The 49,276-nt window shown below is 62.0% G+C and carries 42 protein-coding genes and 4 pseudogenes; 28 read left to right on the forward strand and 18 right to left on the reverse strand.

What is annotated here, in order from left to right; translation table 11 throughout:
• Window positions 1-400: 400 nt before the first annotated feature.
• The 12 genes and pseudogenes from P0D89_RS31675 to P0D89_RS31730 form a co-directional block, all read right to left on the reverse strand.
• Window positions 401-1,063, reverse strand: a complete 663-nt coding sequence (locus tag P0D89_RS31675) for a glutathione S-transferase family protein (RefSeq protein WP_408364097.1) — start codon at window positions 1,061-1,063, stop codon at window positions 401-403.
• Between the two features lie 1,013 nt (window positions 1,064-2,076).
• Window positions 2,077-2,241: a LysR family transcriptional regulator gene (locus tag P0D89_RS31680; protein ID WP_408377694.1), complete on the reverse strand. Its 165-nt coding sequence runs from the start codon at window positions 2,239-2,241 to the stop codon at window positions 2,077-2,079.
• Window positions 2,242-2,345: 104 nt separating this feature from the next.
• Window positions 2,346-2,438, reverse strand: a pseudogene (locus tag P0D89_RS31685) (type II 3-dehydroquinate dehydratase); the annotation flags it as partial.
• 30 nt (window positions 2,439-2,468) lie between these two features.
• Complete coding sequence (locus tag P0D89_RS31690) at window positions 2,469-3,467, reverse strand: MFS transporter (protein WP_408364099.1); 999 nt, start codon at window positions 3,465-3,467, stop codon at window positions 2,469-2,471.
• A 100-nt stretch (window positions 3,468-3,567) separates the two neighbouring features.
• A pseudogene (locus P0D89_RS31695) lies at window positions 3,568-3,735 on the reverse strand (enoyl-CoA hydratase-related protein); the annotation flags it as partial.
• Window positions 3,736-3,754: 19 nt separating this feature from the next.
• Complete coding sequence (aroE, locus tag P0D89_RS31700) at window positions 3,755-4,588, reverse strand: shikimate dehydrogenase (protein WP_408364101.1); 834 nt, start codon at window positions 4,586-4,588, stop codon at window positions 3,755-3,757.
• Entirely contained in the window at window positions 4,588-5,808 is a 1,221-nt protein-coding gene (locus P0D89_RS31705; RefSeq protein WP_408364103.1) for a CaiB/BaiF CoA transferase family protein, read from the reverse strand. Before P0D89_RS31705 ends, aroE begins: the two co-directional genes overlap by 1 nt.
• Complete coding sequence (locus P0D89_RS31710; protein ID WP_408364105.1) at window positions 5,808-6,266, reverse strand: MaoC family dehydratase; 459 nt, start codon at window positions 6,264-6,266, stop codon at window positions 5,808-5,810. The genes P0D89_RS31705 and P0D89_RS31710 overlap by 1 nt, the downstream gene beginning before the upstream one ends.
• Before the next feature lies 1 nt (window position 6,267).
• A complete protein-coding gene (locus P0D89_RS31715) occupies window positions 6,268-6,660 on the reverse strand; it encodes a VOC family protein (RefSeq protein ID WP_408364107.1) in 393 nt (130 codons plus the stop codon).
• Window positions 6,657-7,607: a ketopantoate reductase family protein gene (locus tag P0D89_RS31720; RefSeq protein ID WP_408364109.1), complete on the reverse strand. Its 951-nt coding sequence runs from the start codon at window positions 7,605-7,607 to the stop codon at window positions 6,657-6,659. Before P0D89_RS31720 ends, P0D89_RS31715 begins: the two co-directional genes overlap by 4 nt.
• A gap of 182 nt (window positions 7,608-7,789) precedes the next feature.
• On the reverse strand, window positions 7,790-8,641 hold the full coding sequence (locus tag P0D89_RS31725; RefSeq protein WP_408364175.1) for a DMT family transporter: 852 nt from the start codon (window positions 8,639-8,641) through the stop codon (window positions 7,790-7,792).
• A gap of 194 nt (window positions 8,642-8,835) precedes the next feature.
• Window positions 8,836-10,257 carry an MFS transporter gene (locus P0D89_RS31730; protein ID WP_408364111.1) on the reverse strand — a complete coding sequence of 474 codons (1,422 nt, stop codon included), beginning with the start codon at window positions 10,255-10,257 and terminating at the stop codon, window positions 8,836-8,838.
• Between the two features lie 280 nt (window positions 10,258-10,537).
• Between P0D89_RS31730 and P0D89_RS31735 the strand changes: the two genes are divergently transcribed.
• A complete protein-coding gene (locus P0D89_RS31735) occupies window positions 10,538-11,443 on the forward strand; it encodes a LysR family transcriptional regulator (protein ID WP_408377688.1) in 906 nt (301 codons plus the stop codon).
• Window positions 11,444-11,792: 349 nt separating this feature from the next.
• Here the strand turns inward: P0D89_RS31735 and P0D89_RS31740 are convergent, their stop codons facing one another.
• The gene (locus P0D89_RS31740) at window positions 11,793-12,677 is read right to left on the reverse strand and encodes a MurR/RpiR family transcriptional regulator (protein WP_408364115.1); all 885 of its coding nucleotides are present in this window, start codon (window positions 12,675-12,677) and stop codon (window positions 11,793-11,795) included.
• Between the two features lie 278 nt (window positions 12,678-12,955).
• Between P0D89_RS31740 and P0D89_RS31745 the strand changes: the two genes are divergently transcribed.
• From P0D89_RS31745 to alc, 8 genes are read left to right on the forward strand one after another with little or no spacing between them, the layout of a single operon-like run.
• A complete protein-coding gene (locus P0D89_RS31745) occupies window positions 12,956-13,804 on the forward strand; it encodes a transporter substrate-binding domain-containing protein (protein ID WP_408364117.1) in 849 nt (282 codons plus the stop codon).
• 19 nt (window positions 13,805-13,823) lie between these two features.
• Window positions 13,824-14,441, forward strand: a complete 618-nt coding sequence (locus P0D89_RS31750) for a DUF1989 domain-containing protein (protein WP_408364119.1) — start codon at window positions 13,824-13,826, stop codon at window positions 14,439-14,441.
• Window positions 14,442-14,452: 11 nt separating this feature from the next.
• Window positions 14,453-15,088 carry an urea carboxylase-associated family protein gene (locus tag P0D89_RS31755; protein WP_408364121.1) on the forward strand — a complete coding sequence of 212 codons (636 nt, stop codon included), beginning with the start codon at window positions 14,453-14,455 and terminating at the stop codon, window positions 15,086-15,088.
• Between the two features lie 18 nt (window positions 15,089-15,106).
• Window positions 15,107-15,790: an amino acid ABC transporter permease gene (locus P0D89_RS31760; protein WP_408364177.1), complete on the forward strand. Its 684-nt coding sequence runs from the start codon at window positions 15,107-15,109 to the stop codon at window positions 15,788-15,790.
• Window positions 15,787-16,461 (forward strand): amino acid ABC transporter permease, encoded by a 675-nt coding sequence (locus P0D89_RS31765; protein ID WP_408364123.1) that lies wholly within the window; start codon window positions 15,787-15,789, stop codon window positions 16,459-16,461. Before P0D89_RS31760 ends, P0D89_RS31765 begins: the two co-directional genes overlap by 4 nt.
• A 5-nt stretch (window positions 16,462-16,466) precedes the next feature.
• Window positions 16,467-17,270: an amino acid ABC transporter ATP-binding protein gene (locus P0D89_RS31770; protein ID WP_408364125.1), complete on the forward strand. Its 804-nt coding sequence runs from the start codon at window positions 16,467-16,469 to the stop codon at window positions 17,268-17,270.
• Window positions 17,267-17,935 carry a DUF1989 domain-containing protein gene (locus P0D89_RS31775; RefSeq protein ID WP_408364127.1) on the forward strand — a complete coding sequence of 223 codons (669 nt, stop codon included), beginning with the start codon at window positions 17,267-17,269 and terminating at the stop codon, window positions 17,933-17,935. The genes P0D89_RS31770 and P0D89_RS31775 overlap by 4 nt, the downstream gene beginning before the upstream one ends.
• Before the next feature lie 41 nt (window positions 17,936-17,976).
• Window positions 17,977-18,981 (forward strand): allantoicase, encoded by a 1,005-nt coding sequence (gene alc / locus P0D89_RS31780; protein WP_408364179.1) that lies wholly within the window; start codon window positions 17,977-17,979, stop codon window positions 18,979-18,981.
• 81 nt (window positions 18,982-19,062) lie between these two features.
• On the opposite strand, the gene P0D89_RS31785 is transcribed toward alc, so the two are convergent.
• Both P0D89_RS31785 and P0D89_RS31790 read right to left on the reverse strand, forming a co-directional pair.
• On the reverse strand, window positions 19,063-20,025 hold the full coding sequence (locus P0D89_RS31785) for a 4-hydroxyphenylacetate 3-hydroxylase C-terminal domain-containing protein (RefSeq protein WP_408377690.1): 963 nt from the start codon (window positions 20,023-20,025) through the stop codon (window positions 19,063-19,065).
• Window positions 19,988-20,245: a 4-hydroxyphenylacetate 3-hydroxylase N-terminal domain-containing protein gene (locus P0D89_RS31790; protein WP_408364131.1), complete on the reverse strand. Its 258-nt coding sequence runs from the start codon at window positions 20,243-20,245 to the stop codon at window positions 19,988-19,990. The genes P0D89_RS31785 and P0D89_RS31790 overlap by 38 nt, the downstream gene beginning before the upstream one ends.
• A gap of 369 nt (window positions 20,246-20,614) precedes the next feature.
• Here P0D89_RS31790 and P0D89_RS31795 point away from each other — a divergent pair, with 369 nt between their 5' ends.
• The 18 genes and pseudogenes from P0D89_RS31795 to tagF all read left to right on the forward strand — a co-directional run bounded on the left by P0D89_RS31795 (window position 20,615) and on the right by tagF (window position 44,851).
• Window positions 20,615-21,712 carry an enolase C-terminal domain-like protein gene (locus tag P0D89_RS31795; RefSeq protein ID WP_408364133.1) on the forward strand — a complete coding sequence of 366 codons (1,098 nt, stop codon included), beginning with the start codon at window positions 20,615-20,617 and terminating at the stop codon, window positions 21,710-21,712.
• 218 nt (window positions 21,713-21,930) lie between these two features.
• A pseudogene (locus tag P0D89_RS31800) lies at window positions 21,931-22,029 on the forward strand (IS200/IS605 family transposase); the annotation flags it as partial.
• A 124-nt stretch (window positions 22,030-22,153) separates the two neighbouring features.
• Entirely contained in the window at window positions 22,154-22,870 is a 717-nt protein-coding gene (locus P0D89_RS31805) for a hypothetical protein (RefSeq protein WP_408377692.1), read from the forward strand.
• A gap of 504 nt (window positions 22,871-23,374) precedes the next feature.
• Complete coding sequence (locus P0D89_RS31810) at window positions 23,375-24,271, forward strand: hypothetical protein (protein WP_408364137.1); 897 nt, start codon at window positions 23,375-23,377, stop codon at window positions 24,269-24,271.
• 121 nt (window positions 24,272-24,392) lie between these two features.
• Window positions 24,393-25,646: a type VI secretion system protein TssA gene (tssA, locus tag P0D89_RS31815; protein ID WP_408364139.1), complete on the forward strand. Its 1,254-nt coding sequence runs from the start codon at window positions 24,393-24,395 to the stop codon at window positions 25,644-25,646.
• A gap of 16 nt (window positions 25,647-25,662) precedes the next feature.
• Complete coding sequence (gene tssB / locus P0D89_RS31820; RefSeq protein WP_408364141.1) at window positions 25,663-26,163, forward strand: type VI secretion system contractile sheath small subunit; 501 nt, start codon at window positions 25,663-25,665, stop codon at window positions 26,161-26,163.
• A 48-nt stretch (window positions 26,164-26,211) separates the two neighbouring features.
• Complete coding sequence (tssC, locus tag P0D89_RS31825; protein ID WP_408364143.1) at window positions 26,212-27,744, forward strand: type VI secretion system contractile sheath large subunit; 1,533 nt, start codon at window positions 26,212-26,214, stop codon at window positions 27,742-27,744.
• Window positions 27,745-27,791: 47 nt separating this feature from the next.
• Entirely contained in the window at window positions 27,792-28,277 is a 486-nt protein-coding gene (locus P0D89_RS31830) for an Hcp family type VI secretion system effector (RefSeq protein WP_408364145.1), read from the forward strand.
• On the forward strand, window positions 28,264-28,803 hold the full coding sequence (gene tssE / locus P0D89_RS31835; RefSeq protein WP_408364147.1) for a type VI secretion system baseplate subunit TssE: 540 nt from the start codon (window positions 28,264-28,266) through the stop codon (window positions 28,801-28,803). Before P0D89_RS31830 ends, tssE begins: the two co-directional genes overlap by 14 nt.
• A 133-nt stretch (window positions 28,804-28,936) precedes the next feature.
• The gene (gene tssF / locus P0D89_RS31840; protein ID WP_408364149.1) at window positions 28,937-30,802 is read left to right on the forward strand and encodes a type VI secretion system baseplate subunit TssF; all 1,866 of its coding nucleotides are present in this window, start codon (window positions 28,937-28,939) and stop codon (window positions 30,800-30,802) included.
• Complete coding sequence (tssG, locus tag P0D89_RS31845) at window positions 30,787-31,818, forward strand: type VI secretion system baseplate subunit TssG (protein ID WP_408364152.1); 1,032 nt, start codon at window positions 30,787-30,789, stop codon at window positions 31,816-31,818. The genes tssF and tssG overlap by 16 nt, the downstream gene beginning before the upstream one ends.
• Window positions 31,815-34,421 (forward strand): type VI secretion system ATPase TssH, encoded by a 2,607-nt coding sequence (gene tssH / locus P0D89_RS31850; RefSeq protein WP_408364154.1) that lies wholly within the window; start codon window positions 31,815-31,817, stop codon window positions 34,419-34,421. The genes tssG and tssH overlap by 4 nt, the downstream gene beginning before the upstream one ends.
• Window positions 34,408-36,384, forward strand: coding sequence for a type VI secretion system Vgr family protein (locus P0D89_RS31855; RefSeq protein WP_408364156.1), 1,977 nt, complete (start codon window positions 34,408-34,410; stop codon window positions 36,382-36,384). The genes tssH and P0D89_RS31855 overlap by 14 nt, the downstream gene beginning before the upstream one ends.
• A gap of 28 nt (window positions 36,385-36,412) precedes the next feature.
• Entirely contained in the window at window positions 36,413-37,981 is a 1,569-nt protein-coding gene (gene tagH, locus P0D89_RS31860; RefSeq protein WP_408364158.1) for a type VI secretion system-associated FHA domain protein TagH, read from the forward strand.
• A 22-nt stretch (window positions 37,982-38,003) separates the two neighbouring features.
• Window positions 38,004-39,335, forward strand: a complete 1,332-nt coding sequence (tssK, locus tag P0D89_RS31865; RefSeq protein WP_408364161.1) for a type VI secretion system baseplate subunit TssK — start codon at window positions 38,004-38,006, stop codon at window positions 39,333-39,335.
• Window positions 39,336-39,363: 28 nt separating this feature from the next.
• Window positions 39,364-40,695: a type VI secretion system protein TssL, long form gene (tssL, locus tag P0D89_RS31870; protein ID WP_408364163.1), complete on the forward strand. Its 1,332-nt coding sequence runs from the start codon at window positions 39,364-39,366 to the stop codon at window positions 40,693-40,695.
• Entirely contained in the window at window positions 40,692-44,285 is a 3,594-nt protein-coding gene (gene tssM, locus P0D89_RS31875; RefSeq protein WP_408364165.1) for a type VI secretion system membrane subunit TssM, read from the forward strand. Before tssL ends, tssM begins: the two co-directional genes overlap by 4 nt.
• Window positions 44,282-44,851, forward strand: a complete 570-nt coding sequence (tagF, locus tag P0D89_RS31880; RefSeq protein ID WP_408364167.1) for a type VI secretion system-associated protein TagF — start codon at window positions 44,282-44,284, stop codon at window positions 44,849-44,851. The genes tssM and tagF overlap by 4 nt, the downstream gene beginning before the upstream one ends.
• A gap of 3 nt (window positions 44,852-44,854) precedes the next feature.
• Here the strand turns inward: tagF and P0D89_RS31885 are convergent, their stop codons facing one another.
• On the reverse strand, window positions 44,855-46,285 hold the full coding sequence (locus P0D89_RS31885) for a serine/threonine-protein kinase (RefSeq protein ID WP_408364169.1): 1,431 nt from the start codon (window positions 46,283-46,285) through the stop codon (window positions 44,855-44,857).
• 1 nt (window position 46,286) lies between these two features.
• Complete coding sequence (locus P0D89_RS31890) at window positions 46,287-47,177, reverse strand: Tll0287-like and HAMP domain-containing protein (RefSeq protein WP_408364171.1); 891 nt, start codon at window positions 47,175-47,177, stop codon at window positions 46,287-46,289.
• A gap of 549 nt (window positions 47,178-47,726) precedes the next feature.
• Between P0D89_RS31890 and P0D89_RS31895 the strand changes: the two genes are divergently transcribed.
• Window positions 47,727-48,710, forward strand: a complete 984-nt coding sequence (locus P0D89_RS31895; RefSeq protein WP_408364173.1) for a hypothetical protein — start codon at window positions 47,727-47,729, stop codon at window positions 48,708-48,710.
• Window positions 48,711-48,765: 55 nt separating this feature from the next.
• On the opposite strand, the pseudogene P0D89_RS31900 reads toward P0D89_RS31895, so the two are convergent.
• Window positions 48,766-49,179: pseudogene (locus P0D89_RS31900) on the reverse strand (IS6 family transposase); the annotation flags it as partial.
• Between the last annotated feature and the right edge of the window lie 97 nt (window positions 49,180-49,276).

Consider the following 49,276-nt stretch of genomic DNA (forward strand, 5'->3'; position numbering starts at 1 on the left):
GGAGAAAGCCCACGCTCTTCTCACGAAACGGTTCTCCCGTTGAGCAGAATTCGGCGATCCGGCTAGGTGCAAAGGTATCGCTAATGGCGGAGCGAATCAACGTTCTTCCCGGAAATAGGCACTTTTTACACGACCACCGAAGTTCACCCGTTAAAGCTCGAGCGGCAGCTGAGGTCAGTGGACGGCCATGAACGGTCGTTCGATATTGCCGCTCAGATCGTCTGACAATCCCATACACCGCCTTCGCAGATCAGAGGTAGGAGTGAATCGATTGCGAAGTGAAGAGCCGCTGCCTGAGCAAATGCAGGGTCGTTGGATAGCCGAACAAGAACGCAAGCGCGCCGAAGCAAGTTCCGGACGCCATTCGAGGCTTAGGACTCCAATCGAACGCCTCCCAGGGTTATTTCGCTTCCGCCCTGACCGGGGGAAGTTCAGGCGCGTCGAGCCCTGCGAATGGATCCCTCCAGGCGGGGATCTCCATGAGCCGCGCATGCCAGGCTTCGACGCGCGAAAAATCGGAGAGCGGCAGGCCGGCGAGTTCGGCGAACGGGAGCACGCATGCGACGCGAAAATCGGCGTAGGTGACCTCGTCGCCGACGAGCCAGTCCCTGCCCGCGAGATGCTGGTCCAGAATCGCGGCCGAGGAGGCGAATTCGCGCAAGCCCGCCTCGACGAACTTGCGCCTGACCGGACCTAAGCCATAACGCTGCCTGGTCACCCGTTCGAAATGAACCTGATCGCAGGCACGCACGAAATTCCAGTAGCCCCAGCTGATCCAGCGGATAAGGTCCGGCATGGCGTCGCCTGTCGGCCAGAAGCCAGACCCCGCAAGGCGCGAGAGCCGGCAGGCGATCGCGTCCGCTTCCCAAAGCGTCGCCTCTCCCTCAACCAGAATGGGAACGCTCAAGTTTGGATTGAGCTTGAGGAACTTTTCACGCTCGCCCGGAGAGAAGGGGGAAGCGAATTCAAACTCGACCGGCGAGTTCAAATGGCGCGCCACGGCAACGGCGAGGCGCGGATTATAGTTGCGGCTGAAATAGAGCTTCATGGCGCGTTTGTTCACGAGGGATCGGTTGGGTCTCTTGTCTTGATGAATGGCTGCTCGAAGGCCATCGGCGATTCTACCCGCGCCAATGAAAAGGACTCAGCGGAATAGATGAACATCTATGCTCCTCGCTCAAAATGGAGCGGTACCCATTTTGTGGACGCCATGAACTGGCTCTTGAGAGTTATCCACGGCCGGTCGTCGGGTCGCCTGTTACGACCACGACGGCGGCCGGCGGTGGATAACTCGACACTCATTATGACGCGCGTTCTTGCGCTGATGCACACGGAGTGGACAGTCTCCGGACCGGAGCCAATGAAAGTGTATGCGATCGAGGTCGCGCGCCGCCAGCAAGATGGCAGCTGGTGCTGGCTCATCGGCGACCCTTTTACGGTCAGCAGGGAGTTTTGCGCTGGGAAGTAGCACGAATAGTGGACAAAAAATTTTACGTTAGCAATGGGCTTTCGCTGAGGCTCACAATGAATCGCCCCGATTTGGTTGGGGACTTCCGACTCTCTTGCAATGCAGGTGAACAGCCGCGTTGGGAATCTGCTACTTCCCTTACGGGTCGAGGCCTTGGGAAAACGCATGTTGAATGGGCGACGCACTGTCTGGCGAATGGCTTTGGCCGCTATTTGGCTGATCGCAGGCAGGAAACTCACGAACACCATACCGGCGCGCGATCTTGCGAGCCGCAGTTGGAAGCAGAAGCCCCGAAAGTCAGACTGATGATCGCTAAAACGCTCCCTCCGATTGTCATCGCGACAGTAGACGACTTTCGTCTTCTGCGGATGCAAGGCAAGTAAGTACTACGCCAACCACTAGTGCTCGGTGGCGCGACAGAACGCTTGGGGCGAACGCCGACTGGCCAGCGCGTGGCCGCCGATGACCGCTGGTATCCAGGAAGCTGCCGCTGAGTTGGTGCGGACACCAACGGCAGAGCCGCCCCTCCGTGACCAGTTCGACTTTCATGTCGGGATAGCGGCGCAGGTATTCGAAGATTAGCGGTTCCAGGATCATGCGCGCCCAGTTCAGTCCGCGTTGAGTCGGAGAACGCCGGACGGACGCTCGCGATGCTGGTCCATGTCCTCCATGGCCGAGCGGATCGTCGCGAGTGCCGGACCGACCTGGGCGAGGAACTGCTCGCCCGCCGCGGAGAGCGACACGCTGCGGGTTGTCCGGTCGAACAATCGCACGCCCACGCGATTGCGGCGACTGGACGCGCTATCTCCCGAGAAACCCGGGCTTCATGTGAGGCCGCTTCGGGCACCGGGGCCCGGGCTGAAATATTCTGCATTGGGTCGATATTGGCGGTTCCATACTGAACCGGGTCACGCTTACCAAACATGTTGTGGTTGATGCCATGCAGCATCAGAAACCTTTCATGATTCATCGCGAGATTTAAGGCGAAATTTCGATGCGCTCAGATCGGTGCGGTAAACCGATTCCGCTCGTTGAACGAACGGATCAACGCATTGATTGTTTTTTCCGCCAGCTTTCCGGACCAATATGGATTGCCCACATGGACAGCAGGTTGAACGCGATGCCGAAGCCCACGATCGGCGCACGTTGCGCCACCGGTATGCGCCTGAATCAGGGTTGCGGCAAACGGCGCGCTGCTGCCAACCACCACGGCCAGGTTGTAGGCGACCGCGGACCCCCGGTAGCGGATTTCCGTCGGGAAGGCTTCCGCGAAATAGGCAGGCTGCGCGCCTGCATGGAACTGGGCCGCACACAGCAGAAAGACGATGGCTACGGCAATCAGCAACGTGTTGCCGCTGAGAACAAGCGGGAAGAACACAATGAACGCAAGCAGCATCGTGCGTGATCCCACCAGCATGGCCGTACGTCGCCCGATCCGGTCACACAATGCGCCGCCGATGCCCATCGCAAACATCGAGCAGAGGTGGGCGAGAATCAGGATCGCGAAAGCGGTCGGCTTTGCCATGCCGAGCTTGTTCGTGACGAATGACAGGATGAACACCGTCGCGATGAAATAGGCGATCGACACTGCCGCCCAGACCACCATCAGCCGGAACACGGTTCCTGCATAGGCCCCGAACGCAACGGCGGGCTGATCACCCCCCCGGCGCCTCTTCTCCATTTCCGCCTCGAACGCAGGGGTCTCCGAGATACGCATCCGGATGAACAGCCCGATTGCCACTAGCAGGAAGCTGAACAGGAAGGGCACCCGCCATCCAAAGCGCAGAAACTGGTCGCTCGTCAGCAACGCGGCCATCCCGAACAGAAGCGCATTGGCCAGCACCTGTGCGAGCGGCGAGCCCATCGCGATAAAGGAGCTATAGAAGCCGCGCCGGTCGTTGGGCGCGTGTTCCATCGTCAGCAATTGACTGCCTGTGACTTCGCCCCCCAAGGCAAATCCCTGCATGAAGCGCAATACGACGAGCGCGAGCGGCGCCATCACGCCGATCGATGCATACGTGGGTAGCACGCCGATCAGGAAGGAACAGATATTTCAGGTCGGTGCCGACGCAGAAGGCCCTGTCGCCGGCACCCTTTACGATCGCGACGCGCAACGACGGATCAGCGGCATAGCGATCGAACGCATCGGCAAATTCACGATGGGCGTCCGGATGCATCGCGTTGAGGACTTCGGGCCGATCGATCGTCAGGGTCAGTAACGGGCCATCGACCTCGTAATGGCAGTAACGATAGGTTTCGGGTGCCATTGAGAGCCTCCACACGCGTTCAATCGAGGGGAACGGTAAGCCGGTCGATCACCGCTCGCGTCTGGGGGCGCACGCCGCGCCACCATGCGAACGCCTCGGCAGCCTGTTCCACGAGCATCCCGACACCGTCCGCGATGCCCAGCACACCCGCGTTCCGTGCGAGTTGCAAAAAGGGGGTGAGACGCTTGCCGTAGGCCAGCTCATAGGCCGCTCCGGTCGGGCCGAATACGCCTGGTGGTACTGGCGGGAGTTCGCCAGTGAGGCTCGCCGACGTCGCGTTGACGACGAGGTCAAAGCGCCCCATAGCCTCGAGGTCGCCATACCCGCATGCGACGAGAGAATTCCCTGTCGCGACTTGTGCGACCAGCGCCTTGACCTTCGCGACATTCCGGTTCGCAACGACAAGTTCAGCAGGACGCGCCGCGATGAACGGCAGCAATGCGCCGCGCACCGCGCCTCCCGCACCGAGCACCAGCACGCGTTTGCCGGCCATCGGCATTTTCAGATTGACTTCGATGTCCCGTACGAGGCCGACGCCATCGAAGTTCTCCGCGATGATGCGGCCGTCCCTGAAACTCAGCGCATTCGCCGCGCCGGCGAGTGTCGCCCGCTCACTTCGTTCGTCGGCCATCGCGAACGCCTTCAGCTTGAAGGGCGCCGTCACGTTCATGCCTTTGCCGCCGCCGGCGATAAACGACCGGACGGTCGCAGCGAAAGCGTCGTCCGGCTCCAGCGGTCCTTCGATTGCCGTGTACGACATGTCCTGTTGCGATTCTTCGGCAAACAACCCGTGAATCAACGGCGATTTCGTATGGCCGATCGGATTGCCGATCACTGCGTACTGGTCGTTCATTACGGCCTCACTTTCGAATACAACACGCCATCGGTCTGCATGGCATCAATCTCGGCCGCATTAAAGCCGAGTGACACGGCGACTTCCGCATTGTGCTGACCAAGGTCCGGTCCGACTTCGCGGATGGTCGTGTCACAGTCGGAAAAGCGGAACGGCAGATTCGGCAGGCGCAACGTGCCGAAGCGCGGGTGTTGCTGTTCGACCACCATGCCGCGTGCGATGATCTGCGGGTCGGCAAGCACCTCGTCGATGCGCTGCACCTTCGCGCAAGGCACGTCGATGCTATCGAGCAGTTCCAGCACTACGGCGACCGGCCGTCCGGCAACCCAGGGCTTTACCACCGACAGAATTTCCAGCCGACTGGCATTGCGCCCGTTCAGCGTGTGGAATCGCGTGTCCGTGCCGAAACCGGCAGGTCCGCCGTGCGTCTCAGCCAGTGCCGCGAAGCGCATCCAGGCGTCGTCGACCTGCGCGGCGATCACGAGGTCGCCATCCGCGGCACGGAACACCCCGTAGAGCGTTGACGTAGGCATGTCGTGACCGGTCTGTTCAGGAACGATGCCCTGCGTCGTGTAGCACTGCACCGCGTATTCGTGCATCGACACGAGCGTGTCGTACAGTGCCATGTCGATGTGCTGTCCCCGGCCGCTCTTCACGCGACCGAGCAGCGCGGCATTGATCGCCGCCACCGCGTGGATACCGGTATACATGTCGCCAAGCGAGATGCGCATCAACGGCGGTGGTTCGCCGGGATTGCCGATCATCTGCATGATCCCGCTCTTCGCCTCGGCAATCAGGCCGAAACCGGCGCGGTGCGCGTCCGGTCCCGTGTGGCCGTAGGCGGAGATAGAGCAGTAGACGAGGCCCGGATTACGCGCCGACAGTTCGTCGTAGCCGAGTCCGAGTCTGGTCAGCGCGCCCGGCCGGTAGTTCTCGACGAACACATCCGCCGAGTCGCACAGGCGCTGCATGAACTCCTTCCCACGCGGGTCGCGCATGTTGATGCTGACGCCGCGCTTGCCCATGTTCATCTGCAGAAAATAGGCGCTTTGCTCGTCATCGAGCACGGTCGCATGCTGACGCCCCGCGTCGCCAGTAACCGGACGTTCAACCTTGATCACTTCGGCGCCAAGCGCCGCGAGACAGCGCCCGACATACGGACCGGCGAGAAAATGGCTGTAATCGACAACGCGAATACCTTCAAGAGGACGTGCCTGCATCAGAATGCTCCCGGTCGGCGCGGCACCATCAGACGATGCTCGCCATGCTGGACAACCTGTCCGTCCTGATTGATCAACTCCGACGGCAGCACCACAATGCCCCAGTCCGGACGGCTCTTGCTGGCCCGCATCGTGCCGACGCGGAATTTCACGTGCAGCACGTCGTTCACTTTGATCGGCAGGTTGAAGTCCCAGGTCCAGCCGAGCGACATGCCCGGCAGAAAGCGGTATTCGCTTTGAGTCTTGAGGCCGTCGGCAATCGACATACCGAACAGACCATGCGCCACGATCGAGCCGAAGTGGCTCGCGTTCGCATATTCCTCATCGACGTGCACAGGCGTGTGATCGCCCGTCAGGTCGGCATAGGCCAGAATGCGCTCTTTGGTTACGGTGTAAGTCGGGCTGAGACACTCGTCGCCTTCGCGGGCGTCGTCCCAGTATTTATCGACGATCGTCATCTCAGGCCTCCGCGCGCGGGTTGATGGCCAGTGCTCGCGCCACGCACGAGGCGGGCTTTGCCTGGATCAGTTCGACGGCGAGACCGTCCGGCAGGCGCAACCAGTTGCGTCCTTGCGACATCTCAGTGACGTCGTACCGTTGCGCCGCAACGAGCGCGGCCTCCATGTCTTCGCACATCACGCCAAGATGGCCAAGTCGACCTTCGGGCGCTTCATGGTTCGGGTTATGAATGAATTGCAGACCACCGAGCGTCCAGTACTGCCGCGGTTCATCGACGGTGCCGTCGACTTCGCGCATCGTCATGCCAAGCACGTCTTCAAAGAAGCGGATGTGCCAGTGAATGTCCTTGACCCAGATGGCCACGTGTTCCAGATAAGCCTTGCTGCCTTTCATGCGGTTGTCTCCTCTTTTTGCCGGTCGGCCGTGCAACGCTCGATGCCCTTGATACAGGCGACCAGCGTCGCGTTCACCGGAGTCGGCACGCCGTGCCGTTGTCCCCAGCGCACGACCGCGCCGTTGATAAAGTCGATTTCGGTGATGGATCCTTTTTCGAGGCTTTGCAGCATCGAGGTCTTGAAGCCCGACGAAAGTCCCTCGCCGGCGAGCGTCCAGGCGCGGTCAGGGTCGACTGTGGAAAGGGCCACGCCAGCGGCCTGGGCGACCGCTATCGCTTCGGCGACCGCTGCGAGTGCAGCCGTCTTCAATAGCGGTTCGTCGTAGAGCTGGCCGTAGGTGAGCCCGGTCGTGCCGGTCAGTGCGCCAGTCGCGACATTGACCAGCAGCTTGTCCCACATCGTGCCGACGATATTGGCGCTGACGGTCGTGTCTAATCCGGACGCGTTGAACGTTTCGGCGATCGCGTTCACGCGCGAGGTAATCCGGCCATCCAACTCGCCAATGTGGGTCGCTTTGCCGGCGACGCCAGACTCGATGTGCCCCGGATTGCGCATGACGCCACCGACGTATGTCTTGCCGGCCAGCACGCGTTCGCGCCCCACGACGTCAGCCAGCACAGCTTCGTGTCCAAGGCCGTTCTGTAGTGACAGAACAAGCGTTTCGGGCCCAATCAGTTCCAGTGCGCCGCGCATCGCGGCGTCGGTATCGAATGACTTGACCAGCACGACGACCAGATCGACGACACCGGCTTCAGCAGCCCGTGTCGTGGCGTGAACTTTCACGCGACGAGAGCCATTCGTATCGTCTACCTGTAGACCGTCACGCCTCATTGCCTCAACGTGCGCCGCCGAGCGGTTCAGCAACCAGACCTCGTTGCCGCCTTCGATTAGCGCGGCCCCAATCGCACAGCCCAGTGCACCTGCACCCAGAATTGCAATCTTCACTGCCGTCTCCTTAACATGAAGATCAAGATACAAGCCGGGGGTCATGTCGGCAATGCAATGAATTCAATGACGTCATTGCCACAGGCAATATGAGAGGCAACGCGTGACCGTTCGGCTCCGAAGCCATATGCACGCGTCGCGGCTAACGATCGATTTGCCCAATGGCCACGGCATCGGGCGTTTCACCGAAGCCGTACGCGGGCATGCAGCAGCACAGTGCCGATCCCGCTAATGGCAATCACGAGCATGCCCAAGGCAGTCCAGATGTCGGGGACCTTGCCAAAGAGCGCCCAGCTAAAAAGCGTCGCGAAACCAAGTTGCGCGTAGCCGAACGGAGTGAGGAGGGCGAGGGGTGTTCTGTGGAGTGCCTGTAGCATCAGCAGATGGCCGAAGGTTGCAAGTGACGCCATCACGAGAACCAGCAGCCAACTGCCAACCGTCACCTTGCGGATTTCAGGCAGCAGGTCCGCCTGATCGACCCAAAGAAGTCCAGCAAGCGCGATATTCGCGACCAATGCGGTAATGAAGTTGGTCGTGATCGGGTCGCCTGCCGTCGACAGTTTGCTGGAGACCACCTGAAAGCATGCGAAGGTCGTGGCGGCACCGATCGGGAATGCCACTGTCCAGCTGAACTCGCCGCTACCCGGCCGCACCACGATCAACATGCCGATGAAGCCCAGAACGACCATCGACCATTTGCTTTTCGGCACTTGCTCGTTGAGCAGGGTGGCCGCAAGCAGCGTCGAAATCAGAGGTGCCATCATTGCCAGCGAAGTGGTGACTGGAAGCGGCAAATAGCGCAAGCCCGCGAATGTGCAAGCCGAATTGAGAAGGAGCAGCAAAGCGCGGAGGAGTTGCAGTTTCAGCACGCCTGCGTTGCGGAAAGGATTGATGCCCTGTCTGGCCTGCCACGAGCAGAGGGCGATGGCCTGGAAGGTGTAACGTCCGAAAAGCAGGGCGACCAGCGGCACCGCCCCGCCGATGACCTTGACGGTGGAATCGCTCGCAGCAAACGTTGCTGTCGTGGCGATCATCAGGATGATGCCGGCCTCGGCGGTTATCGGGAGGGTGATCGGGCGTTTCAAATTGATGCCTGTAGTAAGACCGCCTGACCAGCAGCAGTGGAATTTCGGCAATGCGTGTTGTGCATTTGAACAACGGGTTGCTGGGACGAGCGCAGACCTTCGTCGCAATGCAGGCGCTCTGGCGCAAACGCCTGCATTGCTTTCTAACGTGCCTGCATCGTGGCCTTTGCGACTCTTATATCGTCGAGGGTTTGTGCCCGCAGCTGATCGTATCGTTCCTTCGGGATCGGAAGCGCAGCGCCATTGCCAAGATCATCCAGTCGCACCCGATACGTCTCTCGCGCGCTCCACGCGGCAAGCGCGGAGATGATCGTCAGGCCAAAAGTGATGGACCCGACGATGAGTGGAATATTGTTCGATCCAGGTGGCGCGACGGCGGCGAAGAGCGCCGGAAGCAGTGCGGTGATGGTCGTGCCGAGGTTCTGCGCGATCGCCATAGCTGAGACGCGTGAACGGGTCGGGAAAAGCTCCGGGTAGTAGCTTGGAAAGATCGCGTTATAGCCCTGATACACCACGCCCCACATGAGTATCGACATGATGAACGCGAGCGGCAGGTTGTGAATGCTAATCGCGTACAGATACCCGAATGAGAGCAGACCGGACGACAGCGCACCGACCATGATCGGGATCCTGCGGCCGATGCGATCGGAGAGGTTGCCGACGTGCGGAATCACCAGAACCGCCACAATGTTTCCGACCACTGGAATCCACAAGTACACGCTTTTGTGAAAGCCGATGCCATACGAAACCTGTACAGCATAGGCCGCCCCGAAGATCGTTGCGACTACCGGAATGACGTTCATGAACGCCATGCCGACGACCCGGATCATGTCGGGCCAGCTGTACCTGAAGGCCTCGATAATCGGTGCGCGTGCGACCTCGCCTCGTTCGTCTTCTTTCGCGAAGGCAGCGGTCTCCTCGACTTCACGACGGATGATGTAGCCCGCCAGCAGTACGACCGAACTCAAAAGGAAAGGAATGCGCCAGCCCCACGATACGAACGATTCTTCAGGCATGTAATACGCGAGCGGCAGGAACACGGCGGCGGCGAGAATCTGTCCGGCCTGCACGCCTTGTAGCGTGAAGCTTGCAAAGTAACCGCGCCGGCCGAATGGTGCCTGCTCCATGATCATCGAACTGGCACCCGAGATTTCGCCGGCTACTGCGAAGCCCTGCACGAGGCGCAGCATCACGAGCAGTGTTGGGGCGAGCATGCCGACCGAATGGTAGGTTGGCAGCAGGCCAACGGCCATGGTGGAGAAACCCATCAGGAACATGCATAGCAGCAGCACCGTTTTACGCCCGTGCGTGTCGCCCCAGTGGCCGAGGAAAAACGCACCGATAGGCCGCGCAACGTAGCCGACGCCGTAGGTCGCGAGCGACGCGACAATTGCGATTTTCGGGTTCCCTGCAGGGAAGAAGATTTGTGGAAAGATGAGAGCGGCGGCCTGCGCATAGATGAAGAAGTCGTAGTACTCGAGCGCCGAACCTATCCAGCCGCTTGCTCTTGCCTTCTTTGCTTGCCTTCTTTGCTTGCCTGCGTTGCTTCGCAGCGGTGGGCCCATCACCTGCGCCGCCCGGTGATAGCGATTTCCTTTCCATGACGTCTCCTGATTTTTTAAGTAAGCCGGAGCAGCATCGATGGCTGCATTCTCGGTGGTTCGCGCTGGCCGAACATCTGAAGGTGGTTCATACGGAATCGATCGCGCATAACGGCCGGCGCGCAACGAACCAGGACGCCGATCCCTGGCGGTTCCTCCTTGACCTGAAGCTCAAGATACGAGCGGATACTCATTCCCGCAATGCTATGATCGCAATGACATCATTGCGAGGAGCAATAGTCCTATGAGCTCAGCCGAACTCCCTGATTTGAAGCTGCTGCAGCTATTCGATCTCCTCTACGATGTCCGCAGCGTCACACGCGTGGCCGAGCAGCTGGGACAAAGTCAGCCAACGATCAGCATCTGGCTGGGACGTCTGCGGGAACATCTACAGGACCCACTCTTCATACGAACGCCGACCGGCATGGCGCCGACGCCGCAGGCCGATGCCCTGATCGGCCCTTGCCGGGAAATTCTGGAGTCGCTGCGGCGCTTTGCGGCGTGGGAGATTGCGTTCGATCCCGCCACCGCGAAGCGGCGCTTCCGAATCTGCATGACCGACGCCAGTCACATCACGCTACTACCGCGAATGTTGGCGCATGTGCGCGAGCAGGCACCGGGTATCCGGCTGGAAGCGGCGCGTATCGACGGCAATACCGAACGGGCACTGGAGTCCGGCGAGGCAGACCTGGCAATTGGTCACGTGCCCTGGCTTGGGGGTGGGATTTATCAACAGCAGCTGTACCTACAGGACTGGGTCTGTCTGACGAATCGTCATCATCCAAGGCTAAAGAGCAGACTCGGGCTGAAGCAGTACCGCGCCGAAGGACATGTTGCGATCACGGCTGGGACGGGCGCGCAACTACTTGAACAGGCGCTGGTGCGCGAGCACATCGAGCGCGAGGTGGTGCTGGAGTTGCCCGGGTTTCTTGGGCTTGGCGCGATCATCCAAAGCACGGATCTGATTGCCACACTGCCGCGGCACATTGGTGAGACGCTGGCGAAGATCAACGATCTGGCCGTGCACTCCTGCCCGGTTCCCGTCGATGGATTTGCGGTCCGACAGCACTGGCATGCCAGATATCATCACGAAGCTGGAAACCGGTGGCTGCGTAGTCTGGTCGTGCAGTTGTTTTGCAGCGCGGGGTGACCACGGATCGCCCAAACCAGATTTTCCGCAACACGTACGCTCGAATGACCGCACTTGCGCCTCACCGCGCTTGGTTTTTCCGATTGCCGCAGCGACCGTTGCACCCTTCAAACCGGCCATTTGAGATGCGACCCACCGAGGGCCCTGGTTGGGTCGGCGACGGTCTTCCGCTCAATGGGCGGCTTGGGACTTCAGGCGTACGGGGCAGCGGGCAGCGGTCGGCCAGCTTGAGACGTTCGACAAGCGACGAAAATCGTCAACAATCGGTGTTCATCCCCCAACATTACTCGTGGAAGCATCACCGCTGGCTAACGGGTGCGGCAGGCTCTTTGGACAAATCTCTACGTTTTCACTCGAACTCGCGCAAACTCTCGTGCAATATTTCGACCCGCTGTAAATGGTCGCTGCCCCGTTCGAGCAGGCGTTCGGCAACCAGTGAGCAGATCAGATTGACCACCGCCGTCATGCCGACGTTGCTGTCAAACAGCATCAGGCCATCCGTGTGGCAACGGATCACCCAGCGCGCCAATCGCGCCGGCTTCCCCGCAATGACATCCGACATATACACAATCGGTACGCCGGCCTCCGCGAGTGAAACTGCGGCAAGACCGACCGCCGGCACACGGCGCCGCAAGCCGACGATGATCGCGACATCCTGCGCGGCCAGGTCGCCGAGATATTCGCCCATGGTGTCGCCCGGCGCAGGCAACAACACCACGTCGGTGCGCACCTGAATCAGTTCGCGCCTGATCATCGTGGCCATCGTATGACTATGCCGATATCCGATGATCACCACGCGCCGCGCGCGCGCAACTGCTTCGACCACCTCGCTCAGCACGTGAGTATCGAGCGACCGGTACGTGCTCGCCAGATTCTCGACCTCGTGCTGCAAATGCGCCTGAATCACGTCGTCGAGTTTCGTACTCGCATTCTTGCGGCCTCGATCCTGTAGATACAACGGCGAACCGCCGACCTGTGCCGCGCGCGCAATCGCACGCGCGTCGTCATAAGAAGCATATCCGAGCTTCTGAAAAAAACGTGTCGCAGTCGCTTTCGAGACCTGCGCGGTCGCCGCCAGTTCCGTAGCGGTTTGCATCGCCAGTTGCCCCGGCGCACTGAGAATGACATCGGCTAACCGTTGATCGATCTCGGACAGTTCGTCATAGCATTCGGCGATGCGACTCTCGATCGACTGCGGTGCGCGCTTTTCCTGTTTCGTTTGAGCTTTTGGCATTTCGATGCTTGTGAGTAAGTGGAGCGCCCGCCGTGGTGCAACGTCGGCACTGCGAGCGTGCATTGCTGTTTTCTTGCACGCAGCAGGTGCAGTCAGTCGTCATCCCGTGATGACGTCATTATAAATCGGACCGTGGCAAATGAAATTCGTGTTTCTCAAACATCCATATAGAAACACACGTTTTCATGGTTTGGTTCGTGAAACCCATGTTTCTCACATAAGTTGGCACGGATCATGCGTTCAGACGGTTTCGTCCACCTCTCAACGGGAGTTCCCTGATGTCGAAACGCCGCCTGTCCAGCATTGTCCTCGCCGCGTTGTTTCCGTTCGGCGCATTGGTCCACTCGGTAGCGGCGAATGCCGATACGCTCGACGACATCAAGAGTCGCGGCACGATGACCGTCGCGATCGATCCGACCTTTGCGCCGTATGAATACACCGACGCCAGCAACAACATTGTTGGCTTCGATCCGGCCGTCATGGCTGCGGTCGCGAAGCATCTGGGAGTAAAGATCGAATATCAGCGTATGGCATTCAGCGGGATCATCCCGGGCCTGCTCGCGCATTCGTTCGATGTCGAAGGTTCTGCGCTGAACGTAACCGCCGAACGTGCAAAGCGTCTCGCTTACATGGCGCCGACCAGCAAGACCGTGAACGGCGCTCTGGTGCGCGCCGATTTCAAAAAGATTCCGCAGCAAGCCACCATCGAGTCTCTCGCTGGTCTGACGGCCGCGGTCAAGAGCGCGAGCGCACCCGAACAGATCCTCAAGCAGTTCAACGAGACGCTGAAGGCCAAGGGTCTTGCGCCGATCCAACTGATCAGCGTGGACAGCGTCGATCAGACAGTGGCTGCATTGATGACGCGTCGCGCCGATTTCGTGTTCGACGATATGACCGTGCTCGCGGGCGTCATCAAACAGAATCCGGGCAAGCTGAAATCGACCGGTGAGCTTGGACCGTCGCAATGGATTGCCTGGGCGACCCGCCCGGACGATACGCGTCTGAACAAGGCGATCAGCGACCAGATCCTCGCCATGAAAAAGTCCGGCGAACTCGCACGCCTGCAAAAGGCCAACCTGGGCGTGAGCTTCGATACGCCGACGTCCGATTTCATCCCCGCGCAGTAAACCGAGCAGACCGAATCACATGACAGATCCAGTACAGACTCTCACCGTCAAGGCAGGACACGGACGTACCTTCGAAGTGAAGGCGGGCCAACGGTTGACCATCATTGACGTCGAGGGGCAGCAGGCCGCCGACTTTGTCGCGGTGGTCAAGTCGAACCATGGCGAGAAGCTGTCGCCGACGCATACGCGCCGCCAGCTTCGGACGCTGTTTTTCAACGTCGGCGACGCGCTGTATTCATCGCTGGGGCACCCGTTGTTGCGGGTAGTCGAAGACACCGTCGGCATTCACGATGCCAACGTGCCCGCCTGCGACGACACGCGTTTCACGGTCGATTTCAACGTGACCGGGCATCGCAACTGCCTCGACAACATGCACGCGGGTCTGGCTCTGTACGGGCTGTCGCCGTTCGATGTGCCGGAGCCGTTCAACCTGTTTCAGAACGGCCCGGTCACGCGGGATTGCCGGATGCAGGTCACCGATCCGACCAGCAAGCCGGGCGACTACATCACGTTCGACGTGCTCGAAGACCTGGTGTGTGCCGTGTCGTCGTGTCCGCAGGACATCATTCCCGGCAACGGCCTGAAGGTTACCGACATCGCCATTTCCATCCTGCCCGCGACGCCTGTCGCCGTCTGAACGGACTCAACATGCTGCTTCTTAAAGAACCGCCTTCGCGCGCACCGCTGTCCCCGCGAACCGTCGCCGTGCCTGCGGGCGAATCGCGCGCGATCGACGTCAAGGCAGGCCAGATCCTGCGTATCGAGGCGAAAGAACCGGGCGCGGTCGCGTCGATGTTCGGCTTCAGCCGGATCAACGACGATGTGTACATGTCGGTTCATCACACACGCGTGTTCAGCAATTCGTACGTGCTGCAGGCGGGCATGCGGATCGTCAGCAATCGCCGCCGCGCGCTGATGGTGCTCGGTAAGGATTCGAGCGGCAAACACGATCTGCTGCTCCCGGCATCGACAACCGCGTATCTCGCGGACCAGGGCTACGCGGGACAGACCGGCTGCGTCGAATCGGTCGATGCGGTGATTCAATCGCTGGGGCTGAAGCCGCCCAAAATCCCCGACCCGATCAACCTTTTCATGCACGTGGCATTGCATCAGGATGGCCGCATCGAACCGCTGCCCAACGTCACGCGAGCCGGCGAATTCGTCGCGTGCCGGGTGGTGACGGACATGGTGTTCATCGTATCGGCGTGCTGCACCGGCATTGCGGGCAACGACGTGCCAGGCGCGCTCGAACTGTCGGCGGTCGAAGAACTAGACCAACTCTGATTCCGGGAACCAGCGGTGATGGGCTTTGACCCGCAAGTGATCCACAGCCTGCCGACACTCATCGACGGCTGGCTGCTGACCGTGGAACTGACGCTGTTCGGCGCAACCGGCAGTCTCGTGTTTGGCCATCTCGCGCTCGCGATGCAACTGACACGCGTTGCGCCGTTGCGCTGGGCCGCGCGACTCTATATCAGCTTCATGCGCGGCACACCCGCCCTCGTGCAACTGTTCGTGCTGTTCTTCGCGTTGCCGCTGATCGGGCTGGGCGGCCGTCCGATGCTGGCGGCCGCGCTCACGCTCGGCCTGAACAGCGGCGCCTACACGGCGGAAATCCTGCGAGGCAATCTGCGGGTGATCACTCCTGGCCAGTACGAAGCCGCGATTGCGCTCGGCATGGCGCCGTGGCGCATCGCGTTGAGGATCGCGCTGCCGCAGATGCTGAAGGCCAGCCTGCCCGCACTCATCAACGAATTTACGATCCTGTTGAAAACCACGCCGCTCGCGTCGGTCGTCGCCGTCACCGAACTGACGTACGCGGGACAGATGGTGATCGCGCGAACCTACACGTCGACGCAAGTGATGCTGCTGGTCAGCGTCGGCTATCTGGCGGTCGCGTTGCCGGTCATCTATGCCGCGCGCCGCGCACAGCGTTCGCCGGGCGTGCCACGCGTCGAGCAGGTCGCGACGGGAGTTGCGCGATGACCTTCGATCTCAGCGTTCTGTCCGGCTACTGGCCGGAGCTTGCAGCAGGACTCGGCAGCACGGGCTGGTTGTGTGCGGCCGGCGCAGTGATGTCGGGCGTGCTCGGCGTGCTGCTGACGGTCGGCCAGCGACGCTGCGGTCCGTGGCTGGCCGCGGTGATTCGCGGCTACACGGCATTGACGCTCGGCTTGCCGCTGCTCGTGCTGCTGTATGTCATGTTCTTCGTATTGCCGGATTTCGGCGTGCTGCTGCCCGCGCCGCTGGTCGGCACGGTCACGCTCGCGGTCTATTACGGCCCGTACGTCGCAGAAGTGATTCAGGCTGCTGTTGCCGCCGTGCCCGCTGGAACCGTCGAAGCGGGCGTCGCACTCGGCATGTCGCCGGTCGCGATCGCGCGCCGCATCATCGCGCCGCAAGCGCTGCCGCTGCTGCTGCCAACGCTGACGGGTCTGCTGATCGGCCTCGTCAAAGATTCCGCGTTGCTATCGGTGATCTCTGTGCACGAATTCATGTTCGCCGCGAAGGCCGTCGTGTCCGACACGTACGCGCCGCTCGAAGTCTATTTCGTCGTCGCGATGGTCTACTGGGCCGCGACGTCCGTCATCCACTTTTCGACCCGTCATTGGGAGCGCCGCCTCGGCCGCGACCATCGGGTCGCCCGGCCCCGGTGATCAGTATGAACCTATCCGACAGCACGCAGCCCGTAGCGTTGAAGGCGAACGGTATCGTCAAGTGGTTCGGCGCGAACCGCATCCTCGACGGCGTCGATCTGACCGTAGCGCGCGGCGAAACGGTCTGCGTCCTCGGTCCGTCGGGCTCCGGAAAATCGACGCTGTTGCGCTGCCTGAACTGGCTTTCACCGCCCGACGAAGGCGCCATCTGGATCGGCGACCAGCGGATCGGCTTGCGCGAGAACCCGAACGGCGCGACGAGCCCGCGTCCTGAGCGCGAGATACGCGCGCAGCGCAGCCGCATCGGCATGGTGTTTCAGAGTTTCAATCTGTGGCCGCATATGACGGTGCTTGAAAACGTGATGGAAGGACTGCTGTCGGTCAAACGGATGAATCGTCTCGCCGCCACTGACCTCGCTGTCGAAGCGCTGAGCCAGGTTGGCCTCGGCGGCAAGCACACGTCGATGCCCGCGAACCTCTCGGGCGGCCAGCAGCAGCGTGTCGGCATTGCCCGCACACTCGCGATGGCGCCGGAGGTCATCCTGTTCGACGAACCGACCAGCGCGCTCGATCCCGAACTGGTCGGCGAAGTGCTGACCGTGATGCGCGGACTCGCTGCGAACGATACGACGATGATTGTCGTCACGCATGAAATCGGCTTTGCGCGCGATGTCGCGGACCGCGTGATCTTCATGGACGGCGGACGCATCGTCGAACAAGGTCCGCCCGCGCAGGTGCTCGACACACCCTCGTCGCCGCGACTCCAGCAATTTCTCTATCGCTTTACTCCGGAAAATTCACGCTCATGAGCTATACAGATCAACCCGCAGTAACCGTTCCCGCCGGCCACGGCAAAGCAGTCCGACTGAAAGCGGGCCAGGCCGTACGGGTCATCAATACCCATGGCACGCAAGTCGTAGACTGCTGGGCCTGGAACGCGTACGACCTGAACGAATACATGTGCATGGAGACCACGCGCGTCTGGAACCAGCGGCTCAATCCGGTGGTTGGAGACAGCTTCGTGACCAACCAGCGTAATCCGGTGCTGACCGTCGTGGAAGACACGACGCCCGGTGTCCATGACACCTTTATGGCGGCCTGCGATCGCAAACGCTATGAACTGCTCGGCGTGCGCGGCTACCACCGCAACTGTTGCGACAACATGTTTGAAGGGATGTTCGAACTCGGCGTGACGCCGCCGCGCCAGAACCTCGCTTCGTTCAACATCTTCATGAATATCCGCGTGCAACCCGACGGCATCACGCTGCATACGTTGCCTACCGTGACAAAGCCTGGCGAGTACATCACGCTACGCGCCGAAATGGATTGCTTCGTGGCGTTTTCTGCGTGTCCGCAGGACATCGTCAAAATTCAAGGGCAAGGCGACAACACGCCGAAACCGGTTGACATCGCCGTGCTCGACGACTTCTCATCCGATCTGCAAGGCACGCAATCGTGGGTTCCGGACGCCTGAGCGTTCATCATTTCAACAATCTCGGACAGACGCTCACACACATGGCGATTCCCACTTTCGACCCGGACGCGCCGGCCTTTACGCGCACGGGCATCAACCTCGCGGACCCACGTCTGGGCGCACATGCTGTGCTCACCAGTGATGATTTTTTCGCGCCGATGGCTCGCATGTTGAATCCGGAGCCGGCCGTGTTCATTCCCGGCAAATACGATGACAACGGCAAATGGATGGACGGCTGGGAATCGCGTCGCAAGCGCGTGACTGGCCACGATTTCTGTATCGTCAAGCTGGGCACGGCGGGCGAACTGATGGGCGTCGATATCGACACGAGCCATTTCACCGGCAACTTTCCTCCGGCGGCATCGATCGACGCGTGCCGCTCGGATGACGACATTCCGCCCGCCGATGCGCAATGGACCGAAGTGCTGCCCGCGATGGCGCTGAACGGAAACGCGCATCACTTTCGCGCAATCGAGGCGGCCGAGGGCGCGGTCTACACGCACGTACGCCTGAATATCTACCCGGACGGCGGTATCGCGCGATTGCGCGTGTTCGGCCGGCCGCGCCGCGAACTCGCGCCGGGCGCCGAACTCGATCTCGCGTCAGCGATGAACGGTGCGCGGATCGTTGCGGCGAACAACCAGCACTACGGCCTCGCGTCAAATCTGCTTTTGCCCACGCGTGCAGCCAACATGGGCGAAGGCTGGGAAACCCGTCGGCGTCGCGAACCGGGCTGTGACTGGTGCATCGTCGAACTCGCGGTGGCTGGCGAAATCAGCAGGATCGATGTCGACACCGCGCATTTCAAAGGCAATTTCGCGGACCGTTGCTCGCTTCAAGGCGCATTCGTTACGGCAGGCACCGACGAGTCGCTCATTACCCAATCGATGTTCTGGCCCGTGTTGCTCGACGAGCAGAAGCTGGAAATGGACTGCTTACATTCGTTCTCGCCTGAACGGATAACGCCGGTTACCCATGTGCGCTTCAATATTCTGCCGGACGGAGGGGTGTCGCGAGTTCGCCTGATCGGGCACGCAGTGGTCTGATCCACACCGCCTGCCCGATTTGGTCGTAAGAGGAGTTCCAGCTTCGAAGACTACATTGTCATTGGAATTGTTTAAACAGGGCTAGTCCTCGCGGTGGGTCCCGTTCCCACGCAAAGTGCAGTTGCGTGGTTGCCCCACCCGACGTTGCTCTAGATGTAGGATTGCGGTCTTCCTGTACGCAACAAGGCGCTGCTCATTCGAATCGAGCGTTTGCGCAACCAGCTTTGTTGCCTTGTCCCAGTTGTAGGTGCGGAAGGCGTGACCGTTCGTCACAAACATCGCGCCGGCGTAGAACATCTCGTACTGCAGGTGTCGCGAAGCGAATTCGCTGCGGACAGCGTCCCAGACCAGCTTGAGCAACTCGACACGTTCGTCCGGGGACATCGCACCGGAAATCTGCGTCTTGCAGATAATTGGAGCCAGCTCGGGGTTCTCGAGGTCCTTGTGGGACGACGGCAACATAATCAGCGAGCCGCCGGCCAACTCACGGATGGCATTCAAGAACACCGGATACAGTTCCTGCGTGATGACCTGCGCGGCGTACATCAGGTTGCGGTCGGGGACGAAGAAGCCATAGAACGTCGAACCGGCTGCCTCCATGCCCTGCAGCATGCTTTCGACCATCGTCGCTTTCGCCGACAGCCAGCCGTGCTTTTCCTTGACCGGAGGCATGTTGAACGTGCCAATCGTCTCGGTAACCTTGCGGGCAAGGCCGAGCAGGAAGCGCATCTTCACGGCCAGGCGGATTTGCGCCTGGTAGTTCTGCATCGTATGTCCCGGCGTGTCGTGGAACTGAGCACGGCAGGCGTCGACGTCGCGATACGTGAACACGCGTTCCCAGGGTACCTTCACGTCGTCGAAGTACATGAGCGCATCGTTCTCGTCGAAGCGCGAGGCGAGCGGATTGTCGAACGCCGACACGGCGTATTGTTCGTAGGACTTGCGCGAGAGGACGCGAAGACCCTTCGCGTTCATCGGAATGCAGCAGTTGAACCCGAGATTCTCTTCACCTTTTTTCAGCGGCTGAAGATTCGCAACGAACACCCTCATTGGCCATGATAGAGCCGGTGCCGAGCATCTTCGCGCCGCGAATCGTGATGCCTTCGTTGTCTTCGTCGACGATGGCTGCGACGAGGTCTTCGCTCTGCTGGTCGCCCCAATCCTTCGAGCGGTCCGCTTGAGGGTTGATGATGACATAGGTGAGGTAGAGGTCGTTACCAACGCATACACAGAACAATGATCTCCCGATCAAAATGCCGACCATCGAATACCCCCTCCAGACCTTTGCGTTTGCTCATCGCCGGCCACCAGATTGATTGGTTCGCTACTTTAACCGATCCGATGAGCCTATTTGTACCATAACCCGCGTGCGTTGCCACAGGCCCGTAATGGCCGTAATGGGGGTGCCACACCGGTTGGGGGACCGTCTGCCACTTGTTCGTCAGACAACTAGGGTAGGCGGATATTGCAAAAATGAATACGCCCGATCAGTTCCTTCGGGTTGAAGGCTCGCCGTAGCGTGGTACAAAAATCAACGCACGACACTTGGCCGGCTGACGAATAAAACAGACGGCACCCGCAGGAAATATCGGCGGCGAGCACAACGCTCTGCGCCTGGCACTAAGGAGACACAATGAACCGCTGCAAGCGGATGCGTATCACGGATATCTCTGAGCACGCGGTAAAGCTCGAAGGTAACGTTGCGAACGCTCTCGTCAACTTTTCAGACCACACCATCTCGGTGGTCATCGTACATACCGACGTCGTTCGCGCCGGGAAGCCGGTCGCCGGCATTGCGTTCAACTCAATCGGACGTTACGCGCAAAGCGGCATTCTTAAAGACCGGATGATTCCGCGCCTCATGAACGCCGAAGCCCATGAACTTCTCAACGATCAAGGTGATCGCTTCGATCCAGCGCGCGTGCTGGCATGCGCAATGAAAAACGAGAAGCCGGGTGGTCACGGAGATCGCGCCGCAGCAGCAAGCGCGCTCGAGCTGGCTATCTGGGACCTGAACGCCAAGCTAGCGGACGAGCCCGCTTACGTGACCATAGCGAGACACTACGGACGAACAGCGGCATCAACGCGTGTACCCGTGTATGCAGCGGGTGGCTACTACTACCCCGACGGTGGCATCTCCCGGTTGAAAGACGAGATGCTCTCCTACCGCGACATGGGTTTCAACGCGTTCAAGATGAAAATCGGTGGCGACTCACTGAAGGAAGACCTCGCGCGCATCGACGCGGTACTCACTATTGCAGGGGAGGGTAGCAAGCTTGCTGTCGATGCAAACGATCGTTTTGATAGGGAGGTGGCTCGCACGTACGCAGAGGCGATGCACCCATACCGGCTGCGGTGGTATGAGGAAGTCGGCGACCCCCTCGATTTCGATTTGAACTGCGAACTGACCGGGCTCTACGAGGGTGCGGTGGCGACAGGAGAAAACCTCTTCTCGGTTCAAGACCTACGGAATCTCCTGCGTTATGGCGGGATGAGACGTGGCCTCGACGTGTTCCAGATGGACGCTGGCCTGAGCTACGGAATTACCGAGTACGCTCGCATGGTCGACGAACTGGAAGCTCATGGCTTCAAGCGGGAATTCGCGTTTCCGCACGGCGGCCACTTGATCAATCTGCACATTGTCGTCGGACTCGGTCTCGGCGGATGCGAGGCCTATCCAGGAGTGTTTCAGCCGTTTGGAGGTTACTATCTGAATCAGGTCGCTGCTTAACCCGTTGGCGTCCACGCGTTCCGACCGACCTCACAATCCGCTCCGATTGAAGGGCCGCACGCGCAACTGGCAGCGCGTACGTGCTGTGCACCTGAACCCGGATCACATCGAAGACCCGGGCGGTGCCCCACAACGCCGCAACCAGGAGAGAATGGCCGCCTGAAATCTAATCGTTGAGACGACAACTAGCTCGAAAATTTCCGAACTGTTTCGCAAGATTTGTGTCCACAGTGGGGCGAGGAGAGCAACTGATTCGTGAGTACATCAGGCATCAGGAGCAGGAAGATCAGCCGCTAGATCTGATGCGACTGTGGTGATAGAAGCGTGCCACCGATAGGTGGCGCAAGAGACCGGGGCGCGTTACCGCCGCCGATTAGTCGCTTTGAGCGGCTCACAAATTAAAGCCACCGGCTTTACCGGTGGATATTACTGGAGGCTCCTATGCGAGCAAAAATGTCGATATCGAACCTGTCCGTTCCGTTGGACAAGATCAAAGACATCGGAGGCGCGAATATACCCGGCCAGGCCGGCCACAGCTTCACGTTGAGCTTCCAGGTCAAGGTGCAGCCCCGCCCGTTGGGCGCGTTGGGCGTGTTGTCCGGCGAGGGCATCGACTGTCCGAACCTCGAGTGGAACGAGCGGATCGAATGGTTCGAATTCAATCATGCAGCCAACATCTGGACATCGAAGGGCGAAAAGAGCGAGAACATGTATCAGCTCAATCCGAACTCGAACACGTTCAAGACCTGGCATTCGTTTCGTTATCTGATTGCTACCGATCCTTCGAACCATCCGCCGAGCGAACTCGCGGCATTGAAAGACGACAAGCTGTCAAAGCATTGGATCGCGAAGCACGGGTTCACGTGGAATTTGTCTATCCGGGACGTTCCCGCGATGGGTAAGCTCGGCGGATCCGGGGGAGGCGGCGGCGCCAGTCTGGTGACGGGAGACACCCGACGGCGTGTGATTTACTTCGACCTGGGCTTTTCCGGTCAGCCGGGACGCGTTCACCTCGTGCAGATTCTAGAAACCTTCCATGGAAGGCTAACCATCCACAGGCTGATAAGGGGAAACATTCAAAAGTCCACCATCGACCATCCATCCAATCTGGACCGGTGGCGCTTTCAACTGGAATCGTCGGGCGTGCGATGGACATGAGGGATGTCCTGCATCTCCGCGAAGGCGGTGTACGCTGCCGCGGTGTCGTCGTTGCGTCCAGCCGCAAGTCGCGTGTCGTGATGTAACTAGTGTGGATGACCCAGCAAACGTGCATTGCCTCGGTTAGACAGTCATTTAGGAATCCTTTTGAGTTCGAGGTTTGAACCATGGCTTACTGGACAGTGATCGGCAAATAGGTAGTGTTAGGTATTGAAGTTGCATTCTTAGTATGGACAGGAAATCCACATGATAAGCCCATCCCAATTCGGGCCGGGGGCTCTGACACTGGTTTTCTATTTCGCTCAAGCGCGCTTGAGAAAAATAACGCGCCCGTAATCTGGGCGTCACGCCACCGACAGAGTTGGCGTGCCAGAATTGCTTCGTAGTAGCCGCAACTACGACTGTTGACCAGTGGGAGCAAATGGACATAACAGCACTTGCACGCGACGCAGACGCACTGCTCAGGCGCCATTTCCGCAATCTCAGTTCAGGCAAGGTCACATCATGAGCACGACGTGGATTGCTTCATCCGAAAAAATTGGCACGACGACCCTCTCGCAGGGCTGTGCTGGCTGTCCGCAGTGCTTCTTTACGGGAAGCAGCAGCGCCGACGCAACTCCCGGTGGATTCGCCGTGAAGAAGGGTGGCGCGCCTGTCGCAGGAGAATGGAAGAAAGCATTGCTGGAACTTGCAGGCGTCGCAAAAACCGCCAACAAAATACAGCGCCGGAATCTGAACGATTTCATTCGTCACGTTCCAGTCGGCATATTGACAAAGGGCACTCGGCTTCTCCACGTCAGTGCCCGTGACGATTGGGTTAAACGGCAATTGGTGGGTGGGCACGTCGACGACGACTACAGTTTCTTTACGTTGGAAAACAGGGGTCCGGCCGCTGCGCATGGCAACAGATTTCTCAGCCGGGTTCAGTTGACCCTGACACAAGATGTTCACTGTTTCTTCGCCTCAAACTATCTTTTCAAATACTGGCACCGAGTTGAGCGCGGGGAAGGAAGGACGCACCGGTTCGAGATCGACAATGGCTTCGTTCGCGTCGGTGGCGAGCTGACTAGTCTTCTAAAAAATTCATGGCCGGCAAACTTTCGTCCTGTTGCATGGGCTAGCTGTTCCGAGTGCGAGATCTCCTTTCACAACTCGGTTATTCCCCGAATCATGAAAGTGTCTGCCATCGCCACGTGGGAAGGAGAGTCTGCAAAGAAAAGAAATGTCGAAAATCCTGTGATTCAAAAGCTAAACACGGATAACACTGTGCCCGGCGGGCATCAGGGGGTGAGAGCGCCATGGTGGATGAGTCCGTATTTTCACAGCCGCGCCAAAGTAGTTGAGGCGCAAGAACGGTATAAGAGACGAAACATTCCACTAGAGGATACGTTCTTTGAATAGGCCTGCGTTTCCTGTTGGAGGCCGATCGTGGCGATCGTGAAGCAGCCTCTGGTCGCGGGGCCGATTCGATGCGCGTGCAGGACCCGTCGCATTGAACGCTCTCCAGATCCGCAGCGCCTCAGTGTCGGTGCTCCGCATCCGCGACCGCTGTCGAGCTTGGAGAGCGCTTCATGTCCGTGTCGAACGCGGAATTCTCGCTTCTTTGGGAGAGGGGAGTCAGGCTGCCGATCGAATGTTTTTCATGTGTACGGGTCTACACGCTTATCCGATGTCATTCGTCTCTAAACCTTGCAACGTGACTACGAACTTCATTGCACATCCGGCCTGGGAAGATTGGTTAGGCAATATTTCCGCCGATCTTCCGTGTGGCCCCGATCTGGAATACGATCCTTCATTCGCGTCGCTCGAGCAAGCCGTGAATGGGCGGCCGGACGTCGAGTACGGTCAGACGGTAGTAGCCGCCGTACCACCAGACTGGATAGCGGCCGACGCGCTGTGTCTCGAGTTGTTGTCACGGACTCGTGACCTGCGGGTGGTCGTCTATCTGACACGCAGCCGGCTCGTCAGCCATGGTGTCGCTGGCCTGGCAGACGGGCTCGCGTTAATCGCGGGGTTGCTCGAGTCCCAGTGGCGCGATGTGCATCCGCAATTGGACGCAAGCGATGCCGACGATCCCACTGCACGAATCAATGCACTCGCCTCTCTCGCCGACCCGACGGGCTTACTCTGCGATTTTCTCGATACGCCGATCGTCCCATCGATGCCCGCGCAAACAACGGCACTCACTCTGCGTCAATGGACGTACGCGACAGGCGAGGTAGTGGCACCTGCCCAGCACACCACGATGAGCGTGGCGGAGATCGAGGCGGCGCTTGCCGCAGCCGTGGTGCGCGTGGTGTCTTTTCGTGCTGCGCTCGACGCCGCGCTCGCGCATGCCTCGCGCATTGAAGCGCTGGTGACCGGGCACGTCGGGACGGCACGGACGATCGATCTCGGCGCGCTGACGGCGTTGTTGCGGCGGGCGCAATTCCTGATTGCCACAAGCCTGTCGAAACTCGATGTCGTGGATGCACACAACACGGTCGACGCGCAAGTCGACGGGACGCCCGCCTTTCCTTCCCGGGCCGAGGTGGATGCCAAGGCGGCGCCGGGCAATCAGGTAGCCACGCGTGCCGATGTGGTCGCGACACTCGATCGCGTGTGCGACTACTACGCGCGCCACGAACCTTCGAGTCCGGTGCCCTTGCTGCTCAAGCGCGCACGCGGACTCGTCGACAAGTCTTTTGTGGACTTGCTTGGCGAACTCGCACCCGAAGGGTTAGCGCAACTTACCCAAGTGATTGGAACGACGGGCATGACGCCCTCGCCTGATTGAACAGCCGGAGAAATTGATGGCCAAGGAAAGCAGTCAGAAATTCATTGCGCGCAATCGCGCACCGCGCGTGCAGATCGAATACGACGTCGAAACGTACGGTTCGCAGAAAAAGGTCAGTTTGCCCTTTGTCATGGGTGTGCTGTCCGACCTCTCGGGGCAACCGCTCGATCCGTTGCCGCCGGTAGCGGAGCGCAAGTTTCTGGAAATCGACATCGACAATTTCGACGAGCGGTTGCGTTCGATGAAACCGCGGATCGCGATGCAAGTCGACAATACCTTGACGGGCGAAGGGCGTTTCGGCGTTGACATGACCTTTGAAACGATGGACGACTTTTCGCCGGCAGCCATTGCCCGCAAGGTTGAACCGCTCGCGAAATTGCTCGAAGCGCGCAGCCAGTTGCGCAACCTGTTGACCTACATGGATGGCAAGACGGACGCGGAAGAACTGGTTGCGAAGTTGCTGGAAGACCCGGCGCTTCTCGCCGCCCTTGCATCGGCGCCGAAACAGCCGGACTGATCCGTCGCGAGTCGCGCAATCCGTCAAGATCAAACGAGAGAGATGACTATGGCAGAAGCAAACGATCAACAGCGGGACTCAAGCCCGCGTGCGGATCTTCAGCAGCGTCAGAACGCCGTATCCGTCGAGGCCGATGCGTCCAGCGAGTTCGGCCGTCTGTTGCAAAAGGCTTTCAAGCCGAAAACCGACAAGGCGAAGGAAGCGGTGGAAAACGCCGTGCGCACGCTTGCCGCACAAGTGCTGCAAGACACGCATCTGGTGTCCGACGACGCCCTGGCGACGATCGAAGCGCTGATTGCGAAGATCGACGAGAAGCTCAGCTCGCAGGTCAACGTAATCCTGCATTCAGACGAGTTCCAACAAGTGGAAGCCGCATGGCGCGGGCTTCATTATCTGGTGACGAATACCGAAAGCGACGAAACGTTGAAGCTGCGCGTGCTGAACATTTCCAAGAGCGAACTGCATCGCTCGTTGCGCAAATACAAGGGTGTAGCGTGGGATCAGAGTCCTCTTTTCAAGAGGCTCTATGAGGAGGAATACGGACAGTTCGGCGGCGAGCCATACGGCACGCTGGTGGCTGACTATTACTTCGACAACAGTGCGCCGGACGTGGATCTTCTCACGCAGATGGGCAAGATTTCGGCCGCCGCGCATGCGCCGTTCATCGCTGGTGCCGATCCGTCTGTAATGCTGATGGACTCGTGGCAGGAACTGGCGAATCCGCGCGACCTGACCAAGATCTTCCACACGCCGGAACACGCGGCATGGCGCTCTCTGCGTGAGTCAGAAGATTCCCGCTATATTGGCCTGACGATGCCGCGCTTTCTCGCGCGCGCTCCTTATGGGGCGAAAACGAGCCCCGTCGAGGAGTTCGATTTCGAGGAAGACACGGCGGGTTCGGACTCGAAGAAATACGCGTGGGCAAACGCCGCGTATGCCATGGCGGTGAATATCAATCGCTCGTTCAAGCTGTACGGATGGTGTTCGAGGATACGCGGCATCGAGTCGGGCGGCTCGGTGGAAAACCTGCCCGTTCACGCCTTTCCCACCGATGATGGCGGCGTGGACATGAAGTGCCCGACGGAGATCGCGATCAGCGACCGGCGCGAAGCCGAACTGGCGAAGAACGGCTTCATGGCGCTCGTGCACAAGAAGAACTCCGACTTCGCTGCGTTCATCGGCGCGCAGTCGCTGAACAAGCCGGCTGAGTATGAAGATCCCGACGCCACGGCCAACGCCAATCTCGCCTCGCGCCTGCCCTACTTGTTCGCATGCAGCCGCTTCGCTCATTACCTGAAATGCATTGCACGCGACAAGATCGGCAGCTTCAGGGAGAAAGACGACATGCAACGCTGGCTGCAAGACTGGATTCTTCAGTATGTCGATGGGGACCCGATGCACTCGAGCGAAGAAACCAAGGCGCGCCGTCCGCTGGCAGCGGCGGAAGTGGTCGTTGAGGAAGTGGAAGGCAACCCCGGTTACTACACGTCCAAGTTTTTTCTTCGACCGCATTACCAGCTGGAGGGGCTGACGGTGTCTTTGCGGCTCGTGTCGAAGCTGCCGTCCGCGAAAGCGGCCTGAATTCTGTCCTGCTCCATCGCACTACGTTTATCCAAGAGGAATAGCACATGGCAGTAGATATATTTTTGAAGCTCGGCTCGGTACAGGGCGAATCCCTCGATGCCGCGCACACGAACGAAATCGACGTGCTCTCCTGGTCCTGGGGCATGAATCAGTCGGGCACCATGCATTTGGGCACCGGGGGTGGCGGCGGCAAGGTGTCGGTGGAAAACCTGTCGATCACGAAGTACACCGACAAGGCGACACCGGCCATTATGACCGCGTGCTGCACGGGCACCCACTATCCGACGGTGACGCTCACCGTTCGAAAGGCGGGCAAGACGCCGCTCGAGTACTACATCATCGTGCTGACCAATGCGTTGGTGGTGGAGTATTCGACAGGGGGCTCGGATAGCGAGGACCGTTTCACCGAATCCGTCACGCTCAATTTCGAGAGGTTCCAGGTCTCCTACCAGCCTCAGGATGCGACCGGCGCGAAGCTCGGCGGCGTGGTCGAGAGCAAGTGGAACATCCCGGCTAATGCGACGGCATGACGTACCTTCGAGCCGCGCGGCCCAACTACAGGCCTCGCTGCTCGAGCGCCTGACGGATCATGATCCCGGCGTGACGCGCGAGGCTCGCCAACATCGGATTACCTCCGCGCGGTCGTTACGCCAGAGCGTCATGCGCGATCTGACGTGGCTGTTGAATGCTCAGGGTATCGCGTCGGCGGAGGAGTTCGTGGGATATCCGCACGTGGCGTCGTCGGTGCTCAATTTCGGGTTTTCGGACATCGCGGGGAAAGCGGCGTCGGGGATCGACATTGCATCGATCGAAAGCCGCCTCCGTGACACGATCTGCGCGTTCGAGCCGCGCATCCTTCCCGGCACCCTTCGCGTGCAGGCGATTCGCGGCGGCGAGATTACGGGTCAGCACAACACGATTGCGTTCATCGTGGAAGGCGATCTGTATGCCCAACCGGTTCCGGAGCGCCTCTACTTGCGTACCGAACTCGACCTCGAAGCCGGGCAGGTGAGCGTGATTGAACCAACGCGCGGCGGTGCGGATCGAGGTGGCTGAAAGTGAAGAGCAGCAAACGTGGCGAGCAGCCCGGTGACCTGAATCCTCCCTGCCATGCAGCGCCAGCCGCGCGCACGGCTGGTTTCCAGGCCACTGCATTTCGTTGTCGACTGCAGATTCCGCATTTCTCACTATGAATCCTGAACTGATCAAGTACTACAGCAGGGAACTTCAGCACCTTCGCGAAATGGGCGGTGAATTTGCGAAGGCGTTTCCGAAAGTGGCGGGCAGGCTCGGGCTCGAAAGTTTCGAATGCGCGGACCCTTATGTGGAGCGCTTGCTTGAAGGCTTCAGCTTCCTGTCGGCGCGCGTGCAGATGAAGATCGACGCCGAGTTTCCGCGCTTCACGCAACATCTCGCGGAGCTCGTCTATCCGCACTATCTCGCGCCGACACCGTCGATGGCGATCGTCGAGCTTGAGCCCGACATGACGCATCCGGCGCTCGGCGAAGGCGTTTCGATTCCGCGCGGCACGGTATTGCACGGAGCGCTCGACAGCGACGGTTCGACCCGCTGCGAATTTCGCTCGGCCCACGCGCTGAAGCTGTGGCCGGTCGAGCTGGTAGAGGCTAGCGTCTTCGCCCACGCCGGGGCGTTGCCAGAAGTCGACGCGGCGTTACCCGCCGGGGTGAAGGGCGGCTTGCGCCTGAAATTGCGCACCGCCAACGGCGCGAAGTTCGACGAACTCGCGCTCGACACACTGGAGCTGCATCTGCGCGGCAGCGATGGCATGCCGTCGCGGCTCTATGAGTTGCTGCTCGGCGCCACGCTGGGCGTCGCCGTCACGCGCGGCGCGGGACGCTCGGTTCTGCCCGCCACCGCGGTGCGCGAGCTCGGCATGAGCGACGACGAAGCGCTCCTGCCCGTGAGCCAGCAGTCGTTTCCCGGCTATCGGCTGTTGCAGGAGTATTTCGCGTTCCCGCAGCGTTTCATGTTCGTGGCCATCGATGGCTTGCGGGCGCCGCTGAGCGCCTGCCGCGCCGAAGAAGTGGAATTGATAGTCCTGCTCTCTCGCGCCGATCCAACGCTCGAACGATCCGTCGATCGCTCGCATTTCGCGCTGCATTGCACGCCGGCGATCAACCTGTTCCCGCGCCGTGCCGACCGTATAGCGGTGACCGGAGAACAGTTCGAGCATCACGTCGTCGCGGACCGCACGCGGCCCATGGACTTCGAAATCTATCAGGTCGAAAGCGTCACCGGCTATCGCGCGGGAGGTGGGGCCGAGCTGCCGTTTCAACCGTTCTACCGCGCGCGCGATCTCGCCGTGCCGCAGACGAGCGGCGCGTTCTATCAGGTGCGGCGCGAAAAGCGCCTGCCGTCGGCGCGGCAGACGGAGCGGGGTACGCGTACGAGCTATCTCGGCAGCGAGACGTTCATCGCGCTCGTCGACGCAAACGATGCGCCGTATCCCGGCGATCTCCATCAACTGGCGGTGGCCGTGCTGTGCACGAACCGCGACCTGCCGCTGACCATGCCGGTCGGCCGGCCCGGCACCGATTTCCTCGTCGACCTGGAAGCGCCGGTGCTCAGCGCCCATTGTGTCGGCGGCCCGAGTCGGCCGTTGCCGTCGTATGCGGAAGGTCCCGTCGCGTGGCGCCTCCTGAGCCACCTGTCACTGAACTACGCATCGCTCGTGGACAACAGCAAGGAGGAGGGCGCTTGCGCGATGCGCGACCTGCTCGGCCTGTATGCGCCGGTTGGCGATGTCGCCATGGCGCGGCAGATCGACGGGCTTCGCTCGATCGACAGCGTCGCGGTGACGCGCCGGCTGCCCGCGCGCGGGCCCATCGTGTTCGGGCGCGGGCTCGAGGTGAACCTGTTGATCGACGAAACTGGCTTTGAGGGTGCAGGCGCGTTTTTGTTCGGCACCGTGCTGGCGAGATTCTTTGCGCAATACGTTTCGATCAATTCGTTCACGGAGACCGTGGTGTCGAGTACCACGCGTGGCGAAATCATGCGTTTTGCGCCGCGGAGCGGAATATGCCGAACGCTCTAGACCTGATGTCGCGTCTCGCGGCCGATGCATACCGCTTCGATTTCTTCCAGGCGGTGCGTCTGCTCGAAAACGCTTATCCGCACTTGCCCCGGGTCGGGTCGTCGCTGCGTCCGCGCGACGATGCAGTTCGATTCGGACAGGATCCCGATCTGATTTTCTTCCCGACAACGTTGCGCGCCATCGAGTCGTCCGGCGATCACCCGTCGCGCCTGTCGATCAACTTCTTCGGCCTGCTCGGTCCCAATGGGCCGATGCCGACCCACTTGACGGAGTACGCGCGCGATCGCAGCCGCAATGCTGGCGACCCGACCTTCGTGCGTTTCCTCGACGTATTCCATCACCGGATGGTGTCGCTGTTCTATCGCGGCTGGGCCGAGGCGCAACCCGTCGTCAGTCTCGACCGCGACAACGACGACCGCTTCTCGACGTATGTCGGCAGCACCTTCGGACTCGGCGAGGCGGCGCTGCGCAACCGCGACACGCTGCCCGATTTCGCCAAGCTGCATTTCGCCGGCTTGTTGAGCGGACCGACCCGCCACGCGGCAGGCTTACGGCTCGTGCTGAAGCGATTCTTCGGTATTCCCGCGGACGTTATCGAAAACGTCGGGCATTGGCTTGCGCTGCCGTCGGCATCGCTGTCCCGGCTCGGGCGACGCACAGGAGGTGCGACGCTCGGCGTGGACACGCTGCTGGGTGCGCGCACGTGGGACCGGCAGCACCGGTTTCGCGTTGTGCTGGGGCCATTGGCGATGGCCGACTACCTGCGTTTCCTGCCGGGCGGCGCGAGCCTGCCGCGCCTCGTCGACTGGATTCGCAATTACGTGCGCGATCCGCTCGAATGGGATCTGAACCTGCAGCTGTGCCGCGAAGAGGTGCCGCGTCTCGCGCTCGGGCGCCGCCAGCGGCTGGGCTACACCACCTGGCTGCTCTCCGGCGCCGCTCGCGACGATGCCAGGCAGCTGGTTATCGAGCCCACCCGCTTGCGTGCCATGAGCGAATCGAAGGATCACCGATGACAGACATAAGCCGCTCCGTGATGTTCGGCAAGCTCAATCCGCTTGCCTTCGGCGCAATGGAAAGCGCGACGACATTTTGCCGGCTACGCGGCAATCCGTACGTCGAGATCGCCCACTGGCTGCATCAGGTGCTGCAGTTGCCGGACTCGGACCTGCATCGGGTGATCCGCCATTTTGGCGTCGATCCCTCGCATCTCGCGCGCGATGTGACCGAGGCGCTTGACCGCCTGCCGCGCGGCTCGACTTCGATCACCGATATCTCGTCGCAACTCGATGAGGCCGTTGAGCGCGGCTTCGTGTACGGTTCGCTGCTCTTTGAGGCGCCGCAGCTTCGCAGCGCGCACCTGCTCGTGGGCGCGTTCAAAACGCCGGCGTTGCGCAATGCCTGGCGCGCGATTTCCCGCGAGTTCGACAAGATCGTGCTGGACGAACTAGTCGGCAACTTCGCGGCCCTGATGGACGGCTCGCCCGAAACCGCGCACGCAAGCGTCGCTTCGACCGAAACGGCGGCGCCCATGCCGCACGCGAAGCAGGATGCGCTGCAGCGCTTTACCGTCGATCTGACCGGGCAGGCGCGCTCGGGCGAGCTCGATCCGATCGTCGGCCGCGACGACGAGATCCGCCAGGTCATCGACATCCTGATGCGGCGGCGGCAGAACAATCCGCTACTCACCGGTGAGGCGGGCGTCGGCAAGACCGCGGTAGTCGAAGGTCTGGCCCAGCGCATCGTCGCGGGCGACGTTCCTCCGGCGCTTCGTGAGGTGTCGCTGCGCGCGCTCGATGTTGCGCTTCTGCAAGCGGGCGCGGGAATGAAGGGCGAGTTCGAAACGCGCCTGAAGGCCGTGCTCGACGAGGTGCAGACCGCAGGCTCGCCAGTGATCCTGTTCATCGACGAAGCGCATACGCTGGTCGGCGCGGGCGGCAATGCCGGCACCGGCGACGCCGCCAATCTGCTCAAACCGGCGCTCGCGCGCGGCACGGTCCGCACCATTGCGGCCACCACGTGGTCGGAATACCGGCGGCACATCGAGAAGGACCCGGCCCTCACGCGGCGCTTCCAGGTCGTGCAGATCAGCGAGCCTGACGAAGCCCGCGCGATCACGATGATGCGCGGCGTGGCCGCGGCGCTGGAGAAGCACCACGGGGTGCAGGTACTCGACGAGGCCATTGAGGCCGCGGTGCGCCTGTCGCATCGCTATATCCCGGCGCGGCAGTTGCCCGACAAGTCGATGAGCCTGCTCGACACCGCCTGCGCCCGGGTCGCCGTCAGCCAAAGCGCCACACCGCCCGCCATCGACGACGCGCAAAAACGCATCGCCGCGCTGCACACGGAACTTGGTGTGATCGGGCGGGAGAGCGCCATCGGCATCGATACGGCCGCGCGTTTGCACGCCGCCACGCAGGCGCTCGAACAGGAGGCCCACCGGCTCGCCGTACTTGAGGAACGCTGGAAGGCGGAAGCCGAACTCGTGGAGGCGATCCTCGCGCAGCGCGTCCTGCTGCACGAGGCCTCGTCCGCGGCGGATCTGCTCACGCTGCAGGCATTACAGGCGCAACTCGCCGCTTTGCAAGGCGACGCGCCGCTGGTCTTGCCCGGCGTCGACCGGCAAGCGGTGGCGGCCGTCGTGCAGGACTGGACTGGCGTGCCGGTGCTGCGGATGGTGAAGGACGACGCCGGCAACGTATTGCGCCTGGCCGAACTGCTCGACCGGCGCATTGTCGGCCAGGGTCATGCGACGGAGATAATCGCGCGGCGCATTCAGACCTCGCGCGCGGGTCTCGACAACCCGGACAAGCCGGTCGGCGTCTTCATGATCGCGGGCACCTCGGGCGTGGGCAAGACCGAGACAGCGCTCGCGCTGGCCGAACTGCTGTACGGCGGCGAGCAGAACCTCATCACCATCAACATGAGCGAATATCAGGAGGCGCATACGGTGTCGCTCCTGAAGGGGGCGCCGCCCGGCTACGTCGGCTTCGGCGAAGGGGGCGTGCTGACCGAGGCGGTGCGCCGGCGTCCGTACAGCGTCGTTCTGCTCGATGAAGTGGAGAAGGCGCATCCCGACGTGCATGAACTGTTCTTCCAGGTGTTCGACAAGGGCTGGATGGAAGACAGCGAAGGACGCTCGATCGACTTTCGCAATACGCTGATCCTGCTCACGACGAACGCCGGGACCGACCGCATCGCGCAGTTGTGCCGCGATCCGAACGATCTGCCGCCGATGGAAATCATTGAGCGCGAGATGCATGCGACGCTCCTCGATACCTTTCCGCCCGCCCTGCTGGGCCGGATGGTGACGATCCCCTACTACCCGCTGAGCGGCGCCATGCTGCGCGCCATCATTCGCCTGCAATTGCGGCGCGTCGAGGAACGCGTCCAGAGCTCGCACAAGGTGCCGTTTACGTTCGACGACGACGTGGTCGGCCTGATCGCGAAGCGCTGCACCAGGCTCGACAGCGGCGCTCGCATGATCGACGCCATTCTCACGAACAGCCTGCTGCCGCGCATCAGCACCGAGGTCCTGACGCGCCTGCTCGACGGCAGGACGATTGCCCGCGTGCATGTCGCCGCGCAAGACGAGGACTTCACTTATGTCTTCGACTAGCACGCGCCATGTGCGCCTCGACTGCGCCGCGCTTGGCAACGGCGCGGTGTTCCTCAGCATGATCGGCCATGAGGCGCTCGGCCGCATGAGCGAGTTCGACCTCGCGTTCCTGAGCCCGAGCAACGATCTCGATCCGGCCAGCGTGCTCGGCCAGGAGGCGTCCGTCACGCTCGACTTTCCGGTCAGCGGCGAGCGCCAGTTCAACGGCATCGTGACGACGCTGCGCCTGCTCGCGCCCGGCGACACTACGCATAACCGGATGGCGCGCTACCAGATGATCGTACATCCGCGTCTCTGGCTTCTGACGCAGGCTTCGCACCGTCGCTTCTATTTCCAGAAGACCGTGCCGCAGATTGTCGCGAGTGTGTTTGAGGACTACGGCGTGGACTTTCGCAATGCGTGCACCGCGTCGTATCCGGCGGTCGAGCACTGCATGCAGTACCGCGAAACCGATTTCGACTTCGTGAGCCGGCTGCTCGAACGGCAAGGCATCCACTATCTCTTCGAATACGCCGGCGGCAAGCACACGCTGGTGCTGATCGATTCGAACGCCGCGCATCGCCCGATCGCCCATTACGGGAGCATTCCGTTCCAGGCCTGGGACACGCCGGTGCATGACGAGGAGTGTGTGTACCGCTGGCACACCGGGGCGACGCTGCACACGGGCCGCTATGAAGTCAACGACTACGACTACGAGAAGGCGTCGGTGAGCAATCACCAGGGGCTCGTTGCGCGGGCGACTCGCGCCGCGCCCTACGATCCGGCGCGCTACGTCATGCAGGAACACCTGAGCGGCCACATCAAAGCCGCCGACGGCGATCGTCTCGCGCGCGTGGCAGTGGAGGTTCGCCAGACGCTGAACGAATCGATCGAAGGGCGTGCGACCTCGCGCGGCATTGCCGCAGGCGGCCTGTTCCAGCTCACGGGCCATCCGGCCACCGTGCAGGATCGGCAGTACCTCGTCACGGGGGCGCGCTTCGAGATCTTCTCGGACGCGTATGTCTCGTCAGGCGATCCCACCCGGGCGTTGTTCGACTGTGCCTTCACGGCTATCCGTGCCGAAAACACCTTCCGGCCTGCTTGGACGACGCCGGCGGCGCGCGTCGCGGGTCCGCAGACGGCGGTGGTGGTCGGCCCCGACGGCGACGAAATCCTCACCGACAAGTACGGCCGCGTCAAGGTGCAGTTTCACTGGGAGCAACTGGCTGCCGATCTGGGCGCCGACCGTCTGAACCGCTGCTGGGTACGCGTCTCGCAGGGCTGGGCGAATAAGCGGTGGGGCGCGATGCTGTTGCCGCGCATCGGCCAGGAGGTGCTGGTGGAGTTTATCGAGGGCGATCCAGACCGGCCCGTGATCACGGGCGCCGTCTACAACTCGACCAACATGCCGCCCTACGAGTTGCCGGCGAATGCCGCGGTGTCGACGATGAAAAGCCATTCCACGAAAGGCGGCAACGGCTACAACGAAATGCGCTTCGACGATCGCAAGGGCGACGAGCAGATGTTCTTCCACGCGGAGCGCGACCACGAAACCTGGGTCGGGAACGATGCGCTGATGAACATCGGCGCGCAACGGCACCTGCGCGTCGACGGCAGCGAGTTCGTGCTGACGGGCGGCTCGCGCAACGACACCGTGGAGGGCGCAATCACGCAACGCGCGGGCGGCGACGTATCGAACGTGACGCTCGGCAGCCACGGCCAGTTCGTCGGCGCGGCGTATACGCTCGATACAGGCGCTGCCGCGACCGTTCACGCCGGCACGACGGTCGTGATCGAGGCGGGCACGAGCATCGCGTTGCGAGCGGGCGTGGCGTGGATCGTGATCGGGCCGGAAACCATTGAGATGTCGAGCATGCCAATTCCGCTCGTACCCGGTCCGCCGGTCGCTCCCTTGAGCGTGCCGCCGCCCGCGCCGATTGCGCCGCGCGATGCCGACGACGGCAACAACCACATAGTCAGCTAAATGCCTGAACCAGCCAGGAGCCCGAGTCATGTCAACCAGTAGATTATCGATGGAGGTCAGCGGCGGGTCGGCCGGGACGCATCGGGTCGAATTCGATGGCCACGACGCGACGCTCGGCCGCGCGCCCGACTGCACCCTTGTGCTGTCCGACGACCAGCGCTTGATCTCGCGTGTGCAGGCGAGAATCGAATGGCGCGGCGGCGATTACGTGCTGGTCGATCTCGGCAGCAATCCGACGCTCGTGAACGGATGCGTACTCGATGTTTCCCGCGAAGCGACGCTGCGATCCGGCGATACCTTGCGTATCGGGGGCTACTCGATTGTGGTGGCGATTGAACCGCCTGCCGACGCATTCCCCGCTCACGACACCCCCGGTGAGACGCCGGCCGAGGCGTGGAGCGTGTCGCCGCAAGCCGGTGTGCGGCATGAGACTGCACAGGACGCGCCATTGATTCCTGCGCTGATTCCGACCCATTGGGATGTCGATCCGAAGGTGGCGCCTGAAGCAAAGACCCCGCAGGCGCCGGACTCGCCTTTCCTCGACGATCCGCTTTCGGCCACCCCGCTGCTGCTGGCGCAGCCTGTCAGGGATGGCGAGGCCGACCAGGACTTGCTGGCCGCGTTGAGCGTGGGGCTGCAGCCTCTGGGTATGTCCCTCGACACAGCGGCACGGCCTGTCATGGGTTCGGGACCCGATCACGTATCGCCGGAACGCGTGGTGTCGGTTCTGCCATTGCCCATGCCGCCGCGCCCGTTGATTCCGCGCGACTACGACGCGCTTGCCGCAGCCACGATGCCCGACGACGCACAGGTTCGAGCACGCCCCACGGCGACCGACGCCGGACCGGCCGCGCTCGAGCCGGCAGCGGTCCCCGAGGCCCGAACGGAGATGCCGACACCGACGCCGGCGCGGCCGGAGCCGCCGCTGGTGAAGATCGAACAGGCGCAAGACACGTCGCCCGAAGCCTCGACGCAAACCTTCCCAACCGCCACCACTACCGATGCGGTCTTCACCGCGTTGCTCGACGGACTCGGCCTCGACGCGTTGCAATTCACGCAGCACTCGAAGCCGGCACTCGCGCGCGTTATCGGTTCGATGCTGCGCGAGGCGACGCACGGCACGATGACTGCGCTGCGCTCCCGCTCGGTTGCCAAGCACGAAAGCCGCATCGCGATGACCCTGATCGAGCAGCGCGACAACAACCCGCTCAAGTTTTTTCCCGACGCGGATACCGCGCTGACGCAAATGCTCGTCCGCCCCAACGCCGCGTATCTGGGTCCACAAGCTGCCATGCGCGAGGCATTTCGCGACCTCCAGGGACATGAACTCGCTGTCGTGGCCGGCATGCGCGCGGCCCTTGCCGATGCGCTCGCGAACATCGCGCCCGAGCGGATCGAGGGGAGCCTGCGCCCGGCCAGCCGCGTGGAGTCCCTGATCGCAAACCACGAGGCGCGCCTGTGGCGGCAGTTCGTCGAAACCTATGAGCACGCGGTGAAGCATGCCGGCGACGACTTCCAGCAGACCTGTGGCGGGCCGTTCAGCCGCGCGTACCAGGCGCAGATGGCGGCGATGAGCCAGCCTGACGACGAACAATAAACTTCGGGAACATCGGAAAACAATGGTCTGGAACAGCAAGGTCATCTGGTCGGAGGGCATGTTCCTCCAGCCGCAACATTTGCAGCAGCATGACCGCCATCTGCAAACCCATCTCGAGGCACGGACCGCCAGCCTGCGCCCATACAGCTGGGGTTTCACGTCGCTCGAACTCGACGACGAACTGCTGAAGCTCGGCAAGATCGCGCTGCGTTCGGCCGTGGGCGTGTTGCCCGACGGCACGCCATTCAGCCTGCCTGGCGACGACGACCTGCCCGAGCCGCTCGACGTGCCCGAGGGAAGCGGCAACCTGCTCGTCGTGCTCGCGTTGCCGGTGCGCCGTGAGTACGCGGCGGAGTCGGGCGGTACCGGGCGCGGCGACGAGCTGACGCGTTACCGTACGACCGAGAGCGAAGTGCCCGACAGCAACGACCTCGGCGCCGGCAAGGCGTTGATGCAGTTGGGCAAGCTGCGCCTGCGTCTCGCGCTCGAACAGGACGTGGCAAACGCCTACGTCACGCTCGGTATCGTGCGCGTGGCCGAGCGCCTCGCAGACTCGCGGGTGGTGCTGGAAGACGACTACTGCCCGCCGTGCCTCGACTTCAAAGTCGGCGGCTGTCTCAAACGTTTCTCGGCGGAACTGCATGGACTGTTGCAGCAACGCGGCGAGGCGCTCGCCGCGCGCCTCGGCCAGGAAGCCACGGGCACCGCCGAGATCGCGGACTTCCTGTTGCTGCAGATGGTCAACCGCGCGCAACCGCTCGTCGCCCATCTCGATTCAATAGCCGGCTGCCATCCGGAGGACCTGTTCCGGGTAACCGTGCAGATGGCTGGCGAACTTTCCACCTTCAGCCTGCGCGAACGCAGGACCCCCGTGTTCCCTGTATATCGCCATGACCGGCTGCGCGAAACCTTCAAGCCGGTCATCAATGCATTGCGGGCCGCGCTCAGCCGCGTGGCCGATCCGGGCGTTGTATCGATTCCTCTGGAAGAGCGCAAGTACGGCTTGCGCGTCGCACAAGTCGCCGACAAGTCGCTCTTCACCCATGCGACCTTCGTGCTGGCGGTGCGTGCACAGGTTTCGGCCGAGGTGATGCTCGCCGGCTTCGCGGCGCAAGTGAAGGTCGGCGCGATGGAGAAGATCCGTGATCTCGTGAACCTGCAGCTGCCGGGCATCCGCCTGCGGGCGCTGCCCGTGGCGCCGCGCCAGTTGCCGTTTCACGCGGGCTTTACCTATTTCGAACTCGACGACAGCCATGAAGGCTGGCAGGCATTGCAGACATCGGCCGGGATGGCGCTTCACGTGGCGGGGGATTTCCCCGGCCTGACGATGGAATGCTGGGCGATACGCCGCTGATGTGTGGCACGCGGCCGCAGGAAACCCTATGAACGACCAGACACAGACTTCACCTGATCCGCACGAGACCATGCGCTTTCTCGACGTGGCCCGAACCATCGTGATTCCGATGCCGGGCGCGCGTCGAGAGAAACCGGCGCAGGAGGCGCCCCCGCCCGGCCCCGATCTGGCGCCGCTAGGCGCTATGCTTCCGGGCCGCAATCCGCTGCTGCGCGCGGCCAATCCGTTGCTCGAGCTCGCCATGCCGCTGCGGCGCCTCGCGAACCATCCCGACGTCGACGCGCTGCGAGCGCAACTGATGGAGATGGTCCGTACCTTCGAGAAGAACGGCCGCGCGTTCGGTGTGCCGGACGAGCAGCTCGGCGTGGCGCGCTATTGCCTGTGCACGTTCATCGACGAAGCGATCGCGGCGACGCCATGGGGCGCGGGCGTGTGGGGCCGGCGCAGCCTGCTCGTCACGTTCCACAACGAGGCTTCGGGCGGCGAGCGCGTATTCGTGCTGCTGCAACGCCTCGCGCAGACGCCCGCGGCCCAGCTCGATCTGCTCGAACTCATCTACGTCATTCTTTCGATGGGTTTCGCCGGACGCTACCGCCTGGTCGACAACGGCCGCACCCAGCTCGAAACCATCCGCGAACGGCTCGAGCAAATGATCCGCGCGCAACGGCCACCCGTCGAACGGGCATTGTCGCCGCATTGGCAGCCCGCGCAGCGGGAGCACAAGCGGCTGCTGCAATTCGTGCCGCTATGGGTCGCGCTCGCGCTCGCCGCGCTGGTGCTCGCGACGACAAGCCTGATCCTGAGCCTGCGCATCAACGACTTTTCCGATCCCGTGTTCGCCTCGCTGCACGCGATACGGGTCGCGCCGGCTCCTGTGCTGGCATCGAAGGTCGATGCGGTACCCAGGCTCGCTGCGACACTCTCCGGTTTCCTCGCACCCGAGATCGCACAGGGGCTCGTGGCGGTCACGGAAAGCGAAGGGCGCACAACGGTCACGGTCAACACCACCGGCGGAGGCGCGCAACTGTTCGCCTCGGGCAGCGAGATGCTCGACGCGCACTTCGTGCCGCTGATGCAGCGCATTGCCAATGCATTGCGGGACAAGCCCGGCAACATCGTGGTGGTTGGACATACCGACAACCAGCGGATCCTGTCCGCGCGTTTCCCCTCGAACGTCGAACTGTCGCAGGCGCGCGCGGAAACCGTGCGCGCGTTCCTCGCCAGCCGGCTGGCGTCGGCGCGCATTTCCGCCGAGGGCCGCGGCGACACCGAGCCGATCGCGCCTAACGACACCCCTGCCGACCGCGCGAGAAATCGCCGTGTCGAGATCGAAATTCTGTCGCCGGGAGCGGTGTCATGATCGGGTCTCAGCGTTTCAATGGATTGAGAAAGTCGCTCGCGATGTCGCTTGCCGGCGTGTTGGCGCTATCGTTCGTGTTCTGGTACGAGGGCCCGCTGCTTGCCTTTGATGGGCATGTGCCGCTCGAAAGCCCGGCGAGCCGGTGGACCTTGATCGCGATGATGTTCGCCGCCTGGGCGACCTACTGGGGCGCGCACTGGGTGAAGCCCCGGCTTGCGAGTTCGAACTTCGTGAGGCGCCTCGTTGGCGATGCAAGCGCGGGCGGTAGCGAGGCGAGCGAAGCCAGCGAGGCCAGGAAAGCCACGGACGACGATCTCGCCATCTTGCGAACGCGCTTCGAGGAGGCGCTGAAGACGCTGCGCACGGCGGGCACGGCAAACGGCCGCAAGCGCTGGTGGCAGGAACTCGGCCGGCCGTCGATCTACGACCTGCCGTGGTACATGTTCGTGGGCGCGCCGGGCTCCGGCAAGACGACCGCGCTGGTGCACTCGGGTCTGCGCTTTCCGCTCGCCGACCGGCTCGGTGCTCGCGCGCAGTCCGTGGGCGGCGTCGGCGGCACGCGTAATTGCGAATGGTGGTTCGCCGACGATGCGGTCCTGCTCGACACGGCCGGCCGCTTCACGACCCAGGACAGCCACGCGCAAGCCGATCGCGGCGCATGGCTCGGCTTCCTGCGGCTGCTGCGCAAGTTTCGCGCGCGCCGGCCGCTGAACGGCGTGCTGGTCGTGGTCTCGGCGGCGGACCTGCTGCAACAGGACGGCGCCGCGCGCGAGGCGCATGCCGCATCCGTGCGCGGGCGCCTGAAGGAACTCGACACTGAACTCGGCATGCAGTTTCCGGTGTACGTGGTGATCACCAAGAGCGATCTGTTGTCGGGTTTCACGGAGTTCTTCGACGACCTCGGCCGTGACGAGCGCGAGCAGGTCTGGGGCATCACGTTCCCCTACACCGGCGACACCGCGCTTGGAGATACCGGTGCGGGCGCGCTCGAACGGTTCCCCGAGGAGTTTGGCCTGCTCCATCGGCAGTTGCAGGATCGCGTGCTGCATCGGATGCAGCAGGAAACCGATCCGCGCCGCCGTTCGTTCATCTATGCATTTCCGCAGCAGTTCGCGGGAATCGAAGGCCCGCTTGGAGGTTTCCTCCGTGATGTTTTCGGCCAGTCGCGCTTCGACCAGCCGGCACTATTGCGCGGCGTGTATTTCACGAGTGGCACCCAAAGCGGCCGACCGTTCGACCGCATGATGAGTTCGATGGCTGCCGCCCTCGGCCTGCGACGCGAAGTGCTGTTGCAGGACAGCGCAAGCGGGCGTGCCTACTTCGTGAAGCGCCTGTTGAGCGAGGTCATCTTCGCGGAGGCCGGGCTTGCGGGCAGCAACGTGCGGGTCGAACGCCGCCGAGCGCGCTTTCAGCGAGTCGCAGTCGGCATGGTGGCGGTGCTGCTGGTCGTGGGCCTCGTCGGCCTCTTTGTGAGCAATCGCGCGAACCGCGAATTCGTGCAAGCGAGCAGCCAGCAGATCGCGGCGCTGCAAAAAATGGCACAGCAGGGGGCGGACACGGGCGATCCGGTCGCGCTGCTGCCGTTGCTCGACGCCGCGCGCGACCTGCCGGGCGGCGAAGCCGGGCAGCGGGCGCATCGCACGCCATGGTGGGCTAAACTTGGCCTGAACCAGCGCGAGAAGCTCGGTGGCGAAGCGCGGCGGGTGTACCGGCGGCTGCTTCAGCAGACGCTGCTGCCGATCGTCCTGCAGCGGATGGAGGACGACTTGCGGCGCGGCGATTCGAACGATCCTGGCGCCGAATACGACGTGCTGCGCGCTTACCTGATGCTCGGCGACCCGGTTCATTTCGATCCCGCCGTCGTCCAAAGCTGGGCGATGCGCGACTGGCAGACAGGGGCGCTCAGCCGGGCGAGCGATCTACAGCGAAACGAACTCGACCAGCATCTGGCGGTGCTGTTCCTGCATGGTGAGTTCGACGCGAATCTCCCGCTGGATCAAAAGCTGATCGCCCAGGCGCGGGCGACCCTTGATAGCGTCCCGCTCGCGCAGCGGATGTCCGCGCATATCCGCCAAGGCCTGCTGGACATGCACTTGCCCGATTTCACCATCGCCCAGGCCGCCGGCCCGGACGGCGTGCTTGTATTCGTGAGGAAAAGCGGCGAGCCGCTGACGCGTGGCGTCCCGGGCATCTACTCCGTGGCCGGATATCGAAACTTCGTGCAGTTGCGCGAGGTCGCGCTCGCCAACGCTGGCAAGGGCGACTGGGTGCTCGGGCACGGCGACTCGACGCCGGGCGCGGCGTCGAGCGGCGACTTGCGTAATGCGCTGACCCAGTTGTACTGCGAGCAATACATTCGCGAATGGGACGCGCTGCTGGCGGACATCGGCGTGGTGCCTTTCTCCACGCCCGACCAGGGCGCCCGGATCGCGAATCTGATGGCATCGGGACATTCGCCGCTGCGCACGCTGGTCGTGGCCGCTGCAAGGGAAACGACGCTGACGCCAGCGACACCGGCCGTGTCTTCCACCGATCCAGGCAAGCTCGACGCGCTGCGCAAACGCATCGACGGGGTCTTCGGGGTGGCGCCGGGCACGCCGCCGGTCGCGGAACCCACGATGGTGGATGCGCATTTCCAGGCCTTGCATGACTTCGTCGGCAAGCCGGGGGCGACCTCCGGCACGCCGCTCGATGAGACCGTCGCCGCGCTGGGCGACGCTGCGGCGACGCTTCAGGCCGTCGATTCGGCCAGCAAGCAGTCTTTGCCGCCACCACAAACAAGCTCTCTCGACAAGCTCAAACTGCTCGCGCAAGACGGGCCACCGCCGGTCACTTCGGTGCTCGACGGTGTGGCCGGCAACGCCGATTCGCTGCGGGTCAGTGGCGAGCGTGCCCGGCTCGATGCGCTCTGGACGGCGAACGTCGCGCCGCTGTGCCGGGAAGCGATCGACGGCCGTTATCCGCTCGTGGCGGCTTCGTCACGTGATGCCGCGCCCGATGATTTCGCCCGTGTGCTCGAACCGGGCGGCACCATCGATGACTTCTTTGCGAAGAATCTGCAGAACAGCATCGATACCAGCGGCCCAACTTGGCGCTGGCGTCCGCAGGCCAGATCGCTGGGCGTGCCCGACGATGTGCCGGTCGAATTTCAGCGTGCGGCGCAGATTCGCGATGCGCTTTTCCGCGACGGCGGCCACGATGTGGCGGTGCGCTTCTCAGTGAAGCTGCTGAAGCTCGATCCTGCCGTGAAGCGCTTTGTCCTCGACGTCGACGGCCAGCAATTCGTCGCGAGCTCCGGCGCGACGGCTCAGCCGGCGCCTTTTCAGTGGCTAGGCGGCAAGGCCGCAGGACAGGCGCATGTCGACCTTGATCCCGCACCGCCGGCTGGAAACCCGGCGCTACACGCGGACGGGCCGTGGGCACTGCTGCACCTGCTCGACGCCGCGCAGGTTCGGGAGGCCGGTCAGCCCGACCGCTTCACTGTGGCTTTCGATGCGGGAAAGGTGGAACTCGAGTTCGACGCCAATAGCGTGGCCAATCCGTTTCAGCCAGGTCTGCTGAGCCGTTTCCGCTGTCCGGATAACCTATGACGCGGCCCGTCGAGATCGGTTTTTACGGCAAGGTTCGCACGCGCGGAGATTTCGTCGGCCGAGGCTTGTCCCGGTCGTTCGTCGGCGTGTGGGACGAATGGGTGCAGCGCGGGATGCTGGCAGCGCGCGAACGGCTCGGCGACGCGTGGCTCGCGTCCTATCTCGTCATGCCGCTGTGGTGTTTCGCGCTGGAAGGAGGCGTCGTCGACGATTACGGCTACGCGGGCGTCATGGTGCCAAGCCTGGATGCGGTCGGGCGTTACTTTCCATTCGTGATCGCGATCCGCACCGCGCCCGATGCCGCCGCGCGCTGGCGGGTCGGCGGCAGCGCATGGTATCGGCAGGCGGCGAGCCTCGCGCTCTCGACACTCGGCGACAGCTTCACGCTGAGCCGCCTCGAGGCGGACATCAAGGCGTTCAGCGAAAAACACGAGGACGTATGGCCGCTAGGCGTTCGTTCGGATATCGGGAGTAACTGGTGGACTCTGCAGGATGATCCGGCCAGCCCGCCGGTTCGCAGCGGGACGCTCGACAGCGCACTCTTCACGAGGCTGCTTGGCCGATGAGCCCTAGTCGCCTTGCGACGGCTGATCGCGCAGGGCGTTCAGTTCCTGACGCAGTTTGTGCTGGTCTTTCGGATCCTGCACGGCGACGCTTACCCGTTCCATCAAGTCGTCGAGGTCGCGGGCGTTGGCCGCGGCGCGCGATGTCACAACCTTCGCTATCGGTCCAAGATACGCTGCGAGTTTGCGCGCCACGTCCTCGAGCAGGGCCGCATCGATGGCGACGCGGGGTGGCAATTGCGTTGCCTGCGCGGCGGCAGCGACGCTCTTTACGGACGAGCCTGCATCGACAGGACGCTCGTCGAGAAGAGCGAGCAAGACGTTGAGGTCGCTGCGGGCAGCCTCCGTCCGAAAGTGCGGCGCGAGACGATCGCGCAGCTCGGCCACGTCGTGCGCTTGCGCGGTGGCTCGCCGCACCAGAAAGCTCGCCATCGGACCGATGTGCGAGGCAAGTTGCTGTTCGAGTTGCGCGACGAGATCCGTGGGCCATCTCGACGACGTTTCGTTGAGCGACGGCGTTTCGAGTACCGTCTCCGGCCTCGCGAACGAAATGACGGTCATGTCGGCGTCGTCGAATCGCGAGACGGCTGATTGGTTCAGCAGATGTTCGCGCCATTCGCGCGCGGACGAGAAGCGATCTTCGGGCCGCTTGGCGAGCGCTTTCATCAGCATCGCGTCAAGATAGCCCGGCAGGTTCGGCACGCGTTCGGAGGGCAGGCGCGGTTCGTCATCGAGGATTTGCCGCATGACCGCACCGGCCGTTCCCTCGAACGGACAGACGCCGGTCACCATTTCGTACAGCACGACAGCTGCCGAGAAAAGATCGGCGCGCGCATCGACAGCGTCGCCGGTGAACTGCTCCGGTGACATGTAGCTCGGCGTGCCGATCAGCACGCCCGCCTGTGTGAGTTGCGATGTGTCGATACGCGCTATCCCGAAGTCGGTAATCTTGCATTCGCCACGTTGCGTGATCAGCAGGTTGGCAGGCTTGACATCGCGATGAATCACGCCGGCTTCGTGTGCGTACTCGAGGCCGCCGAGCAGTTGCGCAAACCAGCCCAGCGCTCGCGCGGGGTCGGTGAGCGTGCCGGCGGCGGCATGCTGTGCCAGCCGTGCAGCGAGGCTTTCGCCCTGTACGTATTCCATCGCGATGAAGGCCGTTTCGCCCGACTCGCCATAGTCGTAGACCGACACGATGTTCGGATGCACGAGGCGGCCCGCGGCGCGCGCTTCGTTCAGGAAACGCGCGCTCAGGCTATGGGTCGACGAAGCGCCATTCGCCGTGCCCGGCAGATCGCCGCGAATCGTTTTCAGCGCGACCTGGCGTTCGATGTGCGGATCGAACGCCAGGTAAACGATGCCCATCGCGCCGCGCCCGAGTACACGCTCGATTCGATAGCGGCCAAGATAGTCGGGAGCCTCGCCCGCGGATGACATCTTATTTTCCCTGCTCTGCGTCGAGGATCTTGAACGCTTCGATCAGGCTGGCCCGCATGCGCCCAAACGATACCGCGAGCGACGCGATCTCGTCCGAACCGTGTGTCGGCAACGCCGCGCCGTCAAGCTTACCGAGGCTCATTTCATCGGCCGCGCGTGACAGCGACTGGATGCGCCGCGTGACCAGCATATGCACCATGATGTTCATCACGATCATGACCATGGCGAACACGCCGGTCAGCGAGATCATGAAGGTCCGCCATACGGCGCGGCCGCGCTCGATCGGCTGCGCCATCGGCACCGAAACGACTTCGGCGCCGATCACTTCGTTCATGGGCCAGCCGAAGCCGTTTGCCGAACCGTATTTATCGATCATCGTACTCGGGGCCGCGCTCGGCGTGCTGTGACACTGCATGCACGCCTCATCCGTGATGCGGGTCGGAAGCGCCAGATACAATGTCCGGCCCGCCGGCGTGTCGCGCTGCCCGGTCATTTCCCTGAGTGCGGGATGATCGTGCAGTTGCCTGATCACGTCGTTCTCCCAGTCGGTCGGCCGGTCGCGCGGATTGGTGGGATTGAGCATCGTCGATTCGTAAGAGAAGCTTGGAAACTCCTTTTGCAGCAGGTTGACCATTTCGATAGCGGAGAAGGCGGGAATCGATTCGGGGACGAACCGGTACTTGATCTGTGTGGCGAGCAGCGGCGTGATGTGGCTGGACGTATAGTTCTGCATCGACGCGGCGGCGCTCAGCAGGACGTTGGCATCATGCTCGGTCTCTTCGAGCGCCTGCTGTTGCAGCAGCCGGTTGGCAAGCGCGCCTGCACCGCCCAGGCCGATTGCAAAGACGATCAGGAAAACCAGGTTGAACTTGACACTCAAAGACAGTTTCATGCACGTGTTGGCGTTGGGCTGCGATGGCGGCCAGGTTGTACTGATCGGCGGCGCCTAAGCAGCGCGCCGCCGATTTTCGGAGAGGTTCGCACCTGATACATCGAAGCGAGAATACTGCATTTGCCCGAGATACCGCAGGTGACCGAGCGCCGAATTCCTCATTGGCGACAGCGTCTGGCCAGTCCCGATATGCGCGCGCGTTCGGGGACCAACGCGTGCAAAGCGACGCAGTGGCACAGCCGGCGCGGCTAAGATCTTCGATGTATTGTAGCATTCAGTGCGCGGATAAATTGCAGGCCGAAAGTACTCCGACATACCTAACAGAGCACCTGAGCGTCTCGGTTTACCGCGGGTCAAATCATTCATCCAGGTAACGAAGACATTGCGTCTGGCGAGAAATGACTCGCGGCGATGGGCTGTTGTTCGGATCGAACGCGGCGAATTCGACATACTTGATCTTTTGCAACCTCAATGACAACTCGATCTGATCGCCCCCTTCATCCTCCCCGCCGGCTCATTGGGTCGATCCCGCTCCTTATCGCTTTCATCGTGCCTGCCGCGCATGCCGATTGGAGCATTGCGATCGCCGATGCGCCCGCAACAGTCATTCGCGGTATGGATGTCTATAGTGCCGGCGTGAACCAACGCCTGAGTGCCGACGACATGATCGAGTCGGGCGCGAACGGAATGCTGCTGCTTCAAGACGATGCGGGCAATGTCATGGCGCTTGGCCCAGGCACGCAGATTTTGCTCGAATCGAAAGCGCACGTGTCATTGCTGAAAGGTTGGATAAAGATTTCGCACACATGCGCGGCATCGTCCTGTTTGTTACCGGCGGTCGAAACGGAGCGCGGCACCCTTGAAGTTGGCGATCACGCTGCGGCCATCGTTGCGGCCGTTTCGAACCCGGCCCCTGTAAGCGAAGTGTTCAGTGAGAGCGGCACTCAGACACTGGAGTTGCCGGCCAGCAGCGCTCCTGCGCCGGGTAGCGTGGCGCTGGCCGAGGGGCATTTCGCATCGGTCACGTCGGGTGAGTCTGCCGACGTGAGACCGAGGCCGTCGCCTGCGTTTCTCGCCGGCATGCCGGTCGCATTCCAGGATGCGCTGATGCGTATTCCCACGACCGGCAAGTTACGCGACGATCTTCCGGCGCCCCTCCGGCCGGTTGCGTTCGAGGACGTCGCCGCATGGCTGACGAGTGCCTTGCCCGCGCGCAAACAGCCCGAAACCAGTTTCGTCGAGCGATTCAGCCCACGGCTTGCCGACGCCACGTTCCAGCAGCGCGTCCAGCAGAATTTATCCGCGCTGCCCGAATGGCGAACTGTCCAACCTGCGCCCAACCCCAACCCGAAAGCGGATTTTAAGGTTGCGCAGAAGAGCACAAGCGTAAAATTCGGTTCGAGCGGCGCGACTGCGCGTGTGCCTGCGGCTAAGGGCAACAGCAACAACAACGCATCGGCGGCGAATCCAGCCGATGAGTCGAAAGACACGGGCAGCTGGTTTTCGCGGCTGTTCAGCGGGACCCACAAATAGGGTTCTGTCGCGGTAAGGAAATTAGAAAAAGGCAGGGCAAAACGAATAGGAATGCTTATTTTGCAATATCGTAGAACTGCTCGGCGACTGAACGATGCCGTCCATCGTCACTCTTCATCTGCCCTTTCGCTATCATGCGCATGAGTTCGATGCCGCCTAAAATGATGCGGGCACAACGAAAGCTCTTGAATCCTAGCATTGGTCGTACGATGCGTTTGATCGCCCGATGGTCCCGCTCCACCACGTTGTTCAGATACTTCGATTGTCGGATTTTGATCGGCACTTCGCGATCAGCATTGATCGCATTTAGCCCTGCGAGATTCGCCCCACTCTTGTCGATCGTCACCGTCTCCGGTATGCCGTTTCCAGCGATCGCCTTTTCGAAATAGCGCCGGGCCGCTGCCTTGTTCCGCTTGGCGCAGAACAGGAAATCAACTGTGTCGCCGGCCTTATCGACGGCCCGATAGAGAGCGCGCAAACGTTGGGGAGGCTCGCAACAAGGGCCGCGTGTGCTTCCAGTCGCAGTGCCGGTTTCTTATAGAGTAGGCTGACAAGTCCCGCAATGC

Origin of the sequence: Paraburkholderia sp. RL18-085-BIA-A, assembly GCF_046027075.1 — a bacterium.
Classification (GTDB): Bacteria; Pseudomonadota; Gammaproteobacteria; order Burkholderiales; family Burkholderiaceae; genus Paraburkholderia.

Bases quoted from the DNA above. Each gene is read 5' to 3' on its own strand.
- P0D89_RS31765 (WP_408364123.1), top strand. From the start codon at position 15,787: ATGACCTTCGATCTCAGCGTTCTGTCCGGCTACTGGCCGGAGCTTGCA.
- P0D89_RS31710 (WP_408364105.1), bottom strand. From the start codon at position 6,266: ATGACGATCGTCGATAAATACTGGGACGACGCCCGCGAAGGCGACGAG.
- tssM (WP_408364165.1), top strand. From the start codon at position 40,692: ATGATCGGGTCTCAGCGTTTCAATGGATTGAGAAAGTCGCTCGCGATG.
- P0D89_RS31760 (WP_408364177.1), top strand. From the start codon at position 15,107: ATGGGCTTTGACCCGCAAGTGATCCACAGCCTGCCGACACTCATCGAC.
- P0D89_RS31750 (WP_408364119.1), top strand. From the start codon at position 13,824: ATGACAGATCCAGTACAGACTCTCACCGTCAAGGCAGGACACGGACGT.
- P0D89_RS31715 (WP_408364107.1), bottom strand. From the start codon at position 6,660: ATGAAAGGCAGCAAGGCTTATCTGGAACACGTGGCCATCTGGGTCAAG.
- tssC (WP_408364143.1), top strand. From the start codon at position 26,212: ATGGCAGAAGCAAACGATCAACAGCGGGACTCAAGCCCGCGTGCGGAT.
- tssG (WP_408364152.1), top strand. From the start codon at position 30,787: ATGCCGAACGCTCTAGACCTGATGTCGCGTCTCGCGGCCGATGCATAC.
- tagF (WP_408364167.1), top strand. From the start codon at position 44,282: ATGACGCGGCCCGTCGAGATCGGTTTTTACGGCAAGGTTCGCACGCGC.
- aroE (WP_408364101.1), bottom strand. From the start codon at position 4,588: ATGAACGACCAGTACGCAGTGATCGGCAATCCGATCGGCCATACGAAA.
- P0D89_RS31795 (WP_408364133.1), top strand. From the start codon at position 20,615: ATGAACCGCTGCAAGCGGATGCGTATCACGGATATCTCTGAGCACGCG.
- P0D89_RS31810 (WP_408364137.1), top strand. From the start codon at position 23,375: ATGAGCACGACGTGGATTGCTTCATCCGAAAAAATTGGCACGACGACC.
- P0D89_RS31730 (WP_408364111.1), bottom strand. From the start codon at position 10,257: ATGGGCCCACCGCTGCGAAGCAACGCAGGCAAGCAAAGAAGGCAAGCA.
- P0D89_RS31855 (WP_408364156.1), top strand. From the start codon at position 34,408: ATGTCTTCGACTAGCACGCGCCATGTGCGCCTCGACTGCGCCGCGCTT.
- tssB (WP_408364141.1), top strand. From the start codon at position 25,663: ATGGCCAAGGAAAGCAGTCAGAAATTCATTGCGCGCAATCGCGCACCG.
- P0D89_RS31805 (WP_408377692.1), top strand. From the start codon at position 22,154: ATGCGAGCAAAAATGTCGATATCGAACCTGTCCGTTCCGTTGGACAAG.
- tssE (WP_408364147.1), top strand. From the start codon at position 28,264: ATGCGACGGCATGACGTACCTTCGAGCCGCGCGGCCCAACTACAGGCC.
- P0D89_RS31890 (WP_408364171.1), bottom strand. From the start codon at position 47,177: ATGAAACTGTCTTTGAGTGTCAAGTTCAACCTGGTTTTCCTGATCGTC.
- P0D89_RS31690 (WP_408364099.1), bottom strand. From the start codon at position 3,467: ATGGCGCCGCTCGCGCTCGTCGTATTGCGCTTCATGCAGGGATTTGCC.
- P0D89_RS31740 (WP_408364115.1), bottom strand. From the start codon at position 12,677: ATGCCAAAAGCTCAAACGAAACAGGAAAAGCGCGCACCGCAGTCGATC.
- tssL (WP_408364163.1), top strand. From the start codon at position 39,364: ATGAACGACCAGACACAGACTTCACCTGATCCGCACGAGACCATGCGC.
- tssK (WP_408364161.1), top strand. From the start codon at position 38,004: ATGGTCTGGAACAGCAAGGTCATCTGGTCGGAGGGCATGTTCCTCCAG.
- tssH (WP_408364154.1), top strand. From the start codon at position 31,815: ATGACAGACATAAGCCGCTCCGTGATGTTCGGCAAGCTCAATCCGCTT.
- P0D89_RS31885 (WP_408364169.1), bottom strand. From the start codon at position 46,285: ATGTCATCCGCGGGCGAGGCTCCCGACTATCTTGGCCGCTATCGAATC.
- P0D89_RS31755 (WP_408364121.1), top strand. From the start codon at position 14,453: ATGCTGCTTCTTAAAGAACCGCCTTCGCGCGCACCGCTGTCCCCGCGA.
- P0D89_RS31790 (WP_408364131.1), bottom strand. From the start codon at position 20,245: ATGGTCGGCATTTTGATCGGGAGATCATTGTTCTGTGTATGCGTTGGT.
- tssF (WP_408364149.1), top strand. From the start codon at position 28,937: ATGAATCCTGAACTGATCAAGTACTACAGCAGGGAACTTCAGCACCTT.
- P0D89_RS31830 (WP_408364145.1), top strand. From the start codon at position 27,792: ATGGCAGTAGATATATTTTTGAAGCTCGGCTCGGTACAGGGCGAATCC.
- P0D89_RS31725 (WP_408364175.1), bottom strand. From the start codon at position 8,641: ATGATCGCCACGACAGCAACGTTTGCTGCGAGCGATTCCACCGTCAAG.
- P0D89_RS31735 (WP_408377688.1), top strand. From the start codon at position 10,538: ATGAGCTCAGCCGAACTCCCTGATTTGAAGCTGCTGCAGCTATTCGAT.
- alc (WP_408364179.1), top strand. From the start codon at position 17,977: ATGGCGATTCCCACTTTCGACCCGGACGCGCCGGCCTTTACGCGCACG.
- P0D89_RS31745 (WP_408364117.1), top strand. From the start codon at position 12,956: ATGTCGAAACGCCGCCTGTCCAGCATTGTCCTCGCCGCGTTGTTTCCG.
- P0D89_RS31705 (WP_408364103.1), bottom strand. From the start codon at position 5,808: ATGCAGGCACGTCCTCTTGAAGGTATTCGCGTTGTCGATTACAGCCAT.
- P0D89_RS31770 (WP_408364125.1), top strand. From the start codon at position 16,467: ATGAACCTATCCGACAGCACGCAGCCCGTAGCGTTGAAGGCGAACGGT.
- P0D89_RS31775 (WP_408364127.1), top strand. From the start codon at position 17,267: ATGAGCTATACAGATCAACCCGCAGTAACCGTTCCCGCCGGCCACGGC.
- tagH (WP_408364158.1), top strand. From the start codon at position 36,413: ATGTCAACCAGTAGATTATCGATGGAGGTCAGCGGCGGGTCGGCCGGG.